Here is a 57671-nt window from a genome sequence, read left to right on the forward strand (position 1 = left end):
GGATAAGGGGACGGCTTCGTAATTCAAGTCCCCTTGTCTCCCTTTTTAATAAAAATTTGAAAATTTTAAAAAATAAAAATTACAACCTTAGGTTTTGTAAGTTGCTAAGGCGAGTGAATGGAATTTTAAAATTTATAAATTAAAGCTTTTAGAAATTTAAAGTTTTATTTCTTTGTTAAGGGGGGAAGAGGCTTGAATTACGGTCTGCTTGCAGTTGCGAGCTTGTAAAGCAAAGAAACTCCCTTCCCCCTTAACAATCCCCTGTCTGCTTTGCAGTTACGAGACGAAGCCCGAGTAAAGCCCGACAACGTTAGAGGTGCATGCAAATGTGCTGGCGCACCGCATGCGGTTTATCATCGTGCAAGTGCCATACAAATTTTAAAATTTCATGAACGAGTAATTTCGGCCCTAAAATTTGAGCTAAGCGATAAGCGAAGCCAAATTTTAGTAGTCAATTCTTAGGGGTGAATGAAAGTTTAAAATTTGCAAAAAGTTCAGTCAAATTTATAAATTTGCCTAGAAATTTTAAAATTCCAGGCAAATTTCACTCAAATTTACTCTCTAACGACGTGTAAAAACTGCATATGTTTGCGGTATTGCTCGATGACGTCGTTTATCAGCGTAGCTTCGCTCCAGCCAAGCACGTCGTAGTCCTGACCGCCCTCTTTTAGATAGACCTCGGCTCTGTAATAAAGATCGTCGCCGTCAAGCTCTCTGGTGTAGTCTGGGCTCTGGCTCTTGGTGAGATAGACGCCATATCTAAAGTCCATCTCGTCGCCAAGTCCGACATTTAAATTTACAAAATTTTCGCCATTTGTGACCTTTGCTTCAAGGCCGTTTTTGGCAAATTCCTCTTTTAGCTCATTAAAAGCTTTTAGCACGACTTCGTTTAAAAATTTCTTGCCATCTTTCTTGCCTGGCAGCGTAATGATCGCACTTAGGCGCTCTTGCCACGGCTTTGAAAGATCACTAATGGGCATGTTGCTAAAGTTATTTGTCTCTTTTTTGGTTAGATCCACACGCAACGCCTTAAATAGCCCGTAAATGGCGCCAAGTAGCACTATGGAAAATGGCAATGCCGTAGTGATCGTGAGAGCTTGAAGCGAGCCAAGACCGCCTGCTAGCATCAAAAATGCCGCCACGACGCCCACTGTAACGCCCCAAAAGACCTTTTGCCAAACTGGTGTATCGTCCTTGCCGTTTGAGCAAAGCATGTTCATAACGATCGCCGCAGAGTCGGCAGAAGTTACGAAAAATATGACGATCATAAAGACTGCGATCACGCTTAGCACGCCTGAGAAGCTAAATTTCTCCAAAAACATAAAAAGTGCTGAGGCTGAGTCGGAATTTACAGTCGTTGCTAGCTCGCTAAAGCCATTTTGAACAAGCGCAATCGCTGAGTTGCCAAAAAAGCTCATCCAAGCAAAGGTAAAGCCAGTTGGCACTAAAAGCACGCCGATCACAAATTCTCTGATCGTTCTGCCCTTTGAAATTTTAGCGATAAAAAGCCCCACAAACGGCGACCAAGATAGCCACCAAGCCCAGTATAGCAGCGTCCAGCCGCCAAGCCAGCTCTCGTTTTGCCTCTCGTAGGCGTAGAGGTTAAAGGTATTTGAAATGAGCGTAGATACGTAGTCGCCGCTGTTTTGTACAAACGACTTTAAAAGCTGCGTCGTATCGCCCAAAAATAGTATCAAAAACATAAAACATATAGCTAGCGCAATATTTGAGTTTGATAAGATCTTGATGCCCTTATCCACGCCGCTTGCCGCTGAGATAGTAGCTGCAAAACAAAGCACTATTAGAAGCGTGATATGCATAGTCGGCAGGCCAAAAACGTGCGTAAGGCCAGCATTTACCTGAAGTACGCCGTATCCTAGCGAGGTCGCCACGCCAAAAAGGGTCGCTACGACGGCAAATGTATCGATGGCACTACCTATCTTGCCGTAAATTTTATCTCCGATGATCGGATAAAACGCCGATCTAAGCGTGAGTGGCAAGCCGTGCCTATACGAGAAAAAGGCTAGAATTAGCGCCACAATGGCATAAACCGACCATGCGCTCATGCCCCAGTGAAAAAATGTGATATTCAACGCAAGCTTTTGCGCTGCGATAGTTTGTGCGTCGCCAACTGGTGGGTTTAGATAGTGCATGAGCGGCTCAGCCACACCAAAAAATACTAGACCTATGCCCATGCCAGCGGCAAAAAGCATAGAAAACCACGAGATATTTTTGTGCTCTGGCTTTACGTGATCAGCCCCCAGCTTGATCTCGCCAAGCTTACTAAAGCCAAGGATGATGACGCTTAGCAGTATGACGGCAACGACTAGGATATAAAACCAGCCAAATTTGGCCGCGATGTAGTTTTGCATACCCTTAAAAAACTCATTTGAGAAATTTGGAAATATCGCTGCAAATGCTGCTATTAAAAATATGACAATAAGCGATGGGATAAATACTGAATTATTAAATTTTGACCTTTGAAATTTAAACATCTTTCTCCTTTTTATAAATTTCAGTTTTGCCTTAGAATAACAAAAAAGAGTAAATAGGCCAAATTTTCTCTTTAAATTTTTATGAAATTTTAAGCTCTAGCCACCAAAAATAGCCACTTCGAAATTTATCTCAAATCTCTTTCATCTCTCTTTGGTTTTGCAAGAGTTATTAGCACTATGACGACAAAAGCGATGCCAAATGTGATATACAAAATGATCTTTGGCGAGTCATACTCTATCCTCGACCTTGCGACCTCTTCGCCGCTTGCCTCCACTAGCTCGCCGCGCTTTATCATCTCGCTGATATCTTTTGCGCTAAGCTCTTTAGACGCTCTTGTTAAAATTTCTATGACGCTAGGACCCGCCACCTCATAAACGCTATGCTTTATGCCATAAAATGGCTTTATGTTGCTAAAAAAATAGTGCTTATCGCCATTTGCATAAACTGCGCCATACTCACCATCTTTTACCAGCCCTATCTCACGCCAAGATGAGTTTGTGGCAAATTTATATAAAGAGACCGTTTGCGCCTCTAAGTGCCTGCCGTGCTTTGAGCGCCGCCACTCTTCGCCCTGCTGCAAGAAATACGCTGAGCTCTCATCTACAAAAACGTCAGCATAGAGCCTTTTTAGCTCGCCTTTTAGCTGGTAGTCTGAAATTTTAGCCTGCTCGTCTTTCGTGCTATCCCAAAAGTAAATTCCATCTTTGCTGGCAAAAAGAGGCCAAAACGAATGCACGTTATCCACGCTATAAATGGCGCTATAAGGCATATTTTGGGCGCTAAATTTACGCTCATTTGCAAACACCGCCCCACTTTTTGGCTCAAAAAGATATTCTATATCGTGCTTATCATCATAGCATATCTGGCGCACCTCATCTGAGTAGCTTGCATCAAGCTTATAAAAGCCTAAAAATAGGCTCTTGCCGTCTGTGTAATATCCGCTAGCAGCGCCGCTTTCTGCCGTGATGTATCTTAGCTCGCTAGGCTGCGCGTCAAGCTTTTCGCCCTTGTAGTAAAGCGTGCCACCATCTCTTGCAAAGCCAGCGTCAAATATAGGCTCTAAATTTGCACTTTCAACCAGCTTTGTCCTATAAAAATATGAGCTATCATCGTAGCTTTTTATAAAGGTGTGAGCAAGGTTTTTCATAATGGCGCTAAATTCGCTAAATCCCGCCTCTTTCTCGCTTCTAGTAGCGCAATAATAGCTTATCTTGCCATCACTTAGATAGCCATTGCCAAGCACTTTAGCACTTTTTGGATCAAGACCAGGTAAAATTTCTCTAGCACAATAGACATGATTTTTATCAGCCGCTACGTTTGAGTAATCATACGCGTGTTTAAGCTTTAAGACCCTAAAACTAGCCTCATCGACGCCTTTTAGCTCATACTTGCCACTGCCTGAAATTTGAACGTAAATTTTACCCTCAGGCGAGCGGTAAAACTCACTACTATCAATGTTTGCAAAGCTTCTTTGATACTCGCCCTCATGCCATAGATAAAGCATCGCCAAAACAAAAAATAGCGTCAAAATGACAAAAAGATAAAGTATCTTAGTCGCAATTTTTCTCATTATCTATAATCATCCACCCTTTTTTTAAGCTCGCTTTTTTGCTTTTTATTTTTAAAAATAGCGCCAACCACCGAGGCCACAAATGCAATGGCAAGAAATATCCAGTAGGCATATTTTTGCGAGTAATCATCAAAGTCGCTTATCGCATCGATCACCACCTCGCCCTCAGCTGGCACCATAGCGCCTTGATCTACCATTTTTACTATCTCATCAAGTTTTAAATTCTTAACATTTGGGCCATAAGGACGAGTGAGAATTTCAACCACGCCAAGGTCGTTTATATCATAAACGCTGCTGTTAAAACGCCAGCCATAGCCGACGTTATCAAAATAATATGTCTTATCTCCGTTTGCATAAACCGCTCCGTAGCCATCGTTTCTTAAAAGCCCTATCTTTCGCCACTGCTCTTTTGTATCAAGCCTTACGATACACGTGTGGCGTGAGCTTAGGCTGTGGTTATTTTTTGTATTGTGCCAAATTTCATAGGTTTTTAGAAAATATGTCTTGCCATCACTTATCACCACGTCACCATATAGCGGCGTTATCTCGCCTTTAAACGGATCGTCGCCATCTCTTACAAACTCGCCCTCATCTATGCTGTTATACCACTGCCACTTTTGCTCCCAGTGATAGATACCGCCTTTACCACGAAAGAGCGCATGATAGGAGTGCTCATCTTTTAGGTTAAAAAGTGGCTCGTATGGGGCAAATTTTGGGTCAAATTCGTGATCGTTTGCATAGACCATGCCAGAATTTGGCTCATAAAGATAGTGAATGCGCCATATCTCGCCGATATCACGCATTTGCGGGCTAAATTTGATCCCTAGTTTTGTGCTGTCATAATAGACATTTTCTCCGTCAGTCGTAAAATGCACGCTCTTTCTGCCAGATACCTGCTCGATGTAGCGCATCTTGCTGGCATTTGCGCCCTCTAGCTCTTTGCCCTCATGATAGACCTTCACGCCGTCACTTGCGTAGCCAAAGCCCAAGATCGCTGCTAAATTTGCGTTATCAACCTGCCTAAATTTATAGATATGAGTTTGCGCTTTTGGGGTTTTAAACATTTTATGTGAGAGGATGTCCCAAAACTCTTTAAGTGCGGATATTTCGAGATTTGTCTCGCTTTCGCTATCGCAAAAGTATGTCACCTTGCCATCGCCAAAGTAGCCATTGCCAAGCGCTCTAACGCCATTTGGATCAAGCCCACTCATCACGAGATTACCGCAATATACCGCCTCATCGCTTGCGCCAACGTTTCTGTTGTCGTATTTGCCAGTGTCAATGTATCTAAATTTGCTGGCCCTCACGCCTATTAGCTCAAATTTACCGCCACTTGGCACCAAGGCATAGACCTTGTCATCTTTGACGTAAAAAAAGCTATTATTTAGCTCTTTACTATCGCCAATGTCGTCATCTAAAACAGAAACTAACCCAAAGATAAAAAAGTAGGTAGCAAAAAATATCACAACAATGGCGATTATTACAGAGATTAGCGGATGTTTTTTTAGCATTTTAGCCTCGTTTCAAATAAATTTAGCGACCTTATCAAGCCGCAAACCTTTCATACATTTAAATTTCAAAGTCCTATCCAAATATAAAATATCTAAAAATCATAAGCCTAATATATGCAGATTTGCCCATCCAAAATAGAAAACAAGCGGCTGCTAATGTAACAAAAAGCCTATAAATGCTAAATTCCAACGTAATCCCATAATAAATAACCCACAAAGAAATAAAACAAAGATACAAGGCAACAAGCAAAAAGAATAAATTTTTAATCCTTGCAAAAAGTCCTGACTCCTCGCTGTTTTTTGCGATGAGCCAAATGGTTTCCATTTTATTTAAAAATCCAACCCTCTTATATTTTATCTCGACTAGATCGCCTACTTCATATTTTTCTATCTCTGGTGAAAATACCCCGCTAAATCTCTCTTTACCTATCAAAAGGCTCATACTTGTGGCCAAATTTTGCCTAACAACTCTTCTATTTAGCGCGCTTATCCTACCGATCTTTTTCAAGCTACTCGAGCTCCTCGGCGATCTCAAGCACTTCAAAATACTCATTTTCTAGGCTTTCAAGCTCAGCTTTTGCCTTTTCAAGCTCTTCATAAAGCTTAGTAAGCCCCACTTCTTGATAAATTTTAGGATCGCTAAGCCCCTCGTTTAGCTCGGCTACCCTTGCTTCAAGGGTTGAAATTTTATCTGGATATGTGTTTAAAATTTGCGTTTGTTTGTAGCTTAGTTTTGCGCCAGATTTGCTCTTTTGTTTGGCTTCATTTTGACTATTTGAGAGCTCTTTTTCAAATTTATCAAGCTCTTTCATCTCATCTTCAAGCTCCAAATAGACGCTATACTCTTCATGCAAGACATTTATCTTTGTGCCCTCAAACGCCCAGAGCTTATTTGCCATCTTATCGACAAAATATCTATCGTGGCTAACTAGCAAGATAGCCCCCTCAAAGCTTTGCAAGTAGTCTTCTAAGATATTGATAGTTGCGATATCAAGGTCGTTTGTCGGCTCGTCAAGCACCAGCACATCGTAAGTTTTGGTAAAAAGCATCGCCAGTGCCACGCGGTTTTTCTCGCCGCCACTTAAAACGCCTATCTTTTTATCTAGAAATTCCTTTGGAAAGAGGAAATTTTTAAGATAGCCATAAACATGCATATTTCGCCCACGAACCAGCACGTGATCGCCGCCGTTTGGGCAAAATGTCTCTATTAGGCTCTTATCATCATCAAGGACATTTCTAGCTTGATCAAAGTAACCGATACTCACCTCGCCCCTTTTTATCTCGCCGCTGCTTTGTTTTTCAAGCCCTAGCAAAATTTTAAGCAGCGTGCTCTTTCCACTGCCGTTACGCCCCACAATGGCGATCCTCTCGCCCTGCAAAACCCTTGCGTCAAATTTCTCAAAAAGCACCTTGCCGTCTATACTTTTGCTTAAATTTTTAAACTCAAAGAGCATTTTTTTGCGGTTTTGGCTCTGCGTTTGGTTGAAATTTTTACTCGCACGCTCCAGCTCAAGCCTCACGCGCCTTATCACACCTGGGTTTTTCTTAGCCTCCTCGCGCATAGCAAGCACCCGCTCTTTTCTGCCCTCGTTTCGCTTTAGTCTAGCTTTTACGCCGCGCCTTAGCCACTCCTCTTCAGCTTTTAGCTGTTTTAGTAGCGTCTCATGCGACTTTGCAAGGCTTGCTAAAATCTCCTCTTTTTTGGTTAGATAGTTTGCATATCCGCCCTCGAAATTTTTTAAGCTTGCATCCTCGACCTCAACGCACCTAGTTGCGAGCGAGTCTATGAAATACCTATCGTGGCTTATAAAAACTATGCTTTGATTTGAGCCCTTTAGCATATCTTCAAGAAATTTGACCATATAGACATCAAGGTGGTTTGTCGGCTCATCAAGCAAAAGCACATCTGGCTTTTTAAGGATGAGCGCGCCTAGTGCCACACGCCTGATCTCGCCGCCACTTAGCGAGCAAATAGGCCTGTTTTCATACTCTTTTAGCTTAAATTCTTGCAAAATTCGCTCGATCTTATGCTCGATATTCCAGCCATCTTTTGCCTCTATAAATTTTAAAAGTCTCTCTTGCTCTTTTAAAATTTCTTTGTTTTCAGGCTCATTTGCTAGTAAGACGCCACTTTTTTCATAGTCGCTTATCGCGTCAAATATCTCTTTTAGCTCGTTATTTAGCGCATCTCTTACGCTAAAAGTAGCGTTAAAATTTGGATTTTGCGCTAGCATCTCGACGCTTATTAAGCTCTGCACTATGCGTCTTCCGCTATCAGCTGTCACCTCGCCAGAGATGATCTTCATAAGCGTGCTCTTGCCGCTGCCATTTTTGCCGATGATCGCTATCTTTTCATTTTCATTTACGCTAAGACTTACGCTGTTTAAAATTTCATTTGCGCCAAATTTTTTACTTACGTCTATTAGGTCGATTAATGCCATTTTTCTCTCAAATTTTAAATTTTTTGGATTATATCAAAAGGGAGCTAAAACCTAATTTGGCTATAATCGCCCCTAAATTTAAAAAAGGAGAAATTTATGAACCTTTCTATGAAAAAACTGGTCGTCCCTATATTTTTAGATATGTTTTTGCACTTTATAACACTCATCATAAACACCTACATGGTGACAAAAGTGAGTGTGCATCTAGTTGGCGCCATGGGTGCGGGCAATCAAGTGATGGATCTTTTTATGACCATTTTTAACTTTTTAAGCATGGGCTGCTCAGTCGTCGTCGCACAAGCACTTGGAGCAAAGCAAAACGAGCTAGCCTCAAACGTCATACACGCAAGCATCACGTCAAATACGGTCTTTGGTATCTTCTCAGCCATCATCATCTACGTCTTTGGCTACAACATCTTAAATTTACTAAATGTGCCAAATGATCTCATAAACGATAGCTTTTCATACCTTCACATCCTTGGCTTTGCATTGCTCTTTGATGGCATCGGCATGGTGCTAGCTGCGGTGCTTCGCGTCTATAATCTAGCAACTGCTGTGATGCTAACTTCGGTTTTGATGAACATCATCACCATCTTTGGCAACGCCATCGCTCTTTTTGGCTGGTTTGATCTGCCAAATTTAGGCCTGCAAGGTGTTGCTATCTCGACATTTGTGGGCAGACTAATAGGCCTTTTTGTCCTACTTTACATGCTCATACGCGTGGCAAAAGTTAGAATTTATCTTAGCGGACTGCTTGTCGTGCCGTTTAGAATTTTAAAGAAAATACTCTCAGTTGGCCTACCAAGCGCTGGCGAAAATTTACTCTGGATGGCGCAATACATGGTCGCTTTTGGCTTTATCGCGAGCATGGGCGAGGCAACTCTTAGCGTGCAGACTATCTACTTTCAGATCACTCTTCTCATCTTGCTTTGTGGAGCTAGTATCAGCGTGGCAAACGAGGTCATCGTGGGGCATTTAGTGGGAGCTAGCGAGTTTAACGAGGCTTACGCAAGAACCTTTAAAGCCTTGTGGCTTGGAATTTCTATCACGCTCGTCGTCGTTTTGATCGCCTACGCCTTAAAGTATAAGATCATGGACGCACTAAATTTAGATGATGGCTTGCGCAAGATAATGCTACCACTCTTTACGCTCTCGATCGTGCTAGAAGCTGGCAGAACCTTTAACATCGTCATCGTAAATGCCCTTCGTGCAAGTGGCGACGCGAAATTCCCGCTAGCGACTGGGCTTATCTTTATGTGGGGGCTTTCGCTGCCGCTTGGATATTTCTTAGGCATACACCTTGGCTGGGGCATCGTTGGCGTTTGGATAGGATTTTGCGCTGATGAGTGGCTAAGAGGCCTTGCAAATACATGGCGCTGGAGAAGCAAAAAGTGGCAAGAAAAACGCCTAGTTTAAGGCAAAAGAGCCTAAATTTAGACTTTTATGGCTTAAGCGTTTTAATAAATTTTAAAACAAATGTAAAGGCTATGCGATTAAGAGTTGGTAAGGACGCTAAGATCACGCTTTCTATGCCATTTTACAGCACGCAAAAGATGGCTCTTGTCTTTCTTGAAACGCACAGAATTTGGCTTGAAAACTCTTATAAAAAAGCTCTTTTAAATTTGCCAAAAGATGATGAGATAAGGTTTCTTGGAGAAATTTATAAGATCAAATTTGATGAGAGCGTAAATGTGCCATTTTTTGAAGATAAATTTATCATAACACCAAATTTAAAGGCACTTGAGCGCTTTAAAAAAGTAAGAGCAAAAGAGCTATTTTTAGAGCTTGTAAGATACTATCAGCCTCATATCAACAAGCCAGTTAGTCGCATCGTCATAAGAGATAGCAAAACTCGCTGGGGCAGCTGCAACCACAAAAAAGGCTATATAAACTTAAGCCTAAGGCTCATAGAAAAGCCGCTCTCAGCCGTGCGCTACGTCGTACTTCACGAGCTTACCCACCTACTCTACCCGCATCATCAAAGCAGCTTTTATAAATTTATAGAAGCCATCATGCCTGATTACAAAGAGCAAGAGCAAATTTTAAAATCGTAATTATTTTTCATCAAGTAAGTATAAATTTAATATGTTAAAATTGCATATTACTTTACAAAAGGAAAATTTGATGAAAAAAATGATTTTTATCTCGCTTCTTGCAGCTTGCGCTCTAGCAGGCGACTTTGAAGATGGCTTGAAAGCTTATGCTGACTCAAATTTCACTGAGGCTTTGTCTAAATTTGAAGCAGGTTGCGCGGCAAATGACGCAAGATCATGCGTAATAGCAGGTGCGATATACCAGGTTGGCAAAACTGACGTGCCAGATAGCAACAAAGCGCTAGAGTTTTACAATAAAGCTTGCCAAGGCGGTGAAAAAGAGGGTTGCTCAGCAGCCGGTGGAATTTATCTAGATAACGATCCACAAAAGGCAAGAGAGCTTTTTAACAAAGCTTGCGAGCAAAATGACGGCTACTCTTGTGGCATGATAGGCTCGATACTAATAGAAGCTAAGAAATTTAAAGAGGCTTACACATTTTTAGAAAAAGGTTGCAAGCTAAATGATAAGATGTCTTGCGAGTTTGCAGGCGATCTAAAACGCTCAAAACAACTTTGATCTTTAGGCTTTTAAAGCCTAAATTCTCACTTTTTATAAAATCAATAGAAATAAATAAATTTAAAAAGTTTAGGCAAGAGAGCTCTTGCCTAATGTTAAATCGCTCTTATTTGATCAAGCGGTTTATCTTTTATGCCCCACTGGGTCATAAAGACAAAACCATAAAGAGCTGCTGCCACGATGTAGGCTGTGTATTCGTTTGGCATTAGTCCAAATTTCACGCAGATATTTGGCACAAGAGCTAGTGGCACGACAGGGATAAGTAGCAACCTCTCCCAAATCCTAAGCTTTGTGACGTAGTATCCTTGTAGCAAGCTTGAAAAGGCAAACATCCCCACGATCGCCATGCCAAAGACGAGCAAAATTTCAAGTGGATTGCTCATCCAGACTATCCCTTTTGAATCAAGAGGATCGCTCGTGTTTATGCTATCAATTAACATAAGTTTGTTGTTAAAGAAAAAGGCAAATGGCAAGATCGCTGTTCTTAGATCGTAAAAGAATCCTTGCACGCCAACGGTTATTGGATTTGCTTTAGCGATGCCCGCTGCTGCGTAGGCTGCGATGCCAACTGGTGGCGTATCATCGGCTAAAATTCCAAAGTAAAATACAAAAAGATGCACGGCAATGGCAGGGATCAAGAAGCCATTTTTATGCGCTAAAAACAAGATAACTGGCGCAACAAGGCTTGAGACGACGATGTAGTTTGCTGTCGTTGGAAGACCCATGCCAAGGATAAGCGACATAAGAGCTGTTAAAACTAGGATCATCATGATGTTATCGCCTGCTAAAAGCTCGACTAGATCAGAGAGCACCTGACCAAGGCCAGTAAGCGAGATAGAGCCCACGATGATGCCAGCAAGCGCGGTTGCGATGGCTATTGTAGTCATGCTCTTTGCAGCTGCGACCATCGCCCAAAATATATCCTCAAAGCCAAGAAGCACGTCGCTTAGCCCCACTTTTTCGCCTGAAGCTAGCTTTTTAGTTGGCTCTTGAAAGATCATTATCAAAAATAAAAATCCTATCGCATTAAACGCTGCAGCTATGGCTGACTCTTTTGCTATTAAAAGCGTGTAAAGCAAAATTAGAATCGGCGTTATATAGTGAAGACCGCTAACGAAAATTTTAAATCTTGAGTGAAATTCGCTCTGATTTATGCCCTTTAGTCCAAGCTTGACGCTCTCTAAGTGCACGATGAAAAATAGTGACAAATAACAAGCAAATGCTGGGATAACCGCTGCCATCATAACATTTGTATATGTCATACCCAAAAACTCAGCGATGATAAAAGCAGCCGCACCCATGATAGGTGGCATGAGCTGTCCATTTACACCAGCTGCAACCTCGATGGCTCCAGCTTTTGTGCGTGAAAGGCCAGCTTTTTTCATAAGCGGTATGGTAAATGTACCAACGGTTACGACGTTTGCTGTGGAGCTACCTGAAACCATGCCAGTTAGGCCACTTGCGATGACTGAAGCCTTAGCTGGGCCACCTCTATATTTGCCAAGAAGTGAGAAGGCTAAATTTATAAAGTATTGTCCAGCGCCTGCTCGCTCAAGCAATGAACCAAAAAGAACAAAAAGGTAGATAAAACTAACGCTAACGCCAATAGGCACGCCAAAGACGCCCTCAGTCGTTAAAAACATGTGTCCTGCGATCTTTTCAAAGCTAGCGCCTTGGTGAGCGATAATGTCTGGCATATAAGGGCCAAAGTGATCATATATCAAAAATAATATACAAATGATAGGAAGCGCTGGTCCCATGACACGCCTGCCGGCTTCAAGCAAGACAATGATCGCTAAAAACGATATGACGATATCTTGAGTGATGTAGTCCCCTGTCCTATCAGCTAGCTCATAAAAATAAACCGCTGGATAAAGCACGGCAACAACGCCTACCACGCAAAAAACTAGGTCGTAAAACGGCAAACTTGAGTGAGCCTTTTTATGAAAAGTGACTGGATAGAGCAAAAATACAAGCCCAACCGCAAAAGCTAGGTGCACTGAGCGCGAAATGTTAGTATTTAGTGGGAAATACGCTATATAAAGCTGAAAAACTGACCAAGAGAAACACGCAAATGCGATGAAATAGTTGTAAATATTGCTATTTATCTCTCTTGTCTTTACCTCGACAAATTGTTCTTCGTTGTCATTAACTTCGTTCATCTTTCTCCTTTAAAATTTAAATATATAAATTTAGAAGAAATTTGCATATTTAAATTTTATCCAGAGGCAAAAGCCCCTGGAAATTTGAGTTATTTTAAGATACCTGCCTCTTTAAACGCAGCCTCTGCAGCTGGGTGAAGTGGAGCTGAAAGACCTTGGACGAGATCTTCTTTATTAACTGATTTTAGCGCTGGGTGAAGAGTTTTATACTCATCAAAGTTATCTAAAATAGCTTTTATCACAGCTTTTACAGCCTCATCTTTTGTATCTTTGCTAGTTACCAAAACAGCCTTTACGCCGATAGTATTTACATCGTGATCGACGCCGTCATAAGAGCCTTTTGGGATCACACCTTTTGCAAAGTATGGCTTCTCTGCAAGAAGCTTATCGATCTCGCTGCCTTCGATATTTAGGATATCAATAGGCAAAGATGTTGCAGCGTCAGTGATGTTTGCGGTTGGGTGGCCGACGACAAAGCTATATCCGTCTATCTTTTTATCTTTTAGTGCGTGTGGGCATTCGCCAACTGTTAAAACGCCGCGGTATCCTAGTTTTGAAACATCAAAGCCTTTTGCTTTAAAAACTTCAAGTGTGCTCACTTCGTTGCCGCTGCCTGGGTTACCGACGTTGTATTTTTTGCCTGCAAAAGACTGGATATCACTTGTTAAACCGCTATCTTTTGCCACAACAAATGCAAGAAGCTCTGGATAGATAGCTACTACTGAGCGTAAATTTTCATCTTTTGCTCCGTCAAATTTGCCAGTGCCGTTATATTTGTCATAGACGACGTCACTTTGAACAAAGCCAAATGTAAGCTCTTTTTTAAGGACGTTATTTACGTTATAAACAGAGCCGCCAGTTGATTGGACTGAGCATTTTACATCGGTGTTTTTGTTTGCCAAGCGGCAGATCGCTCCACCTATCGGATAGTATGTACCTGTCATGCCGCCAGTGCCGATACTGATAAATTCTTTTGCTGAAAGTGTTGTTGCCAAAAGCAATCCAGCAAGTGCCAAAGAAGTAGTTTTCATCTAAAATCCTTTCAAAAAATTTAAGGCTATTTTATTCTATAAATTTAGCTTTGTATCTTTTTGTTATGATATTTTTATGCCATTTTTGTAAAGTTGCAACCATTCTACACAATCAAGACTTAAAAAAATATTTTCTTAAGAATAAATTTATATTTCTTTATAGGGCGATTTGATTTTAATAAAACAAGAGCCCAAATATTATTTTTATAGCATGTACGATAATAACTTACTTAGTAAACTCAAATTGAGTTTACTGTAAGGTCTTGACAGGCGGCCAATATTTTTATTCTCATAATAAAATAAAAATATAAAAGCTCAGACAAATCATTATCTCTAAAAACTATTTTCATAGATAAAATATCTAAGTTTTGCATAGTAATTTAATAAAATATATTAAAAATAATTAAAGGTATAACACTAAGAATTTTGAAAGGATGTCTGAATGCCTTATGGTAACTTTTAGTTATTAACGGAACATAGAATAGCATCATACCATCAATGAGATTATTTTAATTGCTAAATTTATTAACTATTAAGTAACATCATATATAATGGTACGAGAGTTTCAGCTCAAAACAATATTAATAAAGGAGTCCTAATGGCTACTCAAGAGGTAAATTTAGAGTCTTTAAAAAAAGACTTAGACTCTTTGAAAGCAGATTTTAAAGATGTTATAAAATCTATCAAAGATATGGGTGCAGAGCGTGCGGAATCCGCTAAAGATAAAATTTTAGACCAACTAAATAGCGATGAGATCAAAAAATACATAGATGATCTAAAATCAAAAGGCAAAGACGGCGTAGAGAGCGTAAACGATGCAATAAAAGAAGATCCGATTAAAAGCATTGCTATTGCTGCAGGGGTTGGATTTTTAGCTGCCTGGTTATTAAAAAAATAATGGCGAGCATATCTGAATTTATAGTATCCGTGGTTGAGCTTATAGATGCTCAAGCTGACGATATTAGGTGTTCTTTTTTAAAGAGCGCCAATTCAGTTGTACTCAATATAATTGTGGGTGTGATTTGCATCATAGGCTTAGTATTCTTTTTGCTAGGCCTGCACACGCTCCTTGAAAAAACTATTGGGGAAATTTGGGCGTATTTTGCCTGCTCTGCTGTGGCTTTTTTATCTTCAATTATCATATACAAGGTATTCCGTGCAAAGTGACATAACAAAAGAAAAGCTAAGAATAGTAGTATCTATGCTAGAGAATAAAAACACAGATAAAAAAAAGCTAAAACTCGAAGAGGCTAAGCTAAATTTATTACTAAATGATCCATTACCAAACTTTTCAACAGAACTCAGCCTAATCAATCGAGGCAATATTAAGCAGGCCTTGATATCAATAATAGATAAAAATTTTATAATACCTACCTTAAGCAAATTTCTATAAAAACTACTTTTTTATACTCTTTTCTTACTTTTTATAAAAAAATTAATAAATTTTATATATAGTTAGCTATATAATTTCAAGAGATGACTGTGTTGCTGAAAGCGAAGATCTTGAAAACCATTTAAGGTATAAAAGATTACCAAATTCTGCCCAAGAGTCACATCTTAAAAACAAAGGAGATAAATATGCGTTATTTTCTAACACTGTTGTGCGCTGCCTTTTTTATGGTTGGCTGTTCCAATACCTGGCAAGGTGCAAAAGAGGATACAGGTAATGCTGTAGAATGGTCAAAAGAAAAAGTTAATAAAGGTGCGACCTACGTTAAAGACGAAACAGAATAATTTTTGTTTTTAATTTAAACGTAGATATTAATTCATTATCCAGCGGGTTGAACTTCAATAGTTCGACCCATATAATTTTTCCTATTATATTTTATCTTTCTTTTATATAATCATATTTATAGTCTTCTTTAAAAGCCAAAAATTTACAACAAGAGAATGAAATTTTAAAAGATCTAAATTTAGACGTCGCCCAAAACGAGATCATCTGCCTAATGGGTAGCTCAGGATGTGGCAAATCAACATTTCTTTCAGCGCTAAATGGCTTTTTAGAGCAAAAAGGCGGCAGATATAGCGGAGAGATACTATTTAAAGGCGAAAATATCAAAGATAAGGACGAAATTTGGCTAAGAAGAAAGCTAGCCATACTCTTTCAAGACGCCACGCTCTTTCCTTTTAGCGTCGAGAGAAATTTGACCTATGCGATGGAATTTTACGAGGGCAGCATAAAAGACAAGCAAAAAAGAGTAGAGGAGCTACTTAAAAGCGTAAATTTACTAGATGAGATAAATGACCTTGATATGCCAGCTAGCAAACTCTCAGGCGGTCAAAAGCAAAGACTTTGCATAGCAAGGATGCTAACTACAAAGCCTGAAGTGCTTATGCTTGATGAGCCTTGCTCATCGCTTGATATGAAAAATGTCTTGATCGTAGAGGAGTTTTTAAAAAGCTTGTCACAAAGATACACCATCATCATCACGCATAATGAAGAGCAGGCAAAAAGGCTTGGCGGCAGGATAGTCCGCATAGTGGATAAGAAATTTACATTTTAAAAGAGCTAGAAATTCTAGCTCTAAATTTAGTCGATAAACCTCTTTGTGATATTTGCGTAGGCATCGATCCTGCGGTCACGTAAAAATGGCCAAATTCTACGCACTTCTTCGCTTCTTTTCATATCTATCTCAACGATTTTGCACTGCTCGCTATGGCTATCTGCACGGAAAAGCTGCTCGCCTTGTGGCCCAAAAACAAAACTATTTCCCCAAAACTTAATCCCATCCATCACGCCGCTATCATCTTTTTCAAAGCCCACACGATTTACTGCGACCACTGGCAGGCCATTTGCCACGCTGTGGCCTCTTTGCACTGCCACCCACGCTTCAAGCTGCCTTGACTTTTCATCCTCGCTATCGCCCTCAAACCAGCCAATAGCCGTTGGATAGATGAGAATTTTCGCCCCTTTTAGCGCCAAGAGCCTTGCTGCCTCTGGATACCACTGATCCCAACACACCAAAACGCCAAGCTTGCCAAGACTGGTTTCAATAGGCTCAAAGCCAATGTCACCAGGCGTGAAGTAAAATTTCTCGTAAAATCCAGGGTCATCAGGGATGTGCATTTTTCGGTATTTGCCAGCTACGCTGCCGTCACGCTCGAAGACAAAAGCGGTGTTGTGATAAAGTCCGTCAGCCCTTTTTTCAAAGAGCGAAGTGACTAAAACTACGCCATTTTCTTTTGCCACCCTGCCCCAAAAAGCGACATCTTCTTGCCAGTCGTTTGCGTGATCAAAGAAATTTGTATCCTCGCTTTGGCAAAAGTACTGCGTCTGGTGCAGCTCTTGGCACACAACTAGATCAGCACCTCCCTTTTTCGCCTCAGCGATTAGCTCAAGCGTCTTTGCAATGGTCGCTTCTTTTGTGCCTTTAAATTCTTGTTGAAGTAGTGCTACTTTCATCTCTTTTCCCTTCTTTGTCGTTATATGGGTCTAAATGTGTGGTTATCTGCCACGAAAATTCCTTAAATTTCTCTCTTATCTCAGCTTCAAGCGATTCGGCCACTTCGTGCGCGTCGTAAAGCGAGATATCTTTGTCAAAAACTAAATGCATCGTTAAAAATATGGTATTTGCGCTCTGTCTTGTGTTTAGGTAGTGAAAGTCTGAAATTCTATTCTTTGCCTTTATCATCTTGATGATCTCAGCTGTGACCTCAGGGCTTGCTGCATGATCTAGCAAGACACCAAGGGCGTCTTTGCCAAGACTTATCGCGCTTTGAGCGATGTAGCCACTTATCACGATACCAAAGATCGCATCTATCATCACAAATCCGCTAAATTTAATGATAAGCAGCGAGATGATGACTGCTAGGTTGCTAAAAAGGTCGATCTTATAGTGCAGTGCGTCTGCTTTTATGATAAGGTTGCCACTTTTTTTAGAAATTTGGTTTAAAAATAGCACCAAAGCTAGCGTCACAACGACTGAAAACACCATCACACCAAGGCTTAAGCCAAGGTCTATCTCTAAATTTGGCTCGCTAAATTTCTTAACGCTCTCATAAAATATATATCCAGCAGCCACAACGATGATGACGCACTCAAATAGCGCTGCTAACGCCTCTAGCTTTGTGTAGCCAAAGTTAAATTTCTCATCAGCTTGCTTTCTTGACTTTCTAAGCGCAAATAAATTTAAAAGCGAAACGATAAAATCAAGCATTGAATCTATCGCCGAGCCAAGCACAGCAACCGAGCCGCTAAAAAGTCCCGCTGCAAATTTCACAAGTGCGAGCAAAAAGGCGCAAGCTCCCGCTGCGATGACGGCCTTATTTTCGCCCTGCGTGCACTCCTGCTTATTTATGCGGTTAAACTCATAATCAAACGGACTTGACAAGGCTAAGCTCTCTTGTATCTATTTTGGCTTGAGCAGTGAAGCGAGCCATTTTGACGGACAAAAACTAGCGAATTTACACCGATGATCTTTCTATCTGGAAGTGCCTTGGCAAGTAAATTTAGCACCTTTTCATCGTTTTCGTCATTATATGTTGGCACGATTAGCGCGCCATTTATAAAGATAAAATTTGCGTATGTGCAGCCAAGCCTTTTGCCCTCATAAAATTTAGGTTTTGGTAGTGGCAGAGCAAGCAGCTTAAAGCCAGTTTTTTTAAGCTCATCTTCCATCCTTTTTAGCTCATCAAAGTGCTCATCGCTCTTGTCATCGCAAGCTGCATAAGCAATAGTATCAGGCGTGATAAAACGCGCTAAAGTGTCGATGTGACTATCTGTGTCATCGCCTCTTATAAAGCCATTTTCAAGCCAGATGATACGCTTTAGACCAAATAAATTTTTAAGCTTCTCCTCTATCTGCTCTTTGCTAAGTGCTTTGTTTCTATTTTCATTTAGCAGACATTTTGAGGTGGTTAAAAGCACGCCATCTCCGTTAAACTCGATGCTTCCGCCCTCTAGTATCATATCAACAGGCTCAAGCTTGGTTTTGTAAATTTTAGCTAGCTCTAAATTTATCGCGTCATCTTTTGAGCTATTAAATTTACCGCCCCAAGCGTTAAATTTAAAGTCGTAACTTTTTACACCGTCTTTGGTGCAAACGTCGATCATACCGTAATCTCTAATCCAAGTATCGTCAGTATCAAGCCTTACAAACTCAACATTTTTAAATTTCTTAAACCTAGCAAAATTTGCCTCATCAGGGCAGATGAGCACCACCTTCTCAAACGGCACAATAGCAGCCACGAGCTCCTCATAGCCCGCTAAAATCTCCTCCAAATAAGGCTCCCAGTCGCTCTTACTATGTGGCAACGATAAAAACAAAAGCTCCTGCTCTTCCCACTCTGCATACGCTCTCACGCTCTCTCCTTGTAAATTTTATAAATTCCATAAATCGTAATGATTATCCAAAAGACCTCTATCAAAAATGAACCGAGGTTAAAATGCACAAAAAGCGAGATGATGAGTAGTATAGCACCTACTAAATTTATTATCTGGTAGGCTAGATCGTGGCTATTTAGACGGCCGATCTGAAGTAAAAAGTAGCCCATCACGATACAAATCATCCCTAAAAAACCGATGATCTGAAAAAGATCGATCAAATTTTATCCTTTTTGTAAGCTTAAATTTAAAGTGCGATAATACCTAATTAGTTTTAAATTTATGATTATTAAGATAGAATGTATCCATTTTTCAGATTGGATTAATATTTATGGATTTTGAGTTTATTGAGAAATTTTACCCCCTTTTTGTAAAAGCTGGGGTGCTCACCTGTCAGATCGCCTTTTTGGGGATCGTTTTTTCTATTTTGATAGGCATTTTTTGCATGGCTGTGAAATTTTACAAGCTAAAATTTCTCTCAAAGCTTGTTGATTGCTACGTTGAGCTTTCAAGAAACACGCCGCTTCTTATCCAGCTCTTCTTTTTATACTACGGCTTGCCAAAGCTTGGAGTGTCGATGAGTGGCTTTGCCTGTGCGGTCGCGGGGCTTAGCTTTCTTGGTGGCAGCTATATGAGCGAGAGCTTTAGGCTTGGCTTTGAGGCGGTTAGAAGGTCGCAGATAGAAGCAGGACTTAGCATCGCGCTTAGCAAAAACCAGCTCCTAAGATATGTCATCTTGCCACAGGCCTTTAGCGTGGCGCTGCCGAGCATAAGCGCAAACATCATATTTTTACTAAAAGAGACAAGTATCGTTAGTATCGTAGCGCTTGCTGATCTAGTCTATGTCGCGAAGGATCTCATCGGGCTTTACTACAAGACAGACGAGGCGCTTTTTATGCTGGTTATTAGCTATCTCGTCATCATCTTGCCAGTCTCGCTGGCGCTTAGCTACGTTGAAAAAAGGGTGAGAAATGCAAGGAGTTAGTATATTATTTGACACGCAAAATTTACTAAGGCTGCTTGAAGGTCTTGTGGTAAGCACTGAAATTTCGCTCATCTCTATCATCATCTCCGTCATCGGCGGCCTCATACTTGGTGTTTTGATGAGCATGAAAAACAAATTTATCTATCTTATTTTAAAAATTTGCCTCGAGATCGTTCGTATCATGCCTCAGATCGTTTGGTTATTTTTATTTTACTTTGGCGTTAGCAAGGCTTTTGGGCTGCATATCTCGGCATTTACCGCCTCGCTCATCGTCTTTAGCCTTTGGGGCGTTTTTGAGATGATGGATATCGTGCGAGGAGCGATCACCTCGATACCAAAGCACCAGTTTGAGTCAGCTGCCTCGCTAGGACTTAGCAAATTTCAAATTTACTTTTATGTCATCATCCCGCTTGCTACAAGAAGGCTGGTGCCTGGAGCTGTAAATTTACTAAGCCGTATGATAAAAACGACCTCTATCGTCGTTCTAATCGGCGTTGTAGAGGTAGTAAAGGTCGGTCAGCAGATCATCGAGCGAAATGTATTTACAAATCCTATGGCGCCATTTTGGATATACACGCTCATATTCTTTTTATATTTTGCGATCTGCTATCCAGTCTCAAAACTATCAAAAAAACTAGAAGAAAAATGGAGCTAAAATGAGCGAAAATATCTTAGAACTTAAAGATTTAAATAAATTTTATGGAGAGCTTCACGCCTTAAAAGATATAAATTTAGAGGTTAAAAGTGGCGAAGTGGTCGTGCTTCTTGGACCATCAGGCTGTGGCAAGAGCACAACTCTTAGGTGCATAAACGGCCTTGAGAGCATCGCAAGCGGTGAGATCATCATAGACGGCGAGGTGATAGACGCTAAATTTAAAGAGTGGCAAAGGATCCGCCAAAAGGTAGGCATGGTCTTTCAAAGCTACGAGCTGTTTGATCATATGAACGTCATCGATAACGTCCTTCTTGGGCCTTTAAAGGTGCAAAAAAGAGATAGGGCCGAGGCTGAAAAGACGGCTGATATGTGGCTTAGCAAGGTTGGGCTACTTGATAAGAAATTTGCCTATCCAAAGGAGCTAAGCGGCGGTCAAAAACAGCGCATAGCCATCGTTAGAAGCCTTTGTTTAAATCCTGAGATCATGCTATTTGACGAGGTTACGGCTGCACTTGATCCAGAGATCGTTAGAGAAGTGCTTGATGTGATACTAAATTTAGCCAAAGACGGCATGACGATGTTAATAGTCACTCACGAGATGAGCTTTGCAAGGGCGGTTGCAAATAAGATCGTATTTATGGACGCTGGAGCGATAGTGGAGATCAGCGAGCCAGAGGAGTTTTTTACTAATCCAAAGAGCGATCGCGCGAAGAAATTTCTAAATTTATTCTCATTTTAGAAAAAATAAGAGATAATTTGCCCGTTTTTTTAAAATGCGTTTAGAGCGAGATTTAACCGCTCTTATTTAATAAATTTTTCTAAAGGAGAAAGAGTGAGAAAATTTAAATTTTTCTTATTAGCATTAGTCGCTACCGTCTTTCTAACGGGTTGTGGTGATGACAAAGGTGCGGACAAAGCAGCCGCTTCAAATCAAACTGACGCTATCGCAAAGATCAAAGAGCGTGGATATGTAAGGATAGGCGTTTTTAGTGACAAACCGCCATTTGGCTACGTCGATAAAGACGGCAAAAACCAAGGTTACGACATCTATTTTGCAAAACGTATCGCAAAAGACTTGCTTGGAGATGAGAGCAAGGTCAAATTTGAGCTAGTAGAAGCTGCTGGCAGGGTTGAAGTGCTCACAGCTGACAAGGTTGATATCACGCTTGCAAATTTTACAAAGACGCCTGAGCGCGCGCAAGTTGTTGATTTTGCGCTTCCATATATGAAGGTCTCACTTGGCATCGTTAGCCCAGAGGGCGCTGTGATAAAGAGCGTTGATGAGCTAAAAGATAAGACACTAATCGTCAATAAAGGCACAACCGCGGACGCATTTTTTACAAAAAATTATCCTGATATCAAGCTTTTAAAATACGATCAAAACACTGAAACTTTTGCAGCTTTGGTTGATAAAAGGGGTGCTGCTCTAGCGCATGACAATGCCCTACTTTTTGCCTGGGCAAAAGAGACTCCTGGCTTTGTCGTTGGCGTTGAAGCACTTGGCGACGTGGACGTGATAGCTCCAGCTGTCAAAAAAGGCAACAAAGCCTTGCTTGAGTGGCTAAACAATGAGATCATCGAGCTTGGAAAAGAAAATTTCTTCCACAAAGACTATGACGCAACACTAAAACCAATCTATGGTGATAGCGTAAATCCTGAATCTCTAGTCGTCGAAGGCGGCAAACTCTAAATTCAAAGTGAGTGATCATAGTGAATGAATTTAATGAATATGTTCGCGATAGATTTTCTGAATTCGGCGATATTGTCATAAAATCCATGATGGGTGGATACCTTGTATATTTTAACGGTAAACTGATAGGTGACATTTGCAATAATGAACTGTTTTTAAAGAGAACGCCGACATCGGACAGACTTCTTGCAGACTCAGAACTACGTTATCCTTATAATGGCTCAAAGACGTTAATGCATGTATTCGAGAAATTTGAAGATGCGAATTTGATTGGAGAATTGTTGCGCGGCATGTATGCGGAACTGTCCGAAAAGAAACCAGCGAAAGCCAGATAAGCTGGATGTTTAAATAAAATTTAAAAAGCATTTTGGAGTAAATCTAACCCAAAATGCTTTTATTGGCTACATCAAACTCTTTAGTAAATTTGTCACTTTTTGCTCAATCTCTTCTAAGAATTCCTTGCTCTTAGCTTCAAATCTAGTGACGATAACTGGCGTTGTATTTGACGCACGCACCAACGCCCAGCCATTTTCAAACTGAATTCTAATGCCATCAATGTCAATGATATTTTTTATCTTCGGCAGGTCACAACCCTCGTTTTTCACGCACTCTTTTAGCTTAGCAACTATCTTAAATTTAGCCTCGTCAGTCGTCTTTATCTTGATCTCATCGGTGCTAAAGACAATTGGCATCTTGTCAAGCTCGCCGTCAAGGTCAAAGCCTTTATGCACTAGCTCAAGCACTCTCATCATCGCATAAAGCGCATCGTCAAAGCCAAAATAGCGCTCTTTAAAGAAGATATGACCGCTAACTTCAGCCGCAAGATCAACATTTAGCTCTTTCATCATTTTTTTGATGTTGCTATGACCAGTTTTTCCCATAAAAACTTCGCCGATCTTGGCGATCTCATCATACATATTTTGTGAGCATTTTACCTCGCCAAGCACCTTTGGATGTTTCATATTTAGCGCATAAAGATAGGCTAGCTCATCGCCTTTTATATCTCTTTTTGGCGTTATAACCGCGATCCTGTCACCATCTCCGTCAAAGCCAAATCCAAGGTCAAATTCCTTCTTTTCGATGAGCGAAAATATCTCTTTTAAATTCTCTTTTTCGCTTGGGTCTGGGTGGTGATTTGGGAAATTTCCGTCTGGATCTTCATATAAAATTTTTGCATTTAGCCCAAGTGCCTTGACGATAGGCACCAAACTCACACCTACAGCGCCATTTGCGCAGTCGATGACAAAAGGCTTTTTGAAATTTTTAAGCTCACTAAATTCTTTTACAAAAAACTCAACGTATTTTTCTAAGATATTAAATTTCTCACAGCTCTCATCGTCTGCTATTTGCTCACCAGAGGCGATTATCTCATTCACCTTATCTTTTAAAATTTGCAGATCTTTGCCAAAAAAACTATCTTTTTTGATAGTAATCTTAAAGCCGTTATAATCTTTTGGATTGTGAGAGCCCGTGATCATGATATTTGCGTCAAAATAATCAGCATAAACGCTAAAGTAGCCAACAGGAGTTGGTAACAAACCGATACTATAAATTTTAAAGCCACCAGCCTTGTTTAGGCCGCTTAGCAGATACCTAAAAAGTGTGCTAGCACTTAGCCTTGCGTCAAAACCAACGCTTAAAGTTTTCACGCCAAATTCGTTAAATTTCTTACCTAAAGCGAGCCCTATAGCCTTGACACTATCTTCTGTCAAGTCTTTTTCAAAAATGCCACGGATGTCGTATTCTCTAAAAATTTCATCATATTTCATTGTAAATTCTCCCTAAAAGAATGCAAAAATGATACAAGAATAAATTTAAAAAGGAGTAAATAATTTTATAAATTTAGTGAGGTTAAATTTAAATATAAATTCGAGCTAGAAAGCTCTAGCTCGAAAAGGGCTGCTACATCATGCCGCCCATGCCACCCATTCCGCCCATGTCAGGCATTGCAGGCATTGCTTTTTCTTCTTTTATCTCGCTGATAGTTGCTTCAGTTGTTAGTAGCAAGCTAGCCACGCTAACAGCGTTTTGAAGCGCAACTCTCTCAACTTTAACTGGATCGATGATGCCAGCTTCAAACATATTTACATATTCGCCAGTTGCAGCGTTAAAGCCAAAATTTGCATCTTTGCTTGTCTCAACTGCGTTTGCTACTACGCCTGCGTCAAAGCCAGCGTTCTCAGCGATTTGACGAAGTGGAGCACGAAGCGCTCTTCTAACGATCTCAGCACCGATTGCCTCATCGCCTTGTAAATTTAAATTTACACTCTTTGAAGCGAGGATAAGAGCTGAGCCACCGCCCACAACGATGCCCTCTTCTACGGCTGCACGAGTAGCGCTTAGAGCGTCATCTACGCGGTCTTTTTTCTCTTTCATCTCAGTCTCAGTCGCAGCACCTACTTTGATAACTGCCACGCCACCGCTTAGTTTTGCAAGGCGCTCTTGAAGTTTTTCTTTGTCATAGTCGCTTGTTGTTTCTGCGATTTGTGCTTTGATCTGAGTTATTCTAGCGTCGATCGCTGACTTCTCGCCTGCGCCATTTACGATAGTTGTGTTGTCTTTGTCGATAACTACGCTTGAAGCTTGTCCAAGATCGTTTATAGTAGCACTCTCAAGTGTTCTGCCTAACTCTTCGCTGATAACCTCGCCACCTGTTAAGATAGCGATATCTTCAAGCATCGCTTTTCTTCTGTCGCCAAAGCCAGGAGCTTTTACAGCTGATATGTTTAGCACGCCGCGAAGTTTATTTACAACAAGCGTTGCAAGTGCCTCGCCCTCGATATCTTCAGCGATGATTAGAAGTGGTTTGCCACTCTTTTGTACTTGCTCAAGCACTGGCAATAAGTCTTTTAAATTTGTGATCTTCTTGTCAAATAGTAATATAAATGGATTGCTTAGCTCAACTTGCATCTTTTCAGGGTTTGTGATGAAGTATGGGCTTAGATATCCGCGGTCAAACTGCATACCCTCAACAACACTTAGCTCGTCTTGGATAGACTTTGCCTCTTCTACTGTTATGACGCCATCTTTGCCGACTTTCTCCATCGCATCAGCGATAAGTTTGCCGATGCTTTCGTCTGAGTTTGCTGAGATAGTAGCGATCTGAGCGATCTCTTTTGAGCCAGAAACTTTTTTAGAGATGTTTTTTAGTGCATCTATAAGAGCTGCTACTTCTTTATCCATGCCGCGTTTTACTTCGATAGGGTTTGCACCAGCAGTTACGTTTCTAAGACCCTCTTTAAATATCGCGTGAGCTAGCACAGTTGCTGTTGTAGTGCCGTCGCCTGCTTGGTCGTTTGTCTTGCTTGCTACTTCTCTAACTAGGCTTGCACCCATGTTTTCGATAGTATCTTTTAGCTCAACCTCTTTAGCCACGCTAACGCCGTCTTTTGTGATGTTTGGAGCACCAAAGCTCTTTTGGATAAGGACATTTCTGCCTCTTGGTCCCATTGTCACTTTCACAGCGTCATTTAGTTTTTTTACGCCCTCGTATAGGCGGTTTCTTGCATCATCAGAGTAAAAAATTTCTTTTGCCATTGTCTTTCCTTTTTAAATTATTTAATCACGCCTAAAATGTCGTCGATGTTTAAAACAAGATATGTTTTATCATCTAAATTCACCTCAGTGCCAGCGTATTTAGCAAATACTACTTTTTCGCCAACTTTTACGCCCTCAGCTTCAGCACCAACTGCTTTTACCTCGCCGCTTAAAGGTTTTTCTTTTGCGTTATCAGGTATAATGATGCCCGAAGCTGTCGTCTTTGTCTCTTCTACGCGTTCGACTAGGACACGCTTGCCTAATGGTTGAAAGTTCATTGTTCATCCTTTTAGTTTAATTGTCTTTTTTAGCACTCTTTATTTTTGAGTGATGAAATGCTAGCATTTTTTTCTGAAAAAGTCAATAATTTATAGTGATTTTTATTAAAAACTTTAGTCTAAGTGACTAAAGTTTTATGATATATAAAACTAATATAAAGGAATTTTATGAAAAAAGCAGCTTACATAGTTGGCGCGCTTGTGCTCATAGTAGCTTGCATCTTTGGCTTTATCTTTAGCTCTTTTGGCAATAAATTTATAGCCAGCAAAATAGAAAAAGAGGCGCTAGCTCGTGGTTTCGATGTCAAATTTAAAGACTTTAATCTTGGGCTTAGCACCCTAAATTTAGAAGCGACCGTGATGAACGCCATAAATTTAAAGGTAAATGGCGATCTATCCTTGCTTGCTCAAAGTATGAACTTAAATATAGATATAAATGCCAACAATGCAAAGGCTAGCGAGCTTGGGCTAAAAAAGGATGTCGCTCTTAAAGCAAATGTGGCTGGCAAATTTAGCGACTTCAAGCTAACAGCAACTGGCACGGCGCTTGGTTCAAACATAAATTTAAACGCAAATTTAAAAGACTACCTGCCAAAAGCTCTAAATCTTGACGCTAAAAATATCGAACTTTCTGAGATCTCAGCTCTGGCTAAAAAGCCAAATTTAGCTAGCGGCAAGCTTGATCTAACGAGCAATATGCAAGGAGTTGATGAGAAAAATGAGCCCATCATAAACGCTCAAATTTTAGCAAGCGATGCAGCGATAAACAAAGAAATTCTTAAAAATGAATTTGGGCTAAATTTAGCAAAAGATATAAGCTTTAAAGGTGGCGTAAATGCTAAATTTGCAAATGAAAAAGTGAGCGCAAAAACCCTTATCATCGCACCTGAAGCCACTTTAAAAGCAAACGAGACGACTTATGATCTAGCTAGCAAAAATTTAAAGAGCGACTTTTTGCTAAATGTGCCTGATCTTGCCCTTTTTGGCAAGCTCTTAGGCGAGCAACTAAGCGGCGCTGTGGATGCAAACGGCGAAATTACAATGCAAGAAAATGCCCTTCAAAACCTAAAAGCTGAGATAAACGGCCTTGGCGGCAAGATAAATGCAAATTTTGATAGCAAAAACTTAGCCCTAAACGCGGCTAGCATCAAGCTAAAAGAGCTTTTAGCGCTTGATTTGCAGCCTAGCTACGCAGACGGAGAGATAAATTTAAACGCAAATTTTAGCGACTTTGACGAGCTAAAAAAGCTTGCAGGCGAGGCTAAATTTGATATAAAAAATGGCCTTATAAATAATGGTCTTGTAAAGCTTAAAAATGCGGCTAAATTTGAGCTAAAAGGCGGTGCTGTTGCAAAGGGCGAGCTTGTAAATTTTGACGCAAACGTGCTTAGCGACCTTGGCGAGCTAAAGGATATAAAGGGCGTTTTTGACCTAAAAAACAGCCAAATTTTTAGTAAATTTGCCCTGCTCATTAGCGACCCTGAGAAATTTAAAGCGGTTAGTGGCTTTGAGGTTGGCTCAAAGATGGCGCTTGCGGGCGATGTGAAGGTTAAAGCAAGCAAGATAGATGAGCTAAATTTAGGCGGCGATGCCTTTGCTGGCAAGCTAAACGCCACTATAAAAAATGAAAATCTTGATCTTAGCCTAAAAGAAGCGCAGTTAGGAGAGATACTGGCGCTTAGTGGCAACGATAGACTGGTAAATGCCAAGGCAAATGTCCAAGCAAAGGGGCAAAATATCTTTAGCAAAAGCCCAAGTATCGCCGCAACGATCGCTTTAAATGATGGCAAATTTAACGCTGCAGCGCTTAGTAAAATGCTTGATAAAAAATTCCCTGAAAATGAGAAATTTAGCTCAAATTTAAGCCTAGACTACAAAGGCGACATGGCAAAATTTAGTGGCGACTTTCTTAGCTCGCTAGCTGATATAAAGGGCATAGATGGCAGTTTTGACACGGGTAAAAGCACGCTAAGCTTAAAGCTTCAAGCGGTAGTTTCAGAGCTAAATAAGCTTGCATTTTTAGCTGGCCGCGAGCTTCACGGTAAATTTGCAGCGCTCATTACCGCAAATGGCAAAGTGGATGATCTAAGCGTAAAAGCCACTTCAGATGATCTATTTAAGGGCAAACTAGAGGCAAACTACAAAGGTGGCACGCTTGATGCGGTGCTAAAAAACTTTGAGGTCAAAGGGCTAACGCAGACTTTGGGGCTAGAGCATCTTTATGACGGCAGCGGCGATGCTAAATTTGACTACGAAACGAAGCAAAAGCTCGGCAAATTTGACATCTTGCTAAAAGAGGGTCACCTAGCCAGCACAAATCTCACAAACAACATAAAAATATTCACCGGCAAGGATATCACAAAAGAAATTTACAAAGACGGTAAAATTTACGGCGACATAAATGGCAACAACGTCATCTTTAACGTAAATTTAAGCTCTCCAAAAAGCGACATAAAGGTTGCAGGCGGCACTTACAATACCGCAACAAAAATGCTAAACGCACCGCTTGTTTGCAGGCTCGAAAAGACCGATCTAGACGTAAAGATCTCAGGCACGACAGACAACCTAAAATACGACGTCGGCTCGCAATATCTTGAAGGCAAGGTCAAAAAAGAGATAGGTAGGTTTTTAGACAAAAAGCTAGGCGGCAAAGATAGCGACTCTAACAGCGACAAACAAAATTTAAAGGGGCTTTTAAAAGGGCTATTTTAGATGAAAAAGGCGGAAAATTTAAAGTATCTAATGGGGCTTGGGCACTTTTGTAGCGACATAAACCAAAGCGCCCTTGGCGCGATGCTACCCTTTTTCATCGCGAGCTACCACTACGACTACGCTACAGCCGCCTCGCTCGTGACCGCCACAAATTTAGCAAGCTCGCTCATCCAACCACTAATCGGCCGCCTAAGCGACAAAAGGGAGCTTCCCTACGTCATCCAGCTTGGGCTACTTTTGGCAGGTGGGGGCATGAGCCTAACTGGCTTTGTTACAAATTACTACATCATCTTGGTTTGCGTGATGATAAGCGGTATCGGCGCCGCGCTCTTTCACCCAAGCGCCGCAAGGATCGTAAACTACGCATCAAACGCTAAAAATAGAGCCAAAAGCATAAGTATATTTTCTTTTGGAGGTAATGTCGGCTTTGCAGTTGGACCCATTTTAGTCGCCGTTTTTGTGGGAAATTTTGGCCTAAAAGGGACGCTAGTCTTTATAATCCCTCAAATTTTACTAACACTTTTATACCTCAAAAAGGGCAAATTTATAAAAGCATTAGAGGGCAATCACAAAAAGCAAATTTCACAAAAAACAAGCGCTCTAAAAGACGATCTGGGCGCATTTATAAGGCTTTGTGTCTGCATATTTTCACGCTCTATCGTCGCATTTGGCTTTTCGGCATTTTTTAGCATCTATCTCATCAAAATTTTTGGCCTTAGCAAAGAAGCTGCAAATGTAAATTTAAGTATGTTTTTCGCTGCAGGTGCGATCTCTACGCTATTTGGCGGAGCGCTAGCTGATAGATACGGCCTAGTTAGGCTCATCAAAATAAGCCTAAGCATAGCCGCGCCGCTAGTCGTGCTAATGCTCTTTATCGACAGCTACGCGCTATTTCTCGCGGCCTCCATGTGCGTGAGCGCCTGCATCAGCCTATCCTTTAGCCCCTCTATCGCCCTTGCACAGCTTTATCTGCCAAATCAAATCGGCCTAGCCTCAGGCGTAACGCTTGGACTTAGTATAACAATCGGTGGCGTATTCGCAACAGTCATCGGCAAGATCGCTGATATCTTTAGCCTAACGCACTCATTTTACTTTATCGCCGCAGTTTCGCTCATCTGCGCGGCTTCTAGCTACTTTTTAAAGCCAATTAGCAAGATATAAATTTATAAAAATAGCTTGCTAACAGCGTAAAACACGGCTTTGTCATCATTTTTATGCTACAAATAATCCCACCGCCATTTTTTTGAGTTCGCTACGAGGAGACAAGGCGGATAAGCAAAAACAAGGGAGCACATACAAGAATATTAAATTTACGCAACATAAAAAATTAAATTTTGGCTACTAAAATATCAAGGCAAAGTATCTTGTGATAATTTTAAATGTTTGTTTCGCAAGCTCGCAACTGCAAGCAGAAACGAAGAAATTTTCGACCGAAGATAGAACAAATAAATTTAAGCAATTAAGACAAGAAAAATTTTGTTTTTTACTTCGCCATGCTCGCAATGAGACTTCGCTACGAGGAGACAAGGCGAAATTTTACAATACAAAGGAGCTGAGACGCAAACTTAAGCGGCAGTATTTTGTGATAGATTTGAATGTTGCACAGTTAAAATTTGCGCAGACTAGACACATAGTCTGTCGAGCAAAATTTTAGCAAGCTCATTTAAAGATACACAAAAGACAACGCTTACAACTTTCTCATCTTTGCTATTTCGTCACGTAACGCCGCCGCCTTCTCAAACTCCAGCTGCGCCGCCGCTTCAAGCATCTGCTTTCTTAGCTCTTTTACTATCGCAGCTCGCTCGCTAGCTGGCATCTTTTCTAAATTCTTGCCACGCTTGTAAATTTCACCATCATCTTCGACATGCAGGCTCTCTTCGATATTTCTACTGGCAGAGTGCGGCGTTATGCCGTGAGCTTTGTTGTATTCATCTTGAAATTTACGCCTCGCAGTCGTCGTATAGATCGCCTCTTTCATCGAGTGCGTGATCTTTTTGGCAAACATCAGCACCTTGCCATTTACATTTCTAGCTGCACGCCCCATCGTCTGTATAAGGCTCGTTGTCGAGCGCAAAAAGCCCTCTTTATCAGCGTCCATTATGGCTATCAGGCTCACTTCAGGCAGGTCAAGCCCCTCACGGAGCAAATTTATGCCTATTAGCATGTCAAATTCGCCACTTCTAAGCCCTCTAATGATCTCATTTCGCTCGATCGCGTCGATGTCTGAATGCATATACTTGACCTTTATGCCAAGCTCGATGTAGTAGCGGCTTAGCTCCTCGGCCATCTTTTTAGTTAGCACCGTAACTAACACACGCTCATTTCTAGCGATCACCGCCTTTGCCTCGTCAAATAGCGCCTCGACTTGATTGTCACTATCTTTTATCTCGATGATCGGATCAAGTAGCCCTGTAGGTCGCAAAATTTGCTCATAGACGTGCCCATGGCTGATACCAAGCTCGTATTCGTTTGGCGTGGCTGAAACAAAGAGAAATTTCGCCTTTTTGCTTATGAACTCATCAAATTTAAGCGGCCTGTTATCAAGCGCTGACGGCAAGCGAAATCCATACTCCACAAGCACCTCTTTACGGCTCCTATCACCTGCGTACATACCCCTAAACTGCGGCAAGCTCACATGGCTCTCATCGACGATGACTAGGTAGTCTTTGCCGCTTATCTCAAAGTAGTCAAACATCGAATATGGCGTCTCTCCGGGCTTTTGACCAGTTAGGTGGCGCGCGTAGTTTTCGATGCCTTTGCACATGCCTGTGCTTGCCATCATCTCAAGGTCAAACTCCACCCTTTGCTTTAGCCTCTGCGCCTCGACTAGCTTGCCTTGCTCGTTAAATTCTTTCAAACGCGCATCAAGCTCCTCTTCGATCTCTTTCATCGCGATCTTTAGCCTATCAGCACCCACGATGAACTGACTGGTCGCATAAAGCGTAAATTTAGAGATGTCTTTTAGCCTTTTGTTATCAAGCACGTCAAAATGATACATCGCATCGATCTCATCGCCAAAAAACTCGACCCTTAGAGCTTCGTCGTTGTAATAAGCTGGGTAAATATCCACCACATCGCCATTTACACGAAAGTCACCCCTGTCAAAGTAGTTGTCATTGCGCTTATAGCCCATATCCACAAGCTGCTCTAAAAGCTTTCTTTGGCTTATCTTCTCGCCCACGCTAAGATATGCCACCATCCCTTTATACTCACTTGGATTACCAAGGCCGTAGTTTGCAGAGACTGAAGCCACGCAGATGACGTCGTCAAAGCTTAGCAAGCTAGCCGTTGCAGAGAGGCGCAGACGCTCAAGCTCCTCATTTACCGAGCTATCCTTTTCTATATATAGGTCGCTTCTTGGGATGTAGGCCTCTGGCTGGTAGTAGTCGTAGTAGCTTATGAAGTACTCGACATGATTTTTTGGGAAAAAGCCCTTAAATTCGCTATAAAGCTGAGCAGCTAAGGATTTGTTATGCGTCATTATCAGAGTTGGCATATTTAGCTCACGTATGACATTTGCCATGGTAAAGGTCTTGCCAGACCCTGTCACGCCTAGAAGAGTTTGGTATTTATTGCCAGATTTTATACTTTTTACTATCTCTTTTATCGCTCTTGCTTGGTCGCTGCTTGGGCTAAATTTAGATGAAATTTCAAATTTACTCATTGATCGCCTTTAAATTTGGGCGAATTTTATAGCAAAGATAGTGCTTTGTCAAATGAGAATTTTAAAAAGAATTTAGCCTCTGCGTGTTAGAATACGGCATTAATTATTATTTTAAAGGAACCTTTATGTTTGAAGATAATGCGATCTTAACCACACTAAGCGATAAAGTAAATGACCTCATCACAAAATACGATGAAGTCTGCAGAGTAAATGAAGAGCTACGTAATGAGATCGTAACATTAAAAGCACAAAATGAGGCAAAGACTAATCAGATCATGCGTTTAGAAGAGGACCTTGACAAGAAAAATAGCGAAGCTGATGATGTAATGAAAAAGATCGAAGCCGTCCTTGGTAGATAAGCTAGACATTTTTGGCATAAAAGATGAAACAGATCACGCTCACCGTATCATCTCGCGACTATACGATCACGCTTGATGATGATTTTGCTGAAATTTTTGAGCGTGACTGGCAGAAATTTATGGGGGGAAAGAAATTTATAGAGCCTCGCGAGCTTATAAACGCCTTTGTCGAAAAGAGCTACGAGAGCTACACAAATTTGCGCGTCGTAAAGGACGTCACAAAAGAGATAGAAGAGATACTAAAACCGGAAAATAAATGAAAAAAAGAGCTTTTACCCTAATAGAAATTATATTTGTCATCGTCATACTTGGCGTCTTAAGCGCTATTGCTATACCAAAGCTTTTCTTTACCAGAAGCGACGCCATAGTCGCAAACGCAAAAACGCAAATCGCTGCCATAAAAAGCGGCATCTCACTAAAATACAACGATAGCGTCCTAAAAGGCACTCCAGCATATCCAGACGCACTTGATGATGGGAATAAACTTTTCAACAAAGTAATAAGCGTAAATATCGCAGACAGCGGCACAAAAAACGGCTGGCACAAAACTGGAGCAACCACTTATACCTTCAAACTAGACGGACAAACAGCAAATTTCACTTATAACAAAACCACTGGCGAATTTGACTGCCAAAGCAGCGACGGACTTTGCAGCGCCCTTGAGTGATGAGATACTACGAGGTCGTATTTAGCGGGGTAAATTTAGCTGCACTCACATATAAAAGCGAGCTAGATATTGCGCCATTTCGCGCCGTCACTGCAAAGCTTAGGGGTAAAAGCCTAGTTGGCTTTATACTGCGCGAAGTAAGCGAGCCAAGCTTTAAAACAAGCCTAATTGATGAAATTTTACCCATTAAGCTAAACGAGATACAGGCAACTTTGGCTAAATTTATCGCCTACTACTACACCTGCGAGCTTGGCGTTGCTATAAATTTATTTGAGCCACAAACTCTTGTGGATGATGAAATTTATAGTGGCGCAACCGACTTTAAAGCGCCAAATTTAAGCCAAAAGCAGCTTGAAGCGTTAAATTTTATAAACGCACGAAAAAGCTCACTCATCTTTGGCGACACTGGGAGTGGCAAAAGTGAAATTTATATAGCTAAAATCAGAGAAATTTTAAACGCAGGCGGACAAGCGCTATTTTTAATGCCTGAAATTTCACTAACACCGCAGATGCAAAAGCGCTTAGAGGGCTTCTTTGGCGAGGTGGTGGCTGTGTGGCACTCAAAGATCACACCAAAGAAAAAAGAGCAAATTTTAAAGGAGATTAAAAGCGGCAAGGCTAGGCTAATAGCTGGAGCTAGGTCTGCCCTATTTTTGCCACTTGAGAGGCTAAAACTCATCATCATCGACGAAGAGCACGACGATAGCTACAAAAACACTGGCTCAAAGCCACACTACAACGCAAGAGACCTAGCACTCTTTCTAACTAGCAAATTTGACCTGCAAGTGGTACTTGGAAGCGCCACGCCAAGCCTCACTAGCTTTTACAAGCAAGAATGTTTTCGCCTAAAAGGGACATATTTTGCGTCGCAAAAGAGCTATATATTTGACGAGAGCGAGACTGGCATAAGCGAAATTTTAAAAGAGCAGATCGCAAAGACGCTTGAAAACAAAAAGCAAGCCGTCATCTGCCTGCCAACAAGGGCAAATTTCAAATATCTTGTCTGCAAAAACTGCGGCGAGACGGTGAAGTGTCCATTTTGTAGCATCGGCATGAGCTACTATAAAAAGCAAAACGTGCTAAAGTGCCAATACTGCGAGCACAAAATGGCCGTGCCAAAGACCTGCCACCAGTGCGGCAGCGAGATGATAGAGGCTAAAAAGATCGGCACGAGTGAGCTTTTAGAGCGGCTGCAAGCTGAGTTTGCAAACGCTAGGATCGCTAAATTTGATAGAGATGAGATCACGACGCAAAACAAGCTTGTAAAGGCTTTGAAGGAATTTAACGACGGCAAGATAGATATCCTGCTTGGTACGCAGATGCTAAGCAAGGGGCATGACTATCACAACGTCGAGCTTGCCGTCATCATGGGCTTTGACGAGCTTTTAAATTTTCCTGATTATAGAGCTAGAGAGCGAACACTAGCCCTTGCCATGCAAGTAGCTGGAAGAGCCGGCAGAAACGGAGCTGGCAGGGTCATCATACAAAGCAAGCAAAGGAAGTTTTTTGAAGGTTTTATCAGCGACTACGACGCGTTTTTAAAGGAGGAGATCAGCTACCGAGAGGGGCTGTATCCGCCATTTACTAGACTACTTCGCATAGTTATCTCGCACAAAGATGAGAGTACGGCAAAGGGTGCAATGAACGAATTTGTGCAAAGGCTAGAGCCACTAAAAAGTGACGAGCTAGAGATCGTGGGATATGGCAAATGCCAGATCGAGTATCTTGGGGGCAAATTTAGATATGAAATTCTGCTTCGTTCAAACTCTCACACCATGCTTTTAAAAGCGGCAAACCTCTGCAAAAGCGAACTTAGCGATATCGATATAGACCCAGTAAATTTTAGTTAAAGGCAAGTGAATAAATTTTTAAAATTTGCAAATTTGCTTCGTAGCGTATAATTGTCAGGCAAATTTTAAATTTCATGAGCGAGTAATTTCGGCTCTAAAATTTGAGCTAAGCTGTAAGCGAAGCCAAATTTTAGTAGTCAATTCTTGCGAGTGAATGGGATTTTAAAATTTGCAAAATAATAAATTTCTACTTTTAAAATATAGACTTTAATTTTTAAGCTCTTTTTTATCCAAAAGGGAGACAAGGGGACTTGAATTACGAAGCCGTCCCCTTATCCCCCTTTTTTAAATCCCCCAAACCCCTCGCACGTTCAAGGTGCATACAATGGTGCTAGCGCACTGCATGCGGTTTATCATCAGATAAGCGTCAAGTAAATTTTAAACGAGTATTTTCGGCTCTAAAATTTGAGCTAAGCTGTAAGCGAAGTCAAATTTTAGTAGCCAACTCTTAGGGGTGAATGAAAGTTTAAAATTTGCATTTATGATACATGAGCCTTAATTGCAAACTGCCTGCATTTAAAAACTTTATTAATTTTTCAAGCCTTTTAAAAGCCATTTTTTCTTATAATCCCCAATAAAATTTAAAGGCAAAATTTTGCAACGATACCCGACAAAACAGATAAAAATTCGCGATGTTTTAATAGGCGGTGACGCACCGATCTCCGTGCAGTCGATGACATTTTCAAAGACAAAGGACGTAAAAGGCACGCTAGAGCAGATACAAAGGCTATATTTTGCAGGCTGTGACATCGTGCGCTGCGCAGTTTTTGACAAAGAGGACGCCAGCGCGCTAAAAGAGATCGTCGCAGGCTCACCCATCCCAGTCGTTGCAGACATACATTTTAACCACACCTACGCGCTCATCGTTAGCGAATTTGTCGATGCTATCCGCATAAATCCAGGCAACATAGGCTCAGCTAAAAACATAAAAGCAGTCGTTGATGCCTGCAAACAGCGAAATTTGCCTATCCGCATAGGCGTAAATTCTGGCTCGCTTGAAAAGCAGTTTGAGGACCGCTATGGCCGCACGGTGGAGGCGATGGTGGAGAGTGCCTTATACAACATCAAGCTTCTTGAGGATTTTGACTTTACGGACATTAAAATTTCACTTAAATCAAGCGACGTCGAGCGCACGATGCAAGCTTATAGAGCGCTTCGCCCAAAGACAAACTACCCATTTCATCTAGGCGTAACAGAGGCAGGTACCACTTTTCACGCGACCATCAAGTCCGCGATCGCACTTGGTGGGTTACTACTTGAGGGCATCGGCGATACGATGAGAGTTAGCATCACGGGCGAGCTTGAAGAGGAGATCAAAGTCGCAAAGGCGATCTTAAAAGATAGCGGCCGCCAAAAAGAGGGGCTAAACATCATCTCATGCCCAACTTGTGGGCGTTTGCAAGCTGACCTCATGGCGGCAGTAAAGCTCGTAGAAGAAAAAACAAAAGGGATAAAAGAGCCACTAAATGTCTCGGTAATGGGCTGCGTGGTAAATGCTATCGGCGAGGCAAAAGGTGCAGACGTCGCCATAGCATTTGGCAAGGGAAATGGCATGATCATGCGCCACGGCGAAGTGATCGCAAGGCTGCCTGAGAGCGAGCTTGTGGATAGATTTTTGCAAGAGATCGACGACGAGATAAAGAGCAGAGGATAAAGCAGTGGCAAAAGAGAGACTTAACGAAATAGAATTTAGCAACCTTTACGACCTTGACATGGAGCGAGCTATACTAAGCTCGATCATCGCAAACAACGACGCTTTGGGCGAAATTTTTGACACGATCAAGGCTGGGGACTTTTACCTAAAGGCTCACGCGCAAATTTACAAAGCGATGGTTGATTGTCTAAACGGCGATGTGCCTATCGCATCGACATTTATCAAAAACAAGCTTGGCGAAAACTACGATGACAACGTCATGGCGAGCATTTTGGCCACAAACTCGATCATCGACATCCAAAGATACGCAAACGAGCTAAAAGAGAAGTCGATAAAACGCAGTCTAGTAAAGATCGCCCACGACATCCCAAGCAAGGTAAATGAAGACAAAGCTAGCCGCGATATGGTCGATGAGCTAAGTCAAGAATTTTACTCGCTAGTCGATGGCAGCGGCACTGGTAGCATCAGAGATAGCGAAGATATCATAAAAAGTTTGATAGTGCACATGCAAAAGCAAGCTGCCCTAAACGAGCGCGACATCATCGGACTAAACACCGGCTTTAAAAAGCTAAATGAGATGATAAAAGGCTTTAAAAATGGCGACCTCATCATCATCGCAGCGCGCCCTGGCATGGGCAAAACGACGCTTTGTCTAAATTTCATGGGGCATGTTTTAAAAAGTGGCGCTGGTGTCGTCTTTTTCTCGCTTGAGATGCCAGCAGAGCAGATCATGATGAGGATGCTAGCAGACAAGACCTCGATCCCACTTCAAGAGATAATGACAGCGACCCTGGACGACGAGAAGCTCGCCCACTTTAGCCACGCATGCAGCGAATTTTCGCACGCCAAGCTCTTTGTGCACGATAGCGGCTACGTAAATATCCACCAAGTAAGGACGCAGCTTCGCAAGCTAAAGTCGGCTCATCCTGAAATTTCACTCTGCGTCATCGACTACATCGGCCTTATGATGAGCACAAACAACTTCGCTGACCGCCACATACAAATAGCTGAAATTTCTCGTGGCTTAAAGCTTCTAGCGCGTGAGCTGGATATGCCTATCATCGCACTTTCGCAGCTAAACCGCGGCCTTGAAGCACGCGCGAACAAGCGCCCTATGCTAAGCGATCTAAGAGAGTCAGGCGCGATCGAGCAAGACGCCGACATCATCCTTTTTGTCTATAGGCACGAGGTCTATCTGGAGCAAGAGGAAAACGAGAAAAAGAGCAAGGCAGCGGCTGAAGGCAAACCTTATCAAAGCGAGCACGTTTTTAACAAGCTTCAAGAAAACGCCGAGATCATCGTTGGCAAAAACAGAAACGGCGAGGTCGGATCTATCGACGTGCTCTTTCAAAAGCAGTACTCGCGCTTTTGCGATATCGCCACCACACCAGTGCAATCAACTGAATTTAAAGAGTAAATTTGCCAAAAAGCAGGCGTGTATTTTATTTTCTCCTGCTTTGCCTTTTGCTTTTTTGTCTAAATTTAGCGCTTAAATTTCATGAATATAACGCTTTTATGGAGCTTGGCGAGCAAGACGTCCTAGGCAAAGTAAGCGTAAATTTCACCAAAGAGAAAAACGGCAAAAAGCGCCAAATCATCAGGATCGACACCTCAAATTTTAGCTTTTACACAACCACTTCTAAAAAAGATGAGATCAGCCTTTATGACGTCGTGGCGCTTAGCGTTCAGCCAATAGACGTTAGTTTTAAAGACTATCTTTCTGGCTCATTTTACATGCCAAGCTACGATAGAGCCGTTATCAAAAGAGATGATAGTCTAAGGCAAAGAGCTATAAATTTCATCTCCGCGCAGCACGAAAACGCCAAAATTTCGCAACTTTTCTCAGCGCTATTTCTTGGTACAAATGTCTTTGGCGAGCTAAGAGATGACGTCTCAAACTGGGGCGTGGCGCACCTCATCGCCATTAGCGGCTATCATCTTGGTGTCATAAGCGCGGTTTGCTTCTTTCTTTTAAAGCTCGTTTTTAAGCCCATCTACGCAAGATATATGCCTTACCGCTCATACATTTTTGACTTTACAATTGCCGTATTTTTGGTGCTTTGCTTCTACTTTTACATGATCGGCTTTATAGCAAGCTTTTTGCGGGCATTTTTGATGAGCGTGGCTGGCTTTTACATGATATGTAAAAAGATAAAGATATTAAATTTCTACACGCTCTTTGGCGTTATTTTATTTAGCGTCGCCCTATTTCCGCAGCTTCTTTTTAGCGTTGGCTTTTATTTTTCATGCCTTGGCGTCTTTTATATCTTCGTCTATCTTTTCTACTTTGCGCCCAAATTTAACCTGCTAGCAAACTCACTACTTTTAGATTTATATGTCTTTTTTGCTATGGAGGTTGCAGTGCTTTACTTTTTCCCACTCATTAGCCTCTTGCAGCTTAGCGTGCTAGCTATCAACTACCTATTTGGCGTATTTTATCCACTAAGTTTTTTACTTCACCTCTTTGGATATGGCGGCATTTTTGATGAAATTTTAAGCAAGATGTTAGCCTTTAGACTAAGTTCTGGCAGCCTTCATATAAGCACATTTATCTTTTTACTCTATAACGCCATCACACTTTTTTGCGTTAAATTTAAATCCCTAGTCCTACTTCCGCCACTTTTTGGCGTGGTAGCGTTTTTGCTTTTCTTGCTAAATTTTTCGTAGTCAAAGTTTTATTTAAATTTGCCGATATGCTTTTAAATTTAAAGGCAAGGCGATGCAGATAAACTCAAATTTTATAAATTTAAATAAAAGCACTCCCAAAAGTGGGCTAAATTTAAAGACAGATGAGGAAAATTTAAAGAATGAAAATTCTCAAAACAGCGATAAAAGCGCTATTTTGCATGACGCTTCAAATTTAGCTAGCGAGGCAAATAATGAGAGCGAGAGTAGCGCCGATGTCATAAAAAAGCAGTTAGAAAAACTGCAAAAACAGCTAAAAGAGATTGATAATGCGATAAAACAGGCAAGTGCTAGCAAAAATCCATACGCAAAAGAGCTGGTTGCCTCGCTTCAGAGCAAAAAGGGAGCTATCTTTGCTCAGATAATGCAGCTAAACGCCCAGCTTTTAAAGATGCAAGGCGCTTAAAAAGATCAAATTTGATGCTTTAAAATTCTCTACTTAGCTTAAATAACTCAAATTTGATCTTAAAATTAACATCACGCAGCCTTTACGCCATAAAATTTCATGATTTTATTATGAATTAGTAGCGATATATACATTATCGCAGCGCCTAAAATGAGCCTTGTTAGGTTGGCGTCCTTTTGCCAAAAAACTAAATTTACGATGATAGCAGCTGGTATTAGGGCGTTATTCATAATGGCAAGTACGCCGCTATCGACCTCGCAAGCCCCCTTGTTCCACATAAAATATCCCAGCCCGCTAGCGACTACGCCAAGCCACAAAAGCACCAAAGTTTGGGTTAGATCCACTTGAAATTTAGCTGGATTGCCAAGGGTTATGAGCGCTATGACAGCGACAAAAAACGCTCCAAAGTGAAAGTAGCCAAAGACCTTTTTTTGATCCACTTCAAACTTCTCCAAAAGCGCCTTATAGGCACTCTGCCCTGCTCCAAAGCATATATTTGCCCCTTGCACCAGCAAAAAGCCCTTTAGCACGCCCTCATTTATCGCGCCATACTTGATAACAAGCGCGCCAAAGACCGCCACGCCAACGCTAAAGAGATAAAGCGGCCTAAATTTAAAGCTAAATGCATCATATATGAGCGTCACATAAAACGGCGTAAAAATGGTAAAAAGTGCGACTTCTGGCACGCTTAGATACAAAAACGAGTTGTAGTAGCAAAGATACATGAGCCCTATTTGCACCGCTCCTATCGCCATTATGCCAAGGGCGAGCTTTGGATTTACCCCGCGAAATTTCGTAAATGGCAAAAAGACCATGCTAGCAAGTGCCACACGCACAAAAACAGCCAGATAGCTATCCACCTTGCCCGCTAAAAACTCGCCTATCAAGCTAAAGCTAAACGCCCACAAAATGGTCACGAAGATCAGTTTGTTCATTCTATCACCACCTCATTTATATTTCTTGCGCACTCAAAAAAGTATTCAAGCTTGTTTAGCTCGAGCAGATCGCCATTTAGGATGAAATTTGCCCTGTCGCTAAAATTTTTCTCGCTCACAAATAAAAACTGCTCAAATTTTACCTTGCCGCTAAGATAACCATTTAGCAGGTCATTAAAGTCGCTATCAAGGTTATCTTGCTTTAGCGAGTCTAAATTTAGCCTAGCACTCAAGCCCTCTATCACGCCTCTTAGATCCTTTAGCCTAGCCATTATCCTGTTTTCTTCATCGCTTAAATTTAGAGCCGCGCGCTGCTGCTCAATACGCTTTGTCTGAGCTTGTTTGCTAAGACTTAGGCTATCTGGTAACTTCCACTCAAACTCCACTCTAGGCTTGTTCGCATCAGCGTATGCCTCAGCCATCTGCGAAGTCGTCCTCTCGCCTTTTTTAAAGCTGTTATTATTCACACTTTGCGTATCTTTTAGGTAAATTTTTGGAGCAAATTTGCTCTTTTGCTTCTCATTTTCTTGCTCTTTTATATATTTTTCTTGCTCCATCGCCCCAAGCTTGGCGCTTAGATCATCCTTGCTAAAATCAGGCATCACTATCTTTGAGCCAGCATTAAAGCCGATCTCGCCGTTTGAGAGTAAATTTATCCTTGAGTTTAACTCTGCTAGCTTAAGCCCAAGCTCGTCTAGCTCGGCTCTTTTTTTATTAAGAGTGAAATTTATCGCATCAAATTCGCTCTTATCTATCTCGCCATACTCAAACCAAAACTCATTTTCGCTAGCCGCTTTTGCAAAGCTATCGACAAATTTTGTCTCTAAATTTATAAGAGAATTTAGTGCAACAGCGTTAAAATAGACCTTTGCGACCTGAAAAGCAGTGAGATTCATAAGCTCTTCATCTTTATAAATTTTCTCCACGCCCTTGTGGTCTAAAATTTTATCCGAAGCCTCACTCGCACCGCCGTCAAAGATGAGATACTCAACCTTTGCCGTGATAGATCCAGCCTTTGTCATATACCCGCCCTTTAGCTCGTCAGGCACAAAGGTATATCTGCCATCAAGGGATAAATTTAGCTTGTTGCTCTTATTTTTATTTATATATTCATTTTTATTAAATTCTTTCAAGCTCTCGAGCTTCGCACTTTGCGCCAGAGCGATGATCTCTAGTAAATTTCCAGCCCAAAGAGGCAAAGCAAAGAGCAAAACCGCCAAAATCTTATTCAAATTCTCTCCCTTTCATAAAATTTTCTTATAAATTTATCAAGATTATAGACCCAAGCAAATAGCACTGGCACGACAAGCAAACTTAGCAAAGTCGAGCTAATGAGCCCAAAGATGATGCTTATAGCCATAGGCGAGTTGGCTTCAAAGCCAGCACCCCTACCAAGCGCAAGAGGCAGCATGGCAAATATCATCGCAAAAGTGGTCATCAAAACAGCTCTTAAGCGCTTTTTAGCAGCCATTTTCACAGCTTCATTTGCCTCCATGCCGTTATTTGCAAAGTGATTTGCAAAATCAACGACTAAAATGGCGTTTTTACCGACCATACCAAAAAGCAAGATGACGCCAACCATGACAAATAGGCTAAATGGATTGCCGCTTATAAAAAGTCCGATCACCACGCCACAAAAGGCAAGCGGCATGGCAAGCATGATGAGAAATGGTAGCAAAAAGCTCTCATAAAGTGCAGCTAGCACCATGTAAATAAGCACCGCACTAGCGCTTACTGTAAAGATAAAAGAAGCGTTCGTATCATCCATCAGCTCGACAAATCCCAAAAATTTATACTTGAAATTTGCAGGCAAAATTTCATCAAGCTTCTTTGAAATTTCATTTGCTACGCTATTTAGCGGAGCGTTATTTTTGGTATTTGCTAGAAATTTGATCTCATCGGCTCTATTAAACCTTGAAATACTAGCTGGCTTTTGCTCAAAACTAATCGTCGCCACATCGCCAAGTGTGACAAAAAAGCCCTCATTGCTTCTTATCTTGGTCTTTAAGATATCATTTGTATCGCTTCTAAATTTATCATCAAGACGCATGTAAAGCTCATACTCTTTGCCATTTTCGTTTTCAAAAACAGAGACCTCATTCTGGCTAAATGCGCTATAAACAGCGCTTGCAATGCTGGCTTTATCTAAATTTAGCCTTTTTGCCTTATCTTCATCGATAGAAATTTGCACACGCTTTAGCAGATCTTCTTCCGGCGAATTTACATCCGTTGCGTCATTTATCTCTTTTAGCATCTTGCTGATCTTTGGTACAAATTTCTCTAGATCTTTGCCATTTTCAGATGTGATAGTAAGCTTAACTGGCTGCACGTCGCCACCTTCAACTACCGGAAGATCAGCCACGATGACGCTCATATCGTCACTTTTTAGCTTGTCGCGAAACCTCTGCATGATAGCATTTTGCCGCTCGTGATTAGCTCTATCTTTTAGCTCCTTTAACCTAACGTAAGCTTTTACAAGATAAGGCTGCTTGGCGTCTGTGTAGCCAAGGATGAAGTAGGCGTAAGCGACCTGAGGATCGGCGTTTATGAGTGAAATTTTATCTTTTAGCCTCTCTTTGCTAGCCTCCAGACTAAGGGCAGGATCAAGCTTAAAGTAGATGTTAAACTCCGAGTTATCCTCGCTTGGCATGAAGTCGCCACCTACAAATTTAGCCAGTCCAAACGAGCAAACAACGACCACAAGCGTTATGGCTAAAAATATGAGCTTAAATTTAAGCGCCAAGGTCAAAATTTTCTCATAGAAATTTTCAAGCCACTCAAAAAATGGCTCGCTCTTTATGTAAAATTTGCTCTCCTTGGCATTTACAAACCTAGCGCTAAGCGTTGGCACAAGAAATATACTCACAAAAAACGAGATGACGATGCCAGCTGCCACGCTCATCGCAAAGGAGTTAAAGTACTTGCCAACGATGCCACTCATAAAGGCTATTGGCACGAAGACGCAAAGCAGCACGAGCGAGATCGCAAAGACGCTAAATGCTATCTCTTTTATGCCTGCAAAGCTTGCCTTTAGGGCATTTGGCTCATCTTTTAGCCGGCTTGCGATGTTTTCAGTGACGACTATCGCATCATCGATGAAAATTCCGATGCCAAGTGTGAGCGCTATAAGGCTTAAGCGGTTGATGTCGTAGCCTAGGGCATTTATGATGAAAAATGTCGCCACGATGCTAGTTGGTATCGCCACGACTGAGATGATGGTGATCGAGAAATTTCTTAAAAACAGATAGACGATCACGATGGTTAGCAAGACGCCAAGGATCATATCAAAGGCGGTTTGATCGATGTGCTTTTGTATCACTTCGCTCTTATCGTAGGCTATTTTTACGTCGTATTCGCTGCCAAGCAGGCTTTTAAACTGATCTAGCTTTGACTTAGCTAGAGCGATCACGGTTAGAGCGTTTGCGTCTGGAGCTAGCTCAAGACCCAGCAAGACGCCACTTTTTTTATCCATTATCGCTGCTTCGTTTGCGTCTTTGTAAGCAAGATCAACGCTTGCGATATCTTTTAAAAAGACCCCTTGCTTAATCGTTAAATTTCTTATCTCATCTATGCTTTTGGCGCTGAAATTTGACTTGATCGCCATTTGTATCTCTTCATTTTCTATCTTGCCAAGTGGTGCTTTTAGATTTTCAACCTTTATCAAATTTGCCACTTCGTTTGCACTAAGGGCGTTTTTATCAAGCTTAAATCTATCAAGTAAAATTTTCACTGCTGGCTCTAAAAAGCCATTTGTCTTAACCTTTGAAACGCCGCTTATGCGCTCTAAAAATGGCTTTGCCACGTCGTCGATCTCTTGCATAAGCTTAGTTTCGTTGCCATCAAGCCTTGTGATAAAAAGGCTAAATACAGAAGAAGAGAGCCCGTTTAGCTTTTCTATCTCGTAGTTTGCGCCAACTCTCGCCTTTTGCATCTTGTCGCGGACGTCGTTTGTAGCGCTCTCTAGGTCTTTGTTTAACTCAAATTCGATGATTACCACGCTTAGGTTGTCAAAGCTAGTTGAGTAAAGCTTTTTTATCCCCTCGATGCTTGAGACCTCGTCCTCGATCTTTTGCGTGATCTTTGTCTTGATGTAGTTCATATCGCCATTTGCGTAGGTCGTGATCTTTACTATCGGGATATTTACTTGCGGATATAAATTTACATTCATCGTCTTTAGCGAGTAGATGCCAAAGACAACAAGGCTTAAGAATATCATAAGCGTAGTTATGGGGCGGTTTATGGCTGTTTTTATCATTTATTTTCGCCGATTATCACTTTTCCTTGACCAAACATGCCTGGCTTCATCCCCACATCGTAAGCTTCGGCGTAAAATTTTCTAGTCTCTCTTTTTATCTCTGGATGAATGAGCGCGATTTTTAGCTCTTTTTCTTCACTTGTTGCGTCAAGCTTAAATTTAAACATGTCGCCTATTTTTACTAAATTTACATATTTTTCATCGATCGCTATTAAAATTTTAACCTCTTCGGAGTTTAAGATAAAGGCTGGCTGAAGCGGCGAAGCACTCTCGCCAAGCTCGACATTTTTACTAGCTATGACGCCATCAAAAGGAGCTTTTAAAACGGCCTTTTTAAGATGATCATCTGCGTTTAAAATGGCGATCTGGGCACTCTCCACCCTAAGAGCTGCCTCGTCAAATTTATATTTTACCTCATCGAATTCTTGCTTTGAGGTGACGTCCTTTACTTGGTTAAATTTATTAAAAGTGCTTTTAGCAAATTCTTTGGCATTTTTGGCAAGCGCTAGGTCGTTTTTTGCCTTTTTTAGAGCGATCTCAAGGCTTGTTTGATCAAGACTAGCTAAAGTATCGCCCTTTTTAACGTGGCTTGAGACATCTACAAAAATTTTATCTACCTTGCCGCTGCTCTCAAATGCAAGCTTTGAGCTTTGCTTGGCATAGACTTCAAAATCAGCAAAAATCTCCTCCCCTGCAAATGAAAAAACGCAAAATATCATCAAAAAAAGTATCTTTTTCAATCCCTAATCCTCTCTAAAATGCTCTCCCCGCTTTCAAAAAAATACTCCGCTTTTTTGATCTCTAGCTCATCTTTCGCCCCTTCAAAAAGGCTAATGGCGTCAAATTTTTGTGAAAGCGCCTCAAGCAGGTCGCTATATCCTAAAAGCCCTGAGCTATACTTCTCAAAGCTCGCTCTAAGTGCTAGATCGCTCGCCTTTACATACTCATTTAGCGAGGCGATCTTTGAGCTAAGAGTTGCGATCTCGTTTTGTAAATTTTTAAGTTTTGTCTCGTTTTCACGCTTTTTATACTCTAAATTTAGCCTCGCTTCATCAAGCGCGATCTTGCTAGCTTGGCTCATCTTGCTAGTGGCAAAAAAGTCAAAAATTTTCCACCTGAAGCTAACGCCAAATTTATTGCCGTGCGTATCTTCTTTTAGATATTTATCAAGATATGGGCGATACGCGCTATACTTGCCAAGGTCGATGTCGTAGTTGTTTTTGTAAAATCCATAGGTGTCATAGAGCATGATTTGAGGCAAAAAGCCAGCTCTTGTCTCGCTAAGCTTAGCTTCGCTTATAGAAATATCTTGATTTAGCCTGTCAAGCTCGGCGTTTTTTGAAGCTAAATTTGAGCCAATCTCAGCCATTTTTGCCCCACTAAGTGGCGAAATTTGCTCGCCTGTTAGCAAATTTATCTCATTTAAAATTTGCTCCATTTTGTTTTTATACTCAAGCTCCACGCTATTTGCCAAGTGATATTTTGCCCGCACATTTTCTAGCTCATCTTTTGCGGCAAGTCCTGCTTTATTTGCCTTTTCAAGCTTGTCTAAAACGCCTTTTAAGAAATTTGCCTGAGCGTTTTTGGCAGCTATTATATTTTCAAGTGCGCAGGTGTTAAAGTATAAATTTACAGCCTTAAGGGCAAGGTAGTTTTTGGCCTCATCGCTTGCGATGGCGGCTTTATTTTTTAAAAGCTGGTTCATCTTTAACCTAGCCTCTCTCGCCCCGCCGTCGTATAGTAGAAAATCGATCCTTGCTAGCACTCCAGCTGACTCTTTAGCGACTATGCTTGGAAAGGTGCTTGCGTTTTTGCCGTATGAGCCCTCCAAACTAAGACTTGGCAAGTAGGCACTAGTGGTAGCCTCGCTATTTAAATTTGCTCTTTTTAGCTCAAGCTCTTTGATCTTTGAAATTTCGTTTTGAGTAGCCTTGTTCGCTATCTCGCTCAAATTTGATCCAAGCAGTGCCAAAGGCAAAAGTGCTAATAAAATTTTTTTCATCAGTGAAAGCTCTTTACTAAATTTCCTATTAGCAAATTCCAGCCATCAACTAGCACGAAGATGAGTAGTTTAAATGGCAGCGAGATCATGACAGGAGGTAACATCATCATACCCATCGCCATCAAAACGGAGCTTACAACCATGTCGATGACAAGAAATGGCAGATAAAGCAAAAAGGCTATCTCAAAAGATGTCTTTAGCTCGCTTATCATAAAGGCTGACATCGCGATGCTTAGCGGGATATCCTCGATATTTGCTGGATTTTGCAAATTTCTTATCCTAAAAAATAGCGCAAGATCTTTTTCTCTAGTGTTTTTAACCATAAATTCTTTAAACGGCTTTAAACTCTTATCAAGCATCTCCTCATAGCCTATCTGCTCGGCTATATAAGGCTTTATACCCTCATCGTAGCTTCTTTGCCCAACTGGCTCCATGATAAAAAATGTAAGCACCATCGCAAGCGAGATGAGCACCGTTGAAGGCGGCACTTGCTGTGTGCCCATCGCTTGACGCAAAAATGAAAAGACAATGACAAGGCGCAAAAAGCTAGTCATCATAAAGATGAGTGAAGGAGCAAGAGCAAGTGCGGTGAGGATTAGTAAAACATTTAGAGAATTTACAAGCTGCTCGGCATTTTGCGGTGAATTTAGGCTTAAATTTATAGTTGGTAGCGCAGGATCAGCGCCAAAAACTACACAAAACAAAACCGCTAAACTAAGCAGTGCTTTCACAACTAATTCCTCGTATCAAGGATACTTTTCTTAGTAGCCTCTTTATTTTTTGGCTCGAGCGAAACGAAGTGAATTTCCACCCTATTGTTTTTAGCTCTGCCCTCGTCTGTGCTGTTGCTAGCGATCGGATCAAAAGAGGCTCTGCCAGAAGTGATAAGCCTCTCTTGTGGTACGCCATCGCTAACTAGTTCTTCAAGCACGCTTAGCGCCCTTGCAGTAGAGAGCTGCCAGTTATTTTTATATATAGAGTCTTTACTTGGATTTGTATTATCAGTGTATCCGATGATATCTGTTTTTACCTCATTTGGCATTTTGGCTATGATCATGCCTATTCGCTTTAAAAAGAGCTTCGCATCCTCGCCAGAAATTTCAGCGCTATCTTTGTCAAAGAGCATCGCAGCTGGAAGCCTAACAATAAAGCCATCCTCGCTCTCCTCCATAGTGATCTCAGGTGCCCCACTAGCCGTTAGTAACTCATTTATCTTTTTAACAGTCGAAGTGACCTCGTTTTGAGCGCCTTTTTGAGCTTTTGGCTTTGGAGTGCGTCTGCTTTCAGGATCTGTCTCTTTTTCTACCTGACTATCTGGTCTTGCGCCACCCTCTAACACGCTTAGCGCACCAGCTAGTGAGCCAACAGCAGCCTCCATTTTTTTAGCATCCATCGTCGCCATAGAAAGGAGCAAAACAAAGAAGCAAAGTAGGAGTGACATAAGGTCACCAAAGGCAGCCAGCCACTCAGGCATACACTTTGGGCACTCTTCTGGTTTTATTAACTTACCCATTATTCAAACTGACTTTTTCTATCTTTTGGAGGTAAAAATGCTAAGAGCTTAGCTTCAAGCGTTCTTGGGTTGTCCCCTGCTTGTATCGCCATGATCCCCTCTAAAATGACTTGCTTCTCAAGTGCCTCATCAGCATCGCGGATCGAGAGGATATTTGCAACAGGTGAGCCGATGATGTTACCTATCATCGCACCATAAAGTGTCGTAAGCAAGGCAACCGCCATAGATGGACCGATCGCACTAGGATCTGACATATTTAGAAGCATCGCAACAAGGCCAATGAGCGTACCGATCATACCCATCGCACCAGCAAAACCACCGACTTGCTCGAAAATTTTGATGTTATTTGCATGCCTTGTGCTAGTCTGATCGATATCGATCTCCAAAAGCGCTCTGATCGCATCTGGCTCATTGCCATCGACCGCCATTGAAAGACCTTTTTTTAAAAACTGATTTGATTCATTATTTACTTCGCTCTCAAGTGCTAAGATGCCATCTCGCCTAGCTTTGGTTGAGTAATCAACTACTTTTTTTATAGTCTCAGGTAAATTTACAACAACTGATGGCTTAACAGCGACACCATAAAATTTACCAACGCCTTTAAGCGTCTCCATCTTGAAGCCAACCATCATAACGCCGATAGTACCACCAAAAACGATCATCACAGAAGGGATATCGATGTATGGTCCTATACCAACGCCTATCGCCATTGATCCAAACAAAAGCACCAGGGTCAAAACCCAGCCGACGACGGTTCCTAAATCCATTTAAACTCGCTTTATTTATAAATTCTTAAGAATTGCTATTTTATTAGCTTTTTGTTGAAACAATCGTTAAATTAAAAAAAATGTTTGCCATTTTTTGCTACAATCTGCGAAATTTTTAACGTTAAAAGGCTTAAAAATGAACAATAATACTTCAATCATAATCCTAGCTGCTGGTCTTGGTACCAGGATGAAATCAAAACGCCCAAAAGTCCTATTTGAACTATGCGGCGAGCCGATGATCATTCACATCTTAAAGCAAGCTTATGCGATCACAAACGACGTTAGCGTCGTGCTTCACTACGAAAAAGAGTTAATTAGCAAAAAGATAAAAGAAATTTTTCCTCAAACTAAAATTTTCGAGCAAGATCTAGCAAATTTCCCAGGCACTGCCGGCGCGATAAAAGGCGTAAATTTAAGCGGCGAAAAGGTGCTTGTCACTTGCGGCGATATGCCACTTGTTAGATCAACTGATCTTATGCGCCTAGCAAATGCCGAAGCAGACGTGGTTATGAGCTCATTTGAAGCGGCAAATCCTTTTGGCTACGGCAGAGTCATCATAAAAAACGGCAAAGTTGAGGCCATCGTCGAGCAAAAAGATGCGAGCGAAGCGCAACTTGCCATAAAGAGCGTAAATGCTGGCTGCTACTGCTTTAAACGCGAGGCGCTGGAGCAAATTTTACCGCTTATTAGCAACCAAAACGCACAAAAAGAGTACTACCTAACTGACGCCATAAAAATAGCAAATGAAAAGGGCTTAAAGTGCGTTGCAGTAAATGTTAATGAGCAAAATTTCATGGGCATAAATGATAAATTTCAGCTAAGCATCGCTGAAAAAATAATGCAAGATGAGATCAAGCAAAATTTGATGAAAGCTGGCGTTTTGATGCGCATGCCTGAGAGCATTTTCATAGACAGCAGGGCTAAATTTGAAGGCGAGTGCGTGCTAGAAGAAAATGTAAGCATACTTGGCGAGTGCGTTATCACGGAGAGCATCATCAAAAGCTCATCAGTGATCGAAAGTAGCATCATCAAAAACTCAGACATCGGCCCACTAGCTCACATAAGGCCAAATTCTGAAATTTCTGACACGCACATAGGAAATTTCGTCGAGGTTAAAAAAGGCATTCTTAGCGGCGTAAAAGCTGGACACTTAAGTTATCTTGGCGACTGCGAGATAGAAAGTGGCACAAATATCGGTTGTGGTACGATCACATGCAACTACGACGGCAAGGCAAAATACAAAACCAAAATCGGCAAAAACGTCTTTGTTGGCTCAGATACACAGCTAGTCGCCCCTGTAAATATCGCTGATAACGTCATCATTGCAGCTGGCAGCACCATCACAAAAGATGTTGAGAGCGGTGCATTAGCGATCAGCAGAGGTCGTCAAGAGAACAAAAGCGGCTTTTTTGAGAAATTCTTTGGCAAAGACGATGTTAAAAAATAAGAAAATTTTACTTGCAGTTTGCGGCAGTATCGCCTTTTATAAGGCATTCGAAATTTTATCGTTGCTTAAAAAGCAAGGCGCTGATGTTTACGTGGCTTTGAGTGACGGAGCGCTTGAATTTTGCAGTGTAAGCGGCTTTGAAGCGCTAAGCGAGCATAAAATTTTAAGCTCACAAACGCAAAACTGGCAAGATGGCGTAAATCACATAGCCTACTCTAAAATGGATCTAGTCTTAATAGCGCCAGCCTCGGTAAATACAATAAATAAGCTAACAGCTGGCATCTGCGACAATGTCTTCATGCAAACGCTAATCGCCGCCTCGCACGTGCCTTTGGTTGTCGCCCCTGCTGCAAATAACAATATGATCGAGCATTTTGCGACGCAAAATTCGCTTGAAATTTTAAAGAAAAACGGCGCTTTAGTGGTTGAACCAGTGCTTAAAACTCTAGCTTGTGGCGATGTTGGTAAGGGTGCTTTAGCAAGCCCTGAAGTGATAGTAGAAGCTGCCATTAAAAGGCTTAGCAAGCCCATTTTTGCAGGCAAAAAAGTGGTGATAACGGGCGGTGCGACAACTGAAAAGATAGATGATGTAAGAGCCATTACAAATTTCTCAAGCGGCAAGATGGCAAGAGCCGTGGCTAGAGCCTTTTACTACGCAGGTGCAGAGGTAAAACTGCTTGCTAGCTTTGAAACTAGTAACGAGCCGTTTCTTAGCCTTAAATTTAGCTCAAGTGGCGAGCTTTTAGAGCTTTGTAAGAGCGAGTGCGAGGAGGCAAATTTACTTGTAATGTGCGCTGCGGTGAGTGATTTTGTACCGACAAAAATTGATGGCAAGATAAAAAAAGAGAACGTTGGCGAAAGCTTAAATTTAAGCCTAAACAAAAATATAGATATTTTGCAAAGTTTAAGTAAATTTAGCTGTAAAAAGATCGGCTTTAAACTTGAAATTTCAAGCAAAAACGCTCTTAAAAGCGCTAGATCAATGCTAGAAAAAAAAGAGCTTGATGCAGTTTGTCTAAATATTTTAGGCGAGAAAAATGGCTTTGCAAGCGAGCAAAACGAGGTAAATTTCATCACAAGGGGTGGCGAAACCCTAATGCCGCTTGCCTCAAAAGATGAGATCGCAGGGCATATCGTGGAGCTAGCAGCAAATTTATGATAGAGCAAATCTCGCGCGTCCAAAAAATAGCAAATAACAGCCAAGCTCCGCTAGTAGCGATAAATTCATCCCTGCCGCTTAGCATTTTGGTGAGCCAAAAGGTCGGCTTTAATAGATACATCTTAAATTTCGCAAATAGAAATTTAAACACAAAAAGCGTAAAAGAGCTAAACGTGGGCTCTAGATACTGGGGCGAGGTGCATAGTCAGGGCGAAAACATCGTCATAAAAAATTTATACGAAAAACCAAAAATTTTAGATGAGGACGTTTTGGCTGACGGGTTAAATTTGATAGAAAATTTGGTAAAAAATGAGAATTTATCGTGGCTTTACAGCTATTTATTTAAAAACTTAAGCGAAGTTAAAATAAAAGACGAGATGAGAGTGCTGGCAAAAATGCTCTTTGCTCTGCAAGAAAACGTCGTGCATATACCATTTGCATATAGCGGTATAAACGGCATTTTTCAGCTTAAAAAAGAGGCAAATGAGATGAGAGTTTTTCTGGTATTTTCAAATTTTGCGCCACTTATTTTTAAATTTAAAGATGAAATTTTGTGTGAGATCTCAACTCCATTTAGCAACGTCGCAAGCTTGCTAAAGAGCGAATTTGACACGCCAGTTGTGGTGCAAAACGTAAGCGCTCTTTGGAGTAAAAAAGAGCAGATAATTGACTTTAAAGGCTAGATATTGAACAAACTTAACCACCTCGCTATCATCATGGACGGCAACGGACGCTGGGCGAAAAAGCGTGGATTTTTGCGGACAAATGGGCACGAGGCCGGAGCAAATGTAGTGAGTGATATGTGCGAATTTTGCATCGACAATGGGGTAAAAATTTTAAGCCTTTACGCATTTAGCACCGAAAACTGGAAAAGACCGCAAAAAGAGGTTGATTTTTTGATGAATTTACTCAAAAAATTTCTTCTTTTAAAGCGTGATGATTTTATAAAAAATGGGATCAAATTTAACACGATCGGCGACATCTCGCCATTTAGCGATGAGCTAAAAAATGAGATAGAGATCACCAAAGACGCAACAAGGGAAAATACAAATTTACTTTTAAATTTAGCGATAAACTATGGCTCAAAAGATGAGATCATAAGAGCCATAAAAAAGCTAAATTTAGAAGGTGCCCAGATAAGTGAAGCGAGCCTAAATGCGGCGCTTGATGAGAGTGAGCCGGTGGATCTTCTCATTAGGACTGGTGGCGAGAGCAGGCTTTCAAATTTCATGCTCTGGCAGGCAAGCTACGCGGAGCTCTTTTTCACGCCGACACTGTGGCCTGACTTTGGCAAGGATGAGCTTGCAAGCATCGTTGCTAAATTTAAAGATATAGAGCGAAGATTTGGCGGAGTTTAGTGAGATAATGGATATTCTAGTCATCTTTTTTGCCGTTTTTGCTTTTGTTTTTGGCATCTGCGTGGGGTCATTTTCAAATGTGCTGATATACCGCTTGCCACGAAGTGAAAGTATAAATTTCCCAGCCTCACACTGCCCAAAGTGCTCCCACAAGCTAAATTTTTATCACAACGTTCCACTTTTTTCATGGCTATTTTTAGGTGGCAAATGCGCCTTTTGCAAGCAAAAGATAAGCCTTGTCTATCCGCTAGTTGAGCTAGTTTCTGGCCTGCTTTTTCTGATCTGCTTTTTTAAAGAGTGCGGCGAAATTTTGAGCATAGAAACCTTGCTTTATACGCTATTTTTAGGGCTTTGCTTTATCATGCTACTAGCCCTTAGCGTCATAGATATAAGATATAAAGCCGTGCCAGATCCGCTCCTTTTTGCAGCGCTATTTTTTGCATTTGGCTACGCCCTGCTGCTTTTTATCTTTAAAGGAAATTTTGCTCAAATTTTAAATTTAATCCTCTTTGGATTTATATTTTTGGCGCTTAGATTTGTCGTGAGCTATGCGATGAAGCGCGAAGCCATGGGCAGTGCTGACATATTTATCGCAGCGATCATCGGAGCTATTTTACCAGTCAAGGTAGCCCTTGTGGCGATCTATCTGGCCGCACTTCTTACGCTTCCAGTCTATGCGCTCGTTCGCAAAAAGGGCTACGAGCTAGCCTTTGTGCCATTTTTAAGCCTGGGGCTGCTTGTCACCTACGCTTTTGACGGGCAAATTTTAGAAATTTTAAGGTTCATTTATGAGTAGAGTAAATAAATATCTTTTGTTTAACTTCCTAGGCACGTTTGCATCGCTATTTAGTACGCTTTTTTTGATCATGTCGATCGTCTTTTTCATCCAGATCGCGCGTATCACCTCATACATCGAGATCAGCTTTGGCGAGCTCTTTAAACTCTACTCATTTATGCTCCCGCGCGTGCTACTCTTTGTCGTGCCTATCGCGTTTTTCGTCTCACTTGCGATGACACTTTTTAGGCTATCAAAAGAGAATGAAAGTATCGTCATCTTTACACTTGGTGGCTCGCCAAACAAAATTGCAAGGTTTTTTCTTGCATTTTCAGCTCTTTTAAGCGCTGCCTTGCTGGTAGTTGCCATCGTCATGATACCAATAGCCGCCCAGCTAAATGCAAATTTCATCGACTATAAAAAGACGGTTGCTAAGCTAAATTTAAAGCCAACCCAGTTTGGACAAAAATTCTCCGACTGGATGGTCTATGTGGGCAGCGAGCTGGAGGATAGCAACGGCACGACTTACAAAGATATCGTGATGTTTAACCCCTTTGTTAAAGACTCACAGCGCCTAATAACCGCCAAAAACGCAAAGATAACAAATGTCAATCAAAGCATCGAACTTTCCTTAAATGAAGGAAAGATGTATGACATAAAAGATGAAATTTACCACCAAAGCAACTTCAAATCAATGAAGATAAGAACCGCCCAAAGCGAGGAAATAAGCGACGTTGGCAGCATCAAAGAGTACTGGATGGAGGCAGCTAGCAGCGATAAACGTAGAAAAGACCTTAGTACTTACGTCCTAGTGGCGCTCTTCCCGCTTGCAAGCACACTCTTTGCTATCAGCCTTGGCATCGTCACATATAGATATGAAAAAGGCATGGTCTATGTGGGCACTTTTGGCGTTTTGTTTGGATATTTTACGCTCATAATGCTCTTTTCATCAAAGCCAGCACTTGCGATACCGCTCATATTTTTCGTATTTTTACTAGCCGGTGTCTTGCTTTATAGAGCCAAGATCACACGAAGATACTGATGAAAATTCAGCTAATCTACAGCTACGATGGCTCGAAATTTCAAGGCTCACAGACCCAGCCACATAAAAATGGCGTAGAGGATGAGCTTACGCGCGCCTTAGCTCACGTTGGCATTTTCGAAAGAGTGGTCTCTAGCTCGCGCACCGATAAAAGCGTGCACGCAAACAACCAAAGCTCAAGCGTCGTTTGTGGCGATCACTTTAAAGATTTAAGGCGCTTGCAAGATCTTATAAACCGCCACGCACACCCAAACATTCACATAAAACGCATAAATTTGGTGAATGATAGCTTTCAAGCAAGATTTGACGCGGTCGCAAGGTCGTATAGATATGTGATAGATCACGGTAAATTTGATGTTTTTAGCTCAAACTACAAGGTATTTTTGCCTAAATTTGACATTGAAAAAGCAAATGAAATTTTGCGAAATTTTATCGGCAAGCATGATTTTAGCGCATATATGAAAACCGGAAGCGACACAAAAAGCCCAGTGCGAGAAATTTACAAAGCATTTTGCTACGCATACAAAGAGCAAACTATCGTCGTTTTTAAGGCAAATGGCTTTTTGCGTGGTCAAGTACGCCTCATGGTTGCAAATTTACTAAAAGCGCTAAAACAAAAAGATGGTGGCAAGCTCATCAAAGCTTCGCTAAATGGACATTCTGCCCTAACTCGCATACCGGCGCCCGCTGAAGGGCTATATCTAAATAGAGTTTTTTATAAATTTAACTAATCTAAAAAGTGGTCTGAAATAAAATGTGGGAGAAAAAGGATGGTGCGCCCGAGAGAATTCGAATCTCTGACCTTTTGAACCGCAATCAAATGCTCTATCCAGCTGAGCTACGAGCGCACATGAAAAATTAAGTTGTGATATTAACCAAACTTTCCTTAAAAAGAGATTGTATTCATTTTAAATTTATAACCTTTTTAGTAAAATCCTTTGAGCAAAAGGAGCAAAAATGAACGATTTTTTCGATAGTCTAAAAGAGATCAAAAAAGAGCTTGCAAAAGAGCAAGGCGTGGCTAAAAAGCCCCAAAAAGAGGCCGTTTCTCACACGAAAGAGGAGGCGATCTTACACAAAGAACAAAAGCTAAGAGATGAGTTTTTGGCATACACGAAAGATAGCAATATCAGGAAAATTTAACTTTGGAACGCTAGTTGCTTTAAATGGGGATATTTTGAATGGAGAAACCCATGAATATAACCCAAACTTTAGAATCTTTAAGCATTTTAACCGATAGCGACGCTCTTTTTTGCGAGCTTCGCGCACTGATAAGTAAAAATTTCACAAAAACCCTAGCAAACAAAGACAAGATCATCTCTTTTTACGAAGAGAGCGAGATCCCACAGCGAAAATGCTTCTTAAAATTTATAAAAAAACTCTACGAAAAACAGGGCAACGAGCTTGACGTGACCTTTGCAAAATATAAAACCATAAAGCTATCTTTAGTGCAAAGAAACGCTCTAACAAACATCTACAACATCGACATTGAGTTTTTATATGGCGAGATGATCTTTACGCTAAACAACACTCCAAAAGCTTTTGCTAGCTACATTTTGCAAAATTTTAAAAATAATGAGTCTAAATTTGATGAGAAAAATCATACATTTAGCCTAAAGATAAAAAAAGATAGCGATTTTGACTTGATAGAAGAGATCATTTCAAGACGCGAACATCTAAAATTTATAGTAAATTTTAACTACAATGAAGTCAAATTTAAAGAGTTCAAAAGAAACTACAAGGTCCAAAACTCGGCCAAATTTAAAAGTCGCTTCAGCGCTTTGGCAAATTTACTAGAAGAAAATTTTGAAATTTTAGGCTGCTCAAATAGCGATAGCTTCGAAACCGTAAGAGATAACTACCTGACCCTTGCTAAAATTTACCACCCAGACAGACACTCAAATAAGAGCGAAAGCATCAAAAACGAATACGACGCTAAATTTAAAAAGATCCAAGCAGCCTACGAGGGACTAAAACCATTCTTTAAAAACCAAGAGAATTTTATAAAGGTAGGATAAAAGGTTTTAAAAATTAAAATTTGAAAAATATATTTAAAAGACTAAAATAAACTAATTAAAAAAATATATAAGAACTACCAAAATAAGTTAGCCACAATGCAAATTAGGATACTT

Annotated in this window: 54 protein-coding genes and 1 tRNA gene; 31 read left to right on the plus strand and 24 right to left on the minus strand. The window is 41.2% G+C overall.

Annotation, left to right across the window (positions count from 1 at the left end):
- Window positions 1–554: 554 nt before the first annotated feature.
- From F3G88_RS04845 to abc-f, 5 genes are all read right to left on the minus strand, one after another.
- On the minus strand, window positions 555–2495 hold the full coding sequence (locus tag F3G88_RS04845; RefSeq protein ID WP_149715520.1) for a BCCT family transporter: 1941 nt from the start codon (window positions 2493–2495) through the stop codon (window positions 555–557).
- 125 nt (window positions 2496–2620) lie between these two features.
- Window positions 2621–4066, minus strand: coding sequence for a DKNYY domain-containing protein (locus tag F3G88_RS04850; protein WP_149715521.1), 1446 nt, complete (start codon window positions 4064–4066; stop codon window positions 2621–2623).
- Window positions 4066–5577: a DKNYY domain-containing protein gene (locus tag F3G88_RS04855; RefSeq protein WP_149715522.1), complete on the minus strand. Its 1512-nt coding sequence runs from the start codon at window positions 5575–5577 to the stop codon at window positions 4066–4068. The genes F3G88_RS04850 and F3G88_RS04855 overlap by 1 nt, the downstream gene beginning before the upstream one ends.
- Before the next feature lie 73 nt (window positions 5578–5650).
- A complete protein-coding gene (locus F3G88_RS04860; RefSeq protein ID WP_149715523.1) occupies window positions 5651–6085 on the minus strand; it encodes a hypothetical protein in 435 nt (144 codons plus the stop codon).
- Between the two features lies 1 nt (window position 6086).
- On the minus strand, window positions 6087–8018 hold the full coding sequence (abc-f, locus tag F3G88_RS04865; protein ID WP_149715524.1) for a ribosomal protection-like ABC-F family protein: 1932 nt from the start codon (window positions 8016–8018) through the stop codon (window positions 6087–6089).
- A 96-nt stretch (window positions 8019–8114) separates the two neighbouring features.
- Between abc-f and F3G88_RS04870 the strand changes: the two genes are divergently transcribed.
- The 3 genes from F3G88_RS04870 (at window position 8115) to F3G88_RS04880 (ending at window position 10628) form a co-directional block, all read left to right on the plus strand.
- Window positions 8115–9434: an MATE family efflux transporter gene (locus F3G88_RS04870; protein ID WP_149715525.1), complete on the plus strand. Its 1320-nt coding sequence runs from the start codon at window positions 8115–8117 to the stop codon at window positions 9432–9434.
- On the plus strand, window positions 9389–10072 hold the full coding sequence (locus F3G88_RS04875) for a M48 family metallopeptidase (protein ID WP_149715937.1): 684 nt from the start codon (window positions 9389–9391) through the stop codon (window positions 10070–10072). Before F3G88_RS04870 ends, F3G88_RS04875 begins: the two co-directional genes overlap by 46 nt.
- 70 nt (window positions 10073–10142) lie before the next feature.
- The gene (locus F3G88_RS04880) at window positions 10143–10628 is read left to right on the plus strand and encodes a tetratricopeptide repeat protein (protein WP_103558193.1); all 486 of its coding nucleotides are present in this window, start codon (window positions 10143–10145) and stop codon (window positions 10626–10628) included.
- Window positions 10629–10723: 95 nt separating this feature from the next.
- On the opposite strand, the gene F3G88_RS04885 is transcribed toward F3G88_RS04880, so the two are convergent.
- Together F3G88_RS04885 and F3G88_RS04890 are read right to left on the minus strand one after the other, a co-directional pair.
- Window positions 10724–12790, minus strand: coding sequence for a TRAP transporter permease (locus F3G88_RS04885; protein ID WP_149715526.1), 2067 nt, complete (start codon window positions 12788–12790; stop codon window positions 10724–10726).
- 89 nt (window positions 12791–12879) lie between these two features.
- A complete protein-coding gene (locus tag F3G88_RS04890; protein ID WP_103573914.1) occupies window positions 12880–13821 on the minus strand; it encodes a TAXI family TRAP transporter solute-binding subunit in 942 nt (313 codons plus the stop codon).
- A gap of 598 nt (window positions 13822–14419) precedes the next feature.
- Between F3G88_RS04890 and F3G88_RS04895 the strand changes: the two genes are divergently transcribed.
- The 4 genes from F3G88_RS04895 to F3G88_RS04910 all read left to right on the plus strand — a co-directional run bounded on the left by F3G88_RS04895 (window position 14420) and on the right by F3G88_RS04910 (window position 16325).
- On the plus strand, window positions 14420–14719 hold the full coding sequence (locus F3G88_RS04895; RefSeq protein ID WP_103573530.1) for an ElaB/YgaM/YqjD family protein: 300 nt from the start codon (window positions 14420–14422) through the stop codon (window positions 14717–14719).
- Between the two features lie 258 nt (window positions 14720–14977).
- Window positions 14978–15214 (plus strand): hypothetical protein, encoded by a 237-nt coding sequence (locus F3G88_RS04905; RefSeq protein WP_103573528.1) that lies wholly within the window; start codon window positions 14978–14980, stop codon window positions 15212–15214.
- Window positions 15215–15399: 185 nt separating this feature from the next.
- Window positions 15400–15555, plus strand: coding sequence for a hypothetical protein (locus F3G88_RS10240; RefSeq protein WP_180999940.1), 156 nt, complete (start codon window positions 15400–15402; stop codon window positions 15553–15555).
- A gap of 161 nt (window positions 15556–15716) precedes the next feature.
- Window positions 15717–16325: a phosphate ABC transporter ATP-binding protein gene (locus F3G88_RS04910; RefSeq protein WP_149715527.1), complete on the plus strand. Its 609-nt coding sequence runs from the start codon at window positions 15717–15719 to the stop codon at window positions 16323–16325.
- A 26-nt stretch (window positions 16326–16351) separates the two neighbouring features.
- Here the strand turns inward: F3G88_RS04910 and F3G88_RS04915 are convergent, their stop codons facing one another.
- The 4 genes from F3G88_RS04915 to F3G88_RS04930 are packed head-to-tail and all read right to left on the minus strand — an operon-like array spanning window position 16352 to window position 19365.
- A complete protein-coding gene (locus F3G88_RS04915; RefSeq protein WP_149715528.1) occupies window positions 16352–17224 on the minus strand; it encodes a carbon-nitrogen hydrolase in 873 nt (290 codons plus the stop codon).
- Window positions 17193–18152: a cation diffusion facilitator family transporter gene (locus F3G88_RS04920; protein WP_149715529.1), complete on the minus strand. Its 960-nt coding sequence runs from the start codon at window positions 18150–18152 to the stop codon at window positions 17193–17195. Before F3G88_RS04920 ends, F3G88_RS04915 begins: the two co-directional genes overlap by 32 nt.
- A gap of 2 nt (window positions 18153–18154) precedes the next feature.
- The gene (locus F3G88_RS04925; RefSeq protein ID WP_149715530.1) at window positions 18155–19123 is read right to left on the minus strand and encodes an agmatine deiminase family protein; all 969 of its coding nucleotides are present in this window, start codon (window positions 19121–19123) and stop codon (window positions 18155–18157) included.
- Window positions 19120–19365, minus strand: a complete 246-nt coding sequence (locus tag F3G88_RS04930; protein ID WP_149715531.1) for a CBU_0592 family membrane protein — start codon at window positions 19363–19365, stop codon at window positions 19120–19122. Before F3G88_RS04930 ends, F3G88_RS04925 begins: the two co-directional genes overlap by 4 nt.
- Window positions 19366–19475: 110 nt before the next feature.
- On the opposite strand from F3G88_RS04930, the gene F3G88_RS04935 reads away from it, so the two are divergent.
- The 5 genes from F3G88_RS04935 to F3G88_RS04955 all read left to right on the plus strand — a co-directional run bounded on the left by F3G88_RS04935 (window position 19476) and on the right by F3G88_RS04955 (window position 22809).
- The gene (locus F3G88_RS04935) at window positions 19476–20129 is read left to right on the plus strand and encodes an amino acid ABC transporter permease (protein ID WP_149715532.1); all 654 of its coding nucleotides are present in this window, start codon (window positions 19476–19478) and stop codon (window positions 20127–20129) included.
- Window positions 20116–20784 carry an amino acid ABC transporter permease gene (locus F3G88_RS04940; protein ID WP_002940426.1) on the plus strand — a complete coding sequence of 223 codons (669 nt, stop codon included), beginning with the start codon at window positions 20116–20118 and terminating at the stop codon, window positions 20782–20784. The genes F3G88_RS04935 and F3G88_RS04940 overlap by 14 nt, the downstream gene beginning before the upstream one ends.
- Before the next feature lies 1 nt (window position 20785).
- A complete protein-coding gene (locus tag F3G88_RS04945; protein WP_103573522.1) occupies window positions 20786–21523 on the plus strand; it encodes an amino acid ABC transporter ATP-binding protein in 738 nt (245 codons plus the stop codon).
- A gap of 93 nt (window positions 21524–21616) precedes the next feature.
- Complete coding sequence (locus F3G88_RS04950; RefSeq protein WP_103567185.1) at window positions 21617–22474, plus strand: cysteine ABC transporter substrate-binding protein; 858 nt, start codon at window positions 21617–21619, stop codon at window positions 22472–22474.
- Window positions 22475–22494: 20 nt separating this feature from the next.
- Window positions 22495–22809: a TfoX/Sxy family protein gene (locus tag F3G88_RS04955; RefSeq protein WP_103573521.1), complete on the plus strand. Its 315-nt coding sequence runs from the start codon at window positions 22495–22497 to the stop codon at window positions 22807–22809.
- 66 nt (window positions 22810–22875) lie between these two features.
- Here F3G88_RS04955 and F3G88_RS04960 read toward each other — a convergent pair whose 3' ends face one another.
- From F3G88_RS04960 to groES, 3 genes are all read right to left on the minus strand, one after another.
- Window positions 22876–24243 carry a phosphomannomutase/phosphoglucomutase gene (locus F3G88_RS04960; protein WP_149715533.1) on the minus strand — a complete coding sequence of 456 codons (1368 nt, stop codon included), beginning with the start codon at window positions 24241–24243 and terminating at the stop codon, window positions 22876–22878.
- A 133-nt stretch (window positions 24244–24376) separates the two neighbouring features.
- Window positions 24377–26011: a chaperonin GroEL gene (groL, locus tag F3G88_RS04965; RefSeq protein ID WP_002940160.1), complete on the minus strand. Its 1635-nt coding sequence runs from the start codon at window positions 26009–26011 to the stop codon at window positions 24377–24379.
- A 17-nt stretch (window positions 26012–26028) separates the two neighbouring features.
- Window positions 26029–26289, minus strand: coding sequence for a co-chaperone GroES (gene groES, locus F3G88_RS04970; protein WP_009293641.1), 261 nt, complete (start codon window positions 26287–26289; stop codon window positions 26029–26031).
- A gap of 168 nt (window positions 26290–26457) precedes the next feature.
- Here groES and F3G88_RS04975 point away from each other — a divergent pair, with 168 nt between their 5' ends.
- Window positions 26458–29001, plus strand: coding sequence for a translocation/assembly module TamB domain-containing protein (locus F3G88_RS04975; protein WP_149715534.1), 2544 nt, complete (start codon window positions 26458–26460; stop codon window positions 28999–29001).
- Window positions 29002–30162, plus strand: coding sequence for an MFS transporter (locus tag F3G88_RS04980; protein ID WP_149715535.1), 1161 nt, complete (start codon window positions 29002–29004; stop codon window positions 30160–30162).
- Window positions 30163–30688: 526 nt separating this feature from the next.
- On the opposite strand, the gene uvrB is transcribed toward F3G88_RS04980, so the two are convergent.
- Window positions 30689–32665, minus strand: coding sequence for an excinuclease ABC subunit UvrB (gene uvrB / locus F3G88_RS04985; protein ID WP_149715536.1), 1977 nt, complete (start codon window positions 32663–32665; stop codon window positions 30689–30691).
- A 125-nt stretch (window positions 32666–32790) separates the two neighbouring features.
- On the opposite strand from uvrB, the gene F3G88_RS04990 reads away from it, so the two are divergent.
- The 8 genes from F3G88_RS04990 (at window position 32791) to F3G88_RS05025 (ending at window position 40286) form a co-directional block, all read left to right on the plus strand.
- Complete coding sequence (locus F3G88_RS04990) at window positions 32791–33024, plus strand: hypothetical protein (protein WP_002940382.1); 234 nt, start codon at window positions 32791–32793, stop codon at window positions 33022–33024.
- A gap of 23 nt (window positions 33025–33047) precedes the next feature.
- Window positions 33048–33284, plus strand: a complete 237-nt coding sequence (locus tag F3G88_RS04995) for a hypothetical protein (protein ID WP_012001557.1) — start codon at window positions 33048–33050, stop codon at window positions 33282–33284.
- Window positions 33281–33691 (plus strand): type II secretion system protein, encoded by a 411-nt coding sequence (locus F3G88_RS05000; protein WP_087583073.1) that lies wholly within the window; start codon window positions 33281–33283, stop codon window positions 33689–33691. The genes F3G88_RS04995 and F3G88_RS05000 overlap by 4 nt, the downstream gene beginning before the upstream one ends.
- Window positions 33691–35541 (plus strand): primosomal protein N', encoded by a 1851-nt coding sequence (locus F3G88_RS05005; protein ID WP_149715537.1) that lies wholly within the window; start codon window positions 33691–33693, stop codon window positions 35539–35541. The genes F3G88_RS05000 and F3G88_RS05005 overlap by 1 nt, the downstream gene beginning before the upstream one ends.
- Before the next feature lie 595 nt (window positions 35542–36136).
- Entirely contained in the window at window positions 36137–37195 is a 1059-nt protein-coding gene (gene ispG / locus F3G88_RS05010) for a flavodoxin-dependent (E)-4-hydroxy-3-methylbut-2-enyl-diphosphate synthase (protein ID WP_103574984.1), read from the plus strand.
- A gap of 4 nt (window positions 37196–37199) precedes the next feature.
- Window positions 37200–38612, plus strand: a complete 1413-nt coding sequence (locus tag F3G88_RS05015; protein WP_103574985.1) for a replicative DNA helicase — start codon at window positions 37200–37202, stop codon at window positions 38610–38612.
- 2 nt (window positions 38613–38614) lie between these two features.
- Entirely contained in the window at window positions 38615–39862 is a 1248-nt protein-coding gene (locus F3G88_RS05020; RefSeq protein ID WP_149715538.1) for a ComEC/Rec2 family competence protein, read from the plus strand.
- A 52-nt stretch (window positions 39863–39914) separates the two neighbouring features.
- A complete protein-coding gene (locus tag F3G88_RS05025) occupies window positions 39915–40286 on the plus strand; it encodes a hypothetical protein (protein ID WP_103573510.1) in 372 nt (123 codons plus the stop codon).
- A 71-nt stretch (window positions 40287–40357) separates the two neighbouring features.
- Here F3G88_RS05025 and F3G88_RS05030 read toward each other — a convergent pair whose 3' ends face one another.
- The 8 genes from F3G88_RS05030 to F3G88_RS05065 are packed head-to-tail and all read right to left on the minus strand — an operon-like array spanning window position 40358 to window position 49758.
- Window positions 40358–41221, minus strand: coding sequence for an EamA family transporter (locus tag F3G88_RS05030; protein WP_149715539.1), 864 nt, complete (start codon window positions 41219–41221; stop codon window positions 40358–40360).
- The gene (locus F3G88_RS05035; protein WP_149715540.1) at window positions 41218–42453 is read right to left on the minus strand and encodes a TolC family protein; all 1236 of its coding nucleotides are present in this window, start codon (window positions 42451–42453) and stop codon (window positions 41218–41220) included. Before F3G88_RS05035 ends, F3G88_RS05030 begins: the two co-directional genes overlap by 4 nt.
- Window positions 42450–45476 (minus strand): efflux RND transporter permease subunit, encoded by a 3027-nt coding sequence (locus F3G88_RS05040; protein WP_149715541.1) that lies wholly within the window; start codon window positions 45474–45476, stop codon window positions 42450–42452. Before F3G88_RS05040 ends, F3G88_RS05035 begins: the two co-directional genes overlap by 4 nt.
- Entirely contained in the window at window positions 45473–46216 is a 744-nt protein-coding gene (locus F3G88_RS05045; protein WP_107915458.1) for an efflux RND transporter periplasmic adaptor subunit, read from the minus strand. Before F3G88_RS05045 ends, F3G88_RS05040 begins: the two co-directional genes overlap by 4 nt.
- On the minus strand, window positions 46213–47478 hold the full coding sequence (locus F3G88_RS05050; RefSeq protein WP_149715542.1) for a TolC family protein: 1266 nt from the start codon (window positions 47476–47478) through the stop codon (window positions 46213–46215). The genes F3G88_RS05045 and F3G88_RS05050 overlap by 4 nt, the downstream gene beginning before the upstream one ends.
- Window positions 47478–48200, minus strand: a complete 723-nt coding sequence (fliP, locus tag F3G88_RS05055; protein ID WP_196779718.1) for a flagellar type III secretion system pore protein FliP — start codon at window positions 48198–48200, stop codon at window positions 47478–47480. The genes F3G88_RS05050 and fliP overlap by 1 nt, the downstream gene beginning before the upstream one ends.
- 11 nt (window positions 48201–48211) lie before the next feature.
- Window positions 48212–48991, minus strand: coding sequence for a flagellar motor protein MotB (locus tag F3G88_RS05060; RefSeq protein WP_004318176.1), 780 nt, complete (start codon window positions 48989–48991; stop codon window positions 48212–48214).
- Complete coding sequence (locus F3G88_RS05065; protein WP_004318159.1) at window positions 48991–49758, minus strand: motility protein A; 768 nt, start codon at window positions 49756–49758, stop codon at window positions 48991–48993. Before F3G88_RS05065 ends, F3G88_RS05060 begins: the two co-directional genes overlap by 1 nt.
- Before the next feature lie 136 nt (window positions 49759–49894).
- Here F3G88_RS05065 and glmU point away from each other — a divergent pair, with 136 nt between their 5' ends.
- From glmU to truA, 7 genes are read left to right on the plus strand one after another with little or no spacing between them, the layout of a single operon-like run.
- Window positions 49895–51205, plus strand: coding sequence for a bifunctional UDP-N-acetylglucosamine diphosphorylase/glucosamine-1-phosphate N-acetyltransferase GlmU (gene glmU / locus F3G88_RS05070; protein WP_149715543.1), 1311 nt, complete (start codon window positions 49895–49897; stop codon window positions 51203–51205).
- Entirely contained in the window at window positions 51192–52364 is a 1173-nt protein-coding gene (gene coaBC / locus F3G88_RS05075; RefSeq protein WP_149715938.1) for a bifunctional phosphopantothenoylcysteine decarboxylase/phosphopantothenate--cysteine ligase CoaBC, read from the plus strand. Before glmU ends, coaBC begins: the two co-directional genes overlap by 14 nt.
- A complete protein-coding gene (locus tag F3G88_RS05080; RefSeq protein ID WP_103616941.1) occupies window positions 52361–53047 on the plus strand; it encodes a hypothetical protein in 687 nt (228 codons plus the stop codon). The genes coaBC and F3G88_RS05080 overlap by 4 nt, the downstream gene beginning before the upstream one ends.
- Before the next feature lie 3 nt (window positions 53048–53050).
- Complete coding sequence (uppS, locus tag F3G88_RS05085; RefSeq protein ID WP_103608793.1) at window positions 53051–53722, plus strand: polyprenyl diphosphate synthase; 672 nt, start codon at window positions 53051–53053, stop codon at window positions 53720–53722.
- Window positions 53723–53729: 7 nt separating this feature from the next.
- Window positions 53730–54518 carry a prepilin peptidase gene (locus tag F3G88_RS05090; protein ID WP_103616950.1) on the plus strand — a complete coding sequence of 263 codons (789 nt, stop codon included), beginning with the start codon at window positions 53730–53732 and terminating at the stop codon, window positions 54516–54518.
- Window positions 54511–55539: an LptF/LptG family permease gene (locus F3G88_RS05095; RefSeq protein ID WP_149712159.1), complete on the plus strand. Its 1029-nt coding sequence runs from the start codon at window positions 54511–54513 to the stop codon at window positions 55537–55539. The genes F3G88_RS05090 and F3G88_RS05095 overlap by 8 nt, the downstream gene beginning before the upstream one ends.
- Complete coding sequence (gene truA, locus F3G88_RS05100; RefSeq protein ID WP_149712158.1) at window positions 55539–56270, plus strand: tRNA pseudouridine(38-40) synthase TruA; 732 nt, start codon at window positions 55539–55541, stop codon at window positions 56268–56270. The genes F3G88_RS05095 and truA overlap by 1 nt, the downstream gene beginning before the upstream one ends.
- A 40-nt stretch (window positions 56271–56310) precedes the next feature.
- Here the strand turns inward: truA and F3G88_RS05105 are convergent.
- A tRNA-Arg gene (locus F3G88_RS05105) sits at window positions 56311–56387 on the minus strand.
- Window positions 56388–56496: 109 nt separating this feature from the next.
- On the opposite strand from F3G88_RS05105, the gene F3G88_RS05110 reads away from it, so the two are divergent.
- Together F3G88_RS05110 and F3G88_RS05115 are read left to right on the plus strand one after the other, a co-directional pair.
- Window positions 56497–56682, plus strand: a complete 186-nt coding sequence (locus F3G88_RS05110; protein ID WP_103573497.1) for a hypothetical protein — start codon at window positions 56497–56499, stop codon at window positions 56680–56682.
- Window positions 56683–56732: 50 nt separating this feature from the next.
- A complete protein-coding gene (locus tag F3G88_RS05115; protein WP_103573496.1) occupies window positions 56733–57557 on the plus strand; it encodes an adenylosuccinate lyase in 825 nt (274 codons plus the stop codon).
- Window positions 57558–57671: the final 114 nt, after the last annotated feature.

The organism is Campylobacter concisus (genome assembly GCF_902460675.1).
GTDB classification, from domain to species: Bacteria; Campylobacterota; Campylobacteria; order Campylobacterales; family Campylobacteraceae; genus Campylobacter_A; species Campylobacter_A concisus_AJ.

Bases quoted from the DNA above. Each gene is read 5' to 3' on its own strand.
- F3G88_RS04845 (WP_149715520.1), bottom strand. From the start codon at position 2,495: ATGTTTAAATTTCAAAGGTCAAAATTTAATAATTCAGTATTTATCCCA.
- F3G88_RS04850 (WP_149715521.1), bottom strand. From the start codon at position 4,066: ATGAGAAAAATTGCGACTAAGATACTTTATCTTTTTGTCATTTTGACG.
- F3G88_RS04855 (WP_149715522.1), bottom strand. From the start codon at position 5,577: ATGCTAAAAAAACATCCGCTAATCTCTGTAATAATCGCCATTGTTGTG.
- abc-f (WP_149715524.1), bottom strand. From the start codon at position 8,018: ATGGCATTAATCGACCTAATAGACGTAAGTAAAAAATTTGGCGCAAAT.
- F3G88_RS04870 (WP_149715525.1), top strand. From the start codon at position 8,115: ATGAACCTTTCTATGAAAAAACTGGTCGTCCCTATATTTTTAGATATG.
- F3G88_RS04875 (WP_149715937.1), top strand. From the start codon at position 9,389: ATGGCGCTGGAGAAGCAAAAAGTGGCAAGAAAAACGCCTAGTTTAAGG.
- F3G88_RS04880 (WP_103558193.1), top strand. From the start codon at position 10,143: ATGAAAAAAATGATTTTTATCTCGCTTCTTGCAGCTTGCGCTCTAGCA.
- F3G88_RS04885 (WP_149715526.1), bottom strand. From the start codon at position 12,790: ATGAACGAAGTTAATGACAACGAAGAACAATTTGTCGAGGTAAAGACA.
- F3G88_RS04890 (WP_103573914.1), bottom strand. From the start codon at position 13,821: ATGAAAACTACTTCTTTGGCACTTGCTGGATTGCTTTTGGCAACAACA.
- F3G88_RS04895 (WP_103573530.1), top strand. From the start codon at position 14,420: ATGGCTACTCAAGAGGTAAATTTAGAGTCTTTAAAAAAAGACTTAGAC.
- F3G88_RS10240 (WP_180999940.1), top strand. From the start codon at position 15,400: ATGCGTTATTTTCTAACACTGTTGTGCGCTGCCTTTTTTATGGTTGGC.
- F3G88_RS04915 (WP_149715528.1), bottom strand. From the start codon at position 17,224: ATGAAAGTAGCACTACTTCAACAAGAATTTAAAGGCACAAAAGAAGCG.
- F3G88_RS04935 (WP_149715532.1), top strand. From the start codon at position 19,476: ATGGATTTTGAGTTTATTGAGAAATTTTACCCCCTTTTTGTAAAAGCT.
- F3G88_RS04940 (WP_002940426.1), top strand. From the start codon at position 20,116: ATGCAAGGAGTTAGTATATTATTTGACACGCAAAATTTACTAAGGCTG.
- F3G88_RS04945 (WP_103573522.1), top strand. From the start codon at position 20,786: ATGAGCGAAAATATCTTAGAACTTAAAGATTTAAATAAATTTTATGGA.
- F3G88_RS04960 (WP_149715533.1), bottom strand. From the start codon at position 24,243: ATGAAATATGATGAAATTTTTAGAGAATACGACATCCGTGGCATTTTT.
- groL (WP_002940160.1), bottom strand. From the start codon at position 26,011: ATGGCAAAAGAAATTTTTTACTCTGATGATGCAAGAAACCGCCTATAC.
- groES (WP_009293641.1), bottom strand. From the start codon at position 26,289: ATGAACTTTCAACCATTAGGCAAGCGTGTCCTAGTCGAACGCGTAGAA.
- F3G88_RS04975 (WP_149715534.1), top strand. From the start codon at position 26,458: ATGAAAAAAGCAGCTTACATAGTTGGCGCGCTTGTGCTCATAGTAGCT.
- F3G88_RS04980 (WP_149715535.1), top strand. From the start codon at position 29,002: ATGAAAAAGGCGGAAAATTTAAAGTATCTAATGGGGCTTGGGCACTTT.
- uvrB (WP_149715536.1), bottom strand. From the start codon at position 32,665: ATGAGTAAATTTGAAATTTCATCTAAATTTAGCCCAAGCAGCGACCAA.
- F3G88_RS04990 (WP_002940382.1), top strand. From the start codon at position 32,791: ATGTTTGAAGATAATGCGATCTTAACCACACTAAGCGATAAAGTAAAT.
- F3G88_RS04995 (WP_012001557.1), top strand. From the start codon at position 33,048: ATGAAACAGATCACGCTCACCGTATCATCTCGCGACTATACGATCACG.
- F3G88_RS05000 (WP_087583073.1), top strand. From the start codon at position 33,281: ATGAAAAAAAGAGCTTTTACCCTAATAGAAATTATATTTGTCATCGTC.
- F3G88_RS05005 (WP_149715537.1), top strand. From the start codon at position 33,691: ATGAGATACTACGAGGTCGTATTTAGCGGGGTAAATTTAGCTGCACTC.
- F3G88_RS05025 (WP_103573510.1), top strand. From the start codon at position 39,915: ATGCAGATAAACTCAAATTTTATAAATTTAAATAAAAGCACTCCCAAA.
- F3G88_RS05030 (WP_149715539.1), bottom strand. From the start codon at position 41,221: ATGAACAAACTGATCTTCGTGACCATTTTGTGGGCGTTTAGCTTTAGC.
- F3G88_RS05040 (WP_149715541.1), bottom strand. From the start codon at position 45,476: ATGATAAAAACAGCCATAAACCGCCCCATAACTACGCTTATGATATTC.
- F3G88_RS05050 (WP_149715542.1), bottom strand. From the start codon at position 47,478: ATGAAAAAAATTTTATTAGCACTTTTGCCTTTGGCACTGCTTGGATCA.
- F3G88_RS05060 (WP_004318176.1), bottom strand. From the start codon at position 48,991: ATGGGTAAGTTAATAAAACCAGAAGAGTGCCCAAAGTGTATGCCTGAG.
- F3G88_RS05065 (WP_004318159.1), bottom strand. From the start codon at position 49,758: ATGGATTTAGGAACCGTCGTCGGCTGGGTTTTGACCCTGGTGCTTTTG.
- glmU (WP_149715543.1), top strand. From the start codon at position 49,895: ATGAACAATAATACTTCAATCATAATCCTAGCTGCTGGTCTTGGTACC.
- coaBC (WP_149715938.1), top strand. From the start codon at position 51,192: ATGTTAAAAAATAAGAAAATTTTACTTGCAGTTTGCGGCAGTATCGCC.
- F3G88_RS05080 (WP_103616941.1), top strand. From the start codon at position 52,361: ATGATAGAGCAAATCTCGCGCGTCCAAAAAATAGCAAATAACAGCCAA.
- F3G88_RS05090 (WP_103616950.1), top strand. From the start codon at position 53,730: ATGGATATTCTAGTCATCTTTTTTGCCGTTTTTGCTTTTGTTTTTGGC.
- F3G88_RS05095 (WP_149712159.1), top strand. From the start codon at position 54,511: ATGAGTAGAGTAAATAAATATCTTTTGTTTAACTTCCTAGGCACGTTT.
- truA (WP_149712158.1), top strand. From the start codon at position 55,539: ATGAAAATTCAGCTAATCTACAGCTACGATGGCTCGAAATTTCAAGGC.
- F3G88_RS05110 (WP_103573497.1), top strand. From the start codon at position 56,497: ATGAACGATTTTTTCGATAGTCTAAAAGAGATCAAAAAAGAGCTTGCA.
- F3G88_RS05115 (WP_103573496.1), top strand. From the start codon at position 56,733: ATGAATATAACCCAAACTTTAGAATCTTTAAGCATTTTAACCGATAGC.